We start from the raw sequence: 57,671 nt of genomic DNA on the forward strand, positions 1-57,671 counted from the left end.
ACAAAAAGGGAGGCCCGTCTATTGAGACTGTTGCCATCATCGTCTTTGTGGTTCTCGTACTGTTCTCTGGACTGAGTGACCTGGGAGGTTCCCTGAACAACGCCCTGACCAAAACGTCCGATACGATAACGTCGGAAGTGGATACCAAGCTGGTCAACCCGAGTGATTAATTGAAAAGAGGCAAGGGCGGGGAGTGGTTTCCCGCCCTTTTCTTTTTTCGTGAGTGGAACATCAAATTCGCGCATGAAGGAGGTTAGGATGGCTTGCAGATGCGCAAAGTCCTACGCATGGCCCTGGCGGGAACGGTAGCGGCCGGCGGGTTCTATTACGCAGTCACCACTGACAGCTACCGGGAGGTGGAGATCCGGACAGACGCCGTGGTGGCGGCCCGGCCGATACCGGCTGGAACGACATTGGAGGCATCCATGCTCAAGACGATCCGTATTCCGGAATCCATCACGGTTGGGGATGCAGTCGTTTCAATTCATGACGCCGTTGGCAAGACGGTTCGGGTAGAAATGGGGGCTAACGAACCGGTGCGGTCGTCTCGGTTGTCTTCCGCTCCGGCATTGCCGGCTGAGGCGCGGGTGATGCGGTTAGGGGTTACCATGGTGACGGTGGGAACGAGCGTCCGGCCAGGGGACGTGGTGGATATCTTGGCGGCCCGCAAGGAGGGGGAAAGTAAAGCCCTTCTGATCGGCACGAAAGTCCTGGCCGTTTACGGCAAGGAGGGGAAGAATCTCTTTCAAGCTGACGGGACGCCGAACAAGGAGGCGGGATTGACGCCCACTGTTGTGGAAGTGGCAGTTCCCTCCCTCGAAACGGCCCTGGAGGTCCGCAAAGCGATGCAATCGGGCGCGGAAATCAGTCTGGTGGGCTATGGCGCCCATGGCAACCCGGTCACCGTCATGGAGGCTGGCGCGGCACATACGGAGCAAGAGGGGTGAGGAATATTGCTGCAGTGGGTTGGAAGTGAAAAAGAAAGCGCCGCGCCCCGCCGTGTGGGTCTAGCCGTTCCATGGCTCGATGAGTTTATGGCCGTCTTTCCGAATGTGCCTGTCTCCTGGACGGCGGGAAGCCAAGCGCTGCTGATGAAGGTGTTGTCCGGTGAAAGGGATGTGGAGCCGGTTGACATTCTAATGCTGTCGAGCCGCCTGTCCGGCCCGTGGAGCCCTGGAGAACTCTTTGACAAGGTTCGCCCGGTAAAGGCCGCGAAACGGATCGCGGTTCTCGAACGTGGGGAAGAAGGACTGGAAAAGAAACTGAGTCAAAACGGTTGGGCGGTCATCGTGAACGGGAAGACACCCATGGATGAGGCAAGCCAGTTGTTGGGTGTGGAATGCGCGAAACAGTCTGGCCTCTTTGTTTCGGTATTCTCGCCAGCCGGTACGCATACGTCCGTGCTGGCCATCGAGATCGCCCAACGCCTCCAACAGAGCGGATATCCTACGCTTCTCGTGGACGGAGGCAGTACGGCGGAGATCACCCGCCGGATGAACTGGAATCAGGACACGGGGCTGGCCAGTCTGCTGCCGTTGCACGAAGCAGGGCGGGAACTGGACGAGGCTGATATCCGGCGGGCGGTCTGTCGCTGGTCGGGCGGGGAGTTTATCGCCGGGTATGCCCGGTTGTCTGAACTTGGACGCATGAGCGAGGACTTTGCCAGTGCCTTCTTCCGAAAGGTGCGGTGCATGTACCCTGCGATTGTGGTGGACACCTCGCCGGTCGGCATCCTGCCATTGACCTTTGCCTCCCTGCAGGCAGCCTCGCATATCGTGATGCCCTACAAGGCAACCTGGGCCGATAGATTGAACCGGGATCATTTCTCGGAAATTGCCCAGGTGAATGCAGACTCGGATCAAACGGTTATCCCCGTGGCCGTGAACACCGACCGGGTGGAGCCAAACCACGGCGCCGTCCACATCGACATGCGCAGGCTGGACGAGAGGCCTGAAAGATGGACCCCCTTTGGGGCGGAACTGATCTTCCGGATTGTCGGGCAACAGGAGGGTGGGAAGAGTGACGCTGGTATCTCTCCGGGAAAAGGCGCGCGTCGGTTCCTCGCAGTGCTTCGATCTATCTAGCTGGGGACGGCAGCGGGAGGAAATCGTGGCTGCCGTGGTGGCTCATGTTTCTTCCGAACATAGCCGTCTGTTCAAGGACATCTTTGATGGGGCCTTTGAACCGGAAGCGGCGCTTCCACTGGTGGACCGGGCGATCCGAGACCTTGCGGTGGATAAGAACCTGCCCATGTCTCACGAGGTCATCCGGCAGGACGCCTACAAACGGCTCTTTGGGTATGGCCCCATCCACGAACTGATTACAGACCCCGAGGTCACCGATGTCTTTTTGAATAAGCCGACAGAGGTGATCAAGCGGATACGGGGCCGCCATGATGTAAAGACCAACATTACCTTTCACGAACGGGACTATGAGAACTTCATCCGAACCATCGTGACCCGGCTGGGCGGGACAGTTGACCCGACCCGGAACCAGCTTGATTTGAAGGACGGCGCAAACCGGCTCCGCATCAGCATTGGATGGACTCCGCTGGCCGAGTATCCCTGGGGGAGCATCCGAAAGCATCCCGAGGAGCATTTCACCATGGATCAGTTGCAGGAAACGGGGATGTTCCCGCCGGAACTGAGAAAAACACTGTGGATGCTTTTTGAGAATCCCTTCAACCTGCTCATCTCCGGCCCAACGGGCTCCGGAAAGACGACGCTGTTTACGGCTGGCGTGAATGAATGCGTCCCCCCGGAGCGGATCATGGTCTGTGAGACGGAGCGGGAAGCGCCAATACGTCGGGAGAACTGCCTGCAGGTGCAGGAGAACCGGCTTGTGGACGAGAGCGGAAGGCCGCTCAAAGGACACGTTGAAGTCAGTGATTTGATTTCACGGACGGCCATGCGGTCGGCGGTCAAGCGGATATACCTGGGCGAGATGCGAGGCAAAGAGGCGCTGAGCCTGATTCGGGCCTTTGGTTCCGGCCATGACGGAGGCGCGGTGACCATGCACGCCCGGAACATCCAAACGGCGATCCACCAAGCGGCCTTCATGGCCCTTTATGCCGAGACGCCGCTGACATTTGATCAGATCCTCAAGATGATCGTCGATACGGTCGATGTGGCTATCCATCTGGAGAACTTTCGGATTATCGAGATCGCGGAGGTGGTCGGCCTGGATGGGCAGAATGTCCGGCTCCACCACCTGTACCGGCTGGATGTGGACGAACAGAGAGGAAACCCGGTTCATCACTATTTCGATCCAACTCCGGATTTCGCCTGGAAGCTTCGCCTGCGGAAGTTTGTTCGACAGGGGGGAAGCCGATGAGCCGCATGGCTATTTCTGCTGTTGCCGCCCTGGCCGCCGGGTATCTCATCTGGCTGCTCATGGAGCCAAGGCGCACGGTGTGGATGCCGAAAATCAAGACTCCGGCTCAGTGGCAGACAGCCTACGCCGAACTGGAAGGAATGCTGTTGAAGTCCCGCCTGTTGCAGTACGGCGGGCGGCCCATTCCTGGGTGGGCCTTTTTGCTCCTCTGCACGGTTTTCGGCGGCGCGGTGGGCTGGCAGGTGAACCATCGGATGAACAATCCGGTGGCGGCGCTGCTCATGGCGGGGATTGCAGGTTATCTGGTCTTTCATGCGCTCAAGCTGGAGCTTCGGTGGAACCGGGAGAGAATCGTCAAACGCCTTCCCCGTCTCTTTTTGATCCTCCTGAATCACCAGCAGGCCAGCGGAAACCCGGTTGCCGCTATGGAAGAGGTGTCGGCCTATCTCGACGAACCGTTGCGCAGCCTCACCTTTAACCTGGCGGGGATGATTCAGGCGGGGGTCAGCGTGTCCGAGGCCGTGCAGCGGACCCAGGAGCGGGTGGACAACCGGCTGCTGAAGGAGTTCCTGAAAGACTACGGCCATATCGTCGGATACGGCGGTAACATGGCCGCCTGCATTCGGGTGTATGTGGAGGAAGCCATCAGCCAGAGCAACCGGGCGGAAAGCTATAAAACAGAAAACAGCTCGAACATCATGCTGGCCTGGGTGTTTCTCGCGGTGACAGGGGGCATGTTCCTTTACATGACCTCCACCAACCCCGACCTGATGAAGCTGCTGACCACGACAAACCTCGGAAAGACGGCGGTGGTTCTGATCATCGTCAACACTACGGTGTCCATGTATTTTACCTATCGATTTGCCCGATGGGAGGGGAGAGCTTGAACCAGTACATCGCGGCAGGATTGGGCGCCGTGGCCTTGGGCTACTTTACCTATCTGATGACGGAGCGAAAAAGCCTGCTGTCCAGGACGCCGGGGGCATCCCGCCGGCACCGGTTTTCTTCAGATACCATTCAGGAATGGCTGCTCACTTCGGGCGTCAAGTGGACCGTCAAGCAGTATGTAACGTATCAGGCCGCGGCGGTAGCCTTCGGAGCGGTTCTTGTACTGACGCAACCGGATCTTCGGCAGGGGTTGGCGATGGGGACTTTTGCTCTCTTCATACCGGCGCTGTACATCCGGGGGGAGCGAAGAAAGCGGGTGCAGGAGATCCGACCGCAGATTCCGGTCATGCTGCGGCGAGTGCAGCGGGGTGTGGAACAGGGCCTTGGCTGGCGGGAAATCTTCCTGTCCCTGCCCGATTCGGTGGAGGAAGGCGTCTTCCAGGACGAACTGACCCGGCTGGCATCCACATACATCGCCCAGCCGGTGCTGAAAGACCGCCTGGAGGAATTTGCGCGGCGGATTGACCTGCCGGAAGTGGACAGTTTCGCCCTGGCCTTGGGACAGAGTGAGTACACCGGGCGGGTGCTGGAGATGCTCCAAAAGCTGGAGGAGATGATCAACCGGGATATGGCGCATGAAGAGACGCGCCGGATGAAGAAGAAAGCTGAACTGGCCCCAGTCTTTCCGACCATGATGGTGCTGAACATTGTGGTGCTCGTCGGCCTGCCGCTGTTGCTGGCTTTTTTCAATATGACGCTTTTGGATGGAGGGCCGATGCGATGATGGATCCCCATTATGCACTCCTTTTGTTGTTCCTGGCAGTGGCCGCCAGGCACGATGCTATCACACGAACAATTCCTAACTGGCTCACCTTCGGAATGACCGGGGTGGGCCTTTCTCTTGCACTTCTTGCGGGGAACCCCTTTCGGCTGGAAGAAGTGTTGCTGGTTTTGGTGTTTACATTGTTGCCTTTTCTGATTGGCAGGCCCGCTCTGTTGCCGGGGGGCGACGGAAAGATGCTGCTTGGTATGACGGCATTAGTTGGCCTTTACGATGCGCTGGCAGTGTTCCTGATTGGCTCCATCCTTTCACTGGTCGACGCTCAGTTTAAGAGATGGTGGCAGAGAGATAACATCGATAATTCTTCATCGATGGTTCCACTTGCGCCGGGCGTTTTTGTGGGAGCCGTTGGGTGGTGCAATTTCGTGTTTTTTTCCGCTCTTTTCGGGTAAGTTTTGTCTGGTCGTTGGCCCAGTTGATTGAAAAGGAAAAATGTCTCATTGTACAATGTTGGCAAGATGTTAATGAACTAAGCAAGGAGGTTGTAGTGATGAACAAGAAAATCAAAGCTCATCTGGCACCCGTTCTGGTTGCAACCGTGCTGATGGGTTCCTTGTTTCCCTCTGCCGCATATGCCTGGCGAAACGATGCGGATCGTCAGGAGATTATCGCAAGAGGAGAGAAGGCACCGGGGGGGCGGTGGACCCCCGATTACGTGCCGGTCGGAAGGTCGTTGATTACACGATACGGAAACACATTTTTTTATAGTGATGGACGATCTCCTTTGTATCAAGAAGATCCCGAAGCACTTCTTTATCATGCTGGCTGGCGTGCTATGTACTATCCGGCGATGGAGGTCATTTCCGTTGACGGTAAGCCATGGTTGACCGTTTCAGATGTGAAGGAAAGGGTGGCGCAGGATGTAAGCAGGCATTGGGCATTGACTGACGTGACCGTAGACCCGGAACGGTATTTTACCGATGTAGCCCCAAAGCTGCCGCCGGCAGGCAAGACGACCATCAATATGAATGTGGGGCTTACGGCTGCCAGCGTTTGGACGACGGATAGCGCCCGGCCAGAACGTCTCGTCGGCGAACCCATCAAGCATAACGATACGGTCTACTTTCCCGTATCTGCTCTTAAGAACCTTGGGGCAGACATGAAATGGGATAGCGGCCTATTAACCGTCCGGGCGAACACCACTGTTGTCAATGTACGACCCGAGGAAGGCAAGGCAGTCGTCAACGGGGAAGAGCGAGACACCCTTCCGCTGACGTTGGTCAATGGTAGACTGATGGCGCCAGCGGCTTTTGTGGAATTGCTGGGCTATACATGGGAGTACTTCGATAATATCAATGATTGGATACCTGAAGAAAAAAAACTCCGAGAAGGAGCATCTAAGTTCATAGAACGCCTTTCAATTACCAATTAAACAGGAGACTAACCCCCTTCCAGCCATGTTGCGGAAGGGGGTTTTTTATTGCTATTTGCGAGGGGGTGGTGCCCTTGATTGCAAGATGAAAGCTGGATGAAAGGGGAGATGGAAACAACAAAGGAGTTGAAAAGAGAAGATGTTGCGTCGATTTGGAGCCATCGTGGCCAGCTTGACATTCTGCCTGTGCGTCTTATTTTCCCTAATGCCGCCACAAGCCAGGGCTGACTTTCCCGCATCCTGGCAGGGTGCCAAACCGGATGATCAAGTAACGTATTACAAGCCCAAGGGCGGCCATCTGGTTCAGGTGGAGGGCCACAATTTCAACGATCCCAATGTTCACCCCGAGATGATTGCAATCCCATCAGGGACGTATCGGTTAACGAGAGTCTATGAAGTGTATCTCAATGGGGAGGGCAATGGATACAGCATTGCCAAAAGTCCTAAAATTTACAATATTGACCTTCCCTTTGAGGATGTTGAACCATCTGGGCGGTTACTCGTTCCTCGCGCAGATGTGCGCTGGTGGGCGCAAAAACTCAACGGTGATCCTGAGTGGGTAGAGCAAAAAATCGGTAGCGATCACCTGTACTTTACAGTCACCAACCTAGTCACAGGCGATTCGGTTGAGTGCGTTAACTTTTCGCTACTTTATGTGCTATGCGGGGCTTGGATTCCAGATGGCCTTCCATGGGATGCGATGAATCCTGCTGTGCATGGGTTGGCCACTACATCCTTTCCCGAAGCGGCACTCAACATTGTTTCTGGCAACCGTGACCTGAAAGTTGGCGGGTCTGTCACGATTGAGGCGAAGGGTTCGGCGTATAACAGTTGGGTACGCAAGGGCCTGCTGAAGGTTCGGGTGAACGGGCGGGACATCTTCGTTACCCCCCAACCGTTTACTGATTCCTTCAAAAAGCAGATTCCGCTGACCTTCAACAAAGCAGGAACCTACAAGGTGGAGACGCTGGTCCGGGATACGGTGAACCGGCTGGGCAGAGCTTCCACAATGGATATTCGTGTACAGGCGCCCAATGATGTTTCACTTCCTCCGCCCGAACAGACTGACTCACGCGGAAAGCCGGGTTCTCGTTTCGTTGCGATCCCACCGGAAGCGGAAGTTGGGCAGGAAGTGGAGTTTAAGGATTCCTCCTACCACACGGATCCGGGGGGGAAGCTCGTTCGCCGCACTTGGACGATTGAGGGGAAATCGAATCCCGTAGTGTATTACAACGCCAACGGAACAACGGCAAACGACGAGTATATGACATGGCAAAAGCCTGGCGTCTATGCGGTCACCCTGAAGGTGGAGGATCAGTGGGGGCAATCAGACGAGTCTACCCGCATGGTTACGGTAAAACCGCGTCCAAACTTTCCGCCGAAGGCTGACTTTACGTACATGCCGACTATGCCTAAAGAGGGCGAAACAGTTTTCTTCAATGATCAGAGCGTGCATCCGGGAGAGCCCTACGAGAAGATTGTAAGTTGGCAATGGACGATAGACGGTCATAACTTCTCAGGCAAAACACCGGCATATACCTGGACAAATGCCGGGACCTACCCGGTGTCGCTTACTGTTACAGACCAGGATGGCGATACGTCTACAAGTTCCATCCAACTTCCAGTAGGAACCGGGGAGCCGCTTGCCATCATCACTACGTCAGCCAATCGAATTGTGGTGAAACGCCCCCTGACGATTACGCCATACGAGTCAAAGGCGTTCGGGATCAGATCGGTCGTTCACTCTAAAGATGAGTGGCAGTTGATTCGCCCGAATGGAAGCGTTGCGTGGAGCGGCATTTGCGAAACGCCGCCAACCAATGACCAGCCTGTAAATCCCTACTTCGATGTCACGGGTAAGTGGAAGATTCGACTGCGTGTCACTGACTCGGGTGGTTTGGTGAGCCAATGGGCAGAAAAAGAGATTGATGTTGTAGCAGACAATCCTCCTACTGCCGATTTTAGGGTAAACAATAAAGCCTACCGGGAGCTAGTGGACGGCGGGTATCAAGTGGAAGTCGTTGACGGCAGCTATGTAACCGGAAGCGATATAGCACTCGGGGAAAATATTGTCCGTCGAGACTGGACGCTTTTCTATGACAGCGATGGGAATGGGGTCTGCGAAAAGGCGATCCCGTTGAACGACCCATCCAGTGATGCGTACTTTCTCGTAAACGGGACAAATGATACTCGTCCCACTATCCGTTTTAAGAAGGTTGGCCTATTCCGCATCGAACTGAAAGCCTGGAAGGGGTATACGTACAAGGGCGCAACGTATCCCACGGCATCCGATGATACTGCGGATAAATCCATCGCGGATAAACAGGTGGATGTAGATAACTTGGCGCCTGTGGTTGGGTTTGATATTTCCAAACAACCGCAAGCTATCGATCTTGTCTATGCGCTTGGAGAGACGCAGAATAAGGCTGGAAAACAGGCTGTCATCGGTCAAGGGAATGCGGACCTTCAAAGCAAACTCGCTGCGCTGGGTATGAATACGTTTAACGCAACCAGCAAAGACATCGAGTTTTCCGAGAACCGGAATGGACAATGGCCCTTCCCCGATGGGCAAATAAAAGAGGCCCTATTCACGGAATCGAATTCCCTGGTGGCATTTGTGGGTGTTGGCAACTTCAACAATAAACTGCTGAAAGGTGAAATACAGAATCACTCCTACAAATATAGCGACAGTCTATTAGAGCCAATGCCGGAGAGTATCTGCATCGCATGGTTGGATGACAGCAATGGGTGGCGAACAACAACCATCCCGTTGCAATACGACTATGAGATGACAGACATTGGAACTTATAAAAAGCCGAAATACATTCCCACCGTGAGGAGCTTCGATTCCTATGCCGGGTCTGCCATGCTCAATGATGGGACTGTTGTAGTGCTCATTCACCATTTGGTGCGAGAGCTAAATTACAATGGTAGGCATTGGAATACCTATTACAATGACCATGCTTATAGCAGTACATTGGCAATTCGGACCAATGGCAGCTATAAGTGGTACAAGACGCAATATGATCCGAATCAGTTTAAGACGACCGACAATGATGGGGATACCTACTACTATAAGGGACCGACACAATTGATGCGTGTCCCGGACACTTCGGAAGACAAACTGATGCTGGTCATAGGCAACTGGAGCGATAAATGGGGGGTCCAGGATTATGTTACCGTTCCTGTATCTTCAGCCAACGGTCAAGTTGGCGGTAAGTTAACGTATTTGAGAACAGGAAGTCTTTCGTCAAGTAACGTCATACAGCCGTTTGACGGCGGCGTGAACAACTCCATGTTTGATCTAGGTGGAGGACACGAGTCTGAAGTTGTTTCTCCAGACCTTTCAAGAAAATACATCTACAATGACCTGGGGAATCTCGGCAGACCCGTTCCGATCCGAAAGCTCAGTGATGGACGCTACCTGTTCTACGATTACGACTATTATCCACCTGGACAAAACTTGTTAGTGGCGACTCCGGGCGAATTTGTGATCCGTTACTCGGGAGCATATTTCAAGGAATCCGAGACATATAGGGTTCCAGTGCAGTATGATGAGTCAACGCCGCCGTTGGCGATCTCCAGCTATGGCGATACAGCGCGGTTGCTGGCGAAAGGCCACGTCAACTATCTCGAAGCGGCTTATAGTCCTGCGGATAAATCTCTGAGTGTCTCGGTGAAAGAATGGCCCAATGGGTCTTGGAATCCCATCCACGCGATCACGCAGGGCAGCAGGCGGGTGGCGATGACAGGGGGCGGTTATTACTGGGTATTCGAGCAAGGTCTGACGACGAAATCGCTTTTGGACTACATGAAAGGTCAGTCCTTTGCGCCAAAGTCAGATCGGTACTTTATCCTTGCGACGGATAAACCTGTGGTCGAAACAAGCAGCGTAACCTGGAATGCTGTTCTCGATTACATGAAGTCAAACGGGTTGCGTGGTATTGTTGTGTGTCCAGACGGGGCTCAGGTGGTTCCGGAGCGTTTTTATCAGGAGACGGGCGGAATCCGTATTCCGCTCACCGATGACATGCGGATACCGGTGACGAAGATTCAGGAGTACATCCTCTCCCTCTTCGACCAGAAGAACACCCGCATGAACACTGTCCTGGTCTTCCAGCCGGTGGACATCAAGGTGATCAAGAACGATCCCGAGAACGACCCGATTCCTGTGGACCTGAACCAGTGGGTGTTCGCCCATGATCCGTTAAAGGTGGAGCGGAATTGGGGTATGTGGGAGCAGTCCGGAAAGGCGTTGTCAGGACCGCCTCGGTGGTTTACGAAACCCGGTCTGTACACCATCACATACAAGGTGAAAGACCAGCCTAGCAACGTTCCGGCGCTCAATAGTCGCTATTCGAAGTGGTCTCAGGATGCTTCGGGCTCCATCCTAGTGCTGCGCAAGCCGGTGGCGGACTTTGACGCAGCATCGGTCTATCATGGTCAGCCGCTTAGGGTAACGGATAAGTCCTACTCTGATGACCTTTACAGTCGTCCGAACCACGGGATTGTGGAGCGGGAATGGCGAATCAAGCCCGAAGGCGGAACCAGTTGGACCTATGACCGCTTGCCCTCGTCCATCCCTACACCAGGCAACTGGGTCTTCAGCTTGCGGGCGAAGAACGAGTACGGGTATTGGTCGGACTGGACAGAGAAGGTCGTTCCGCTGCTGAATGCTCCGCCAGTCGCTCTGTTTCATGTCCATCCCTATCCGGCGGTAAAGGGACATCCGGTTGACTTATCCAACAATAGTTGGGACCCCGACACGGACGCCATCGTCGCCTCCAAGTGGGTGGTAAAGGATGCAGGTGAGAATGTCCTGTATAGCGCCGTTCACAACGCTGGGAACCCGAATCTGACCTATGTGTTCCCGAACATCGGCAACTATACGGTGACGCTGGAGGTTCAGGATCAGTACGGAGCATGGTCTCTGCCATACACCCGGACGATTCCAGTGCTTCCCGACAGCCGTCCGCCGGTGGCCGACTTCTCCGTTCATCCGAATCCCTGCTTTGTCTCCCAGCCCTATGCCACGACGGATCAGTCCTATGATCCGGATGGGGACGCCATCGTGGATTGGTTGTGGGAACTGCGCCAGCCGGACGGTGCCCTCTTCGCCACGTATGCCGGAGTGCAGAATCCTTCCTGGCCATTGTTAAATACGGTGGGGAACTATACGATCCGACTGCGGGTCAAGGACAGTTGGGGCCTTTGGTCGGATTGGGCCGAAAAGCCTCTTCAGGTGATTGCTCCATTGGAAATCCTGAACGGATCGATTTCGCCCAATCCCGGTTTGGCAGGCGAAAGAATCAAGGCGTCTGTCTCCACCGACTGGTGGGCGGAACGGGCGTGGCTGTTAGTGCCGGCCAAGATTGTCGTCGAGGAAGACGAAATGCTCCCGCCCGACAAAGGAAGGGAGCCCAGTCCGGAACCGACAGACCGCATAGGCGGCGTTGACTACGTGCGGATACCGATGACGCCATCGCAGCCGGTAAGCAGCCGGAAGAACACATGGAACGGTGAATTTATCGTCAACGTCTGGACACCGGATGGCCAATACCCAGCAAGGTTTTTGATTCAGCGAACCTCCTTTGCGCCGGATCAGAAACTGGGCGATATCTCTCAGTTTGAGGTCAAGTACAGTGTCTACGATCTGGTGAAACCGCGTCGTGTGGTTAATCCTCAATAACGATGAATGCCCGGAGTGCTTCGGCCTCCGGGCATTTGGTTTTTAAAGAGAAAGGAGGAACGCGCTATGCCCAAAATCCTATTGGCCACCGGCGTCAGGCAAATAGATGATGCAATTGGGAATTTCTCAGATTGTCAAACCGTATGGGCTGGGTATCGGGAAGGGGTGCTGGTGGTTGCAGGTGCGGAAAAGCCGGATATTGTCCTTTTATCGGCATTTCTTCCCGGAACGGAAGACTTGCAGCCGATCATTTCCGCGCTTCGCCTGGAGGGCGCCCGTGTAATTCTGCTGGCGGGCTCGTTGGAGCCGAAAGACCACCTGATTACTCACGCCATCTCCTGCGGGGTCTATGACATTCTCTACAACCCCGTGACACCCAAGAAGATCAAACAGGCCATTGACGTTCCGGCCACATACCGGGAGGCCATGTTCGGGCGGGAAGACAGGGACCAGCCAACGAATGAAGGCCAATCAAACAGCATCGTACAGGCAGAGGAAGCGGAAACATCTCCGCAACCCCTTCCAGTGAAAGAGAAGATTATCCGACTGCCCTCGTTTCTGAGAGGCGAAAAGGCTGAGCCGGGAGAGCCTTTCCCGTCTCAACCGCCGGAAATATGCGAAGGGGGCATCTGCCTTCGGGATTTTCAGGCGCAGATTACTCCACCTGTGCCTAAACGGGCGCAAACGGTGATTGCGGTACTGAGTCCCTTCGCGTCTGGAAAAACCTTTGTGGCCGTTAACTTGGCGGCGACGTTTTCTGTAACGCGGGAAGTGGCGCTGGTGGATCTGGACTTTTGGAGCCAGGGGGCCTGTGCATGGCTGAATATCCGGAAAAGAAATCTGCCCAGCCTTCTCCAGGGAGAGGCGGAAGGCCAGCGTCCTCGTTGGTCGCCCAGGTTACAGGTGTTTGGAGCCGGGCCAGCCTGGAAGGTTCCTGCCGAAACTACGCTGGAAACGGTCGTTTCCCGAGTTCAAGCCGATATCGTCATTCTGGACCTGCCGCCGGATTCTCGCTTTTGGAATGCCCACGAGTGGGCTGCTCAGGCGGAAAAGCTGGCAGATCATCATCTGCTTGTCGTTGACCCGGATGTTCGTCATATCGATGCCGTAGTTTCAGCAGAGGCGGTTCTAGCGGATAACAAGGCGTCCTGGGTCATCAACCGGAGCCGCCCGGACCTGCAGGCGCACATTCAGCCCCTGATCAGGGACAATCGCGCGATCTACGTCCCTGAAACGCCGCAGGCGCTGCTCAGTATCGCCCTGGCCAAACCGACAGTGGCCCTGGACCCGCTGCTGTGCAGTTGCTTCGGGAAGATGGCCGATCGCCTGACAGGGCCGGTTGCAAACCAATCCAAGCCGGTAGTTAAGAGCGCGGCCCAATAAGTAACCAGAAGGGAGGAGCATGATGTATCGAATCCTGGTCGGCCACCCCAATCCCGGCGTCCGGCAGAAAGTCGTTGACACCCTCCAGGACCGGTTTTTGATCATCCCCGTTAACTTGAATGAGGTGTACAGCCAGACGGAGAGTGTTGCGCCCCGGCTGGTGCTGCTTGACGCTTACGCCGATGATTCGTTGCTGGAACACCTGCTGGCGACGGGTGTGCAAACGGCGCTGATCGCCGAAGAAGCTAACCTTAACCTCATGCGGAAGGCGGGCCTCTACGATGTGGCCCTGTTGACCCTTCCGTTGACGCCTAGCTGCATCGATGCGGTGCTGGCGGGGGAGAAGACCTGTCCGATTCCCCTGGCTGGCGTGGCGAATCCGCCGGAAGCCCATACACAGTCCGGAAGCAAGCCGGAATCAGAAAAACCTGGAGAGTCCGTACGGTCACTGACCGGGGCCACACTGGCCAAGGAGCTGATCGCGGTTGGGTCGCCCAAAGGCGGTTCTGGAAAGACCGTTATTGCCGTCAACCTAGCCGCGTCGATTCATCAAATGACCGGACAGAGTGTGGCATTGGTGGATCTCGACGTACCCTGGGGAGATGTGCCCGCGCAACTGCAACTATCGCCGGAAAGGAACCTGCTGGCTTTTCGTTCTTCACCGGAAGTCATCCGGGAAAGCGTCATAAAGGAGGTGTTGCAGCGGCACGCAAGTGGGATATATGTCCTGGCCAGCCCTCCGGGTCTGGTCGATGATTCCTTCATAGACCCAGCATTGGCGCGAAAGATTTTGACGAATCTGCCGCGTTTTTTTGATTATGTAGTGGTCGATACCGGCGCTAACCTGCAAGTGCATACCGTTGAAGTCTTTCGTTATGCCACTAAGCTCATCTGCGTAACCAACTTCGATACGGCGACCATTCATGACACCAGCCGCTGGCTCAACCAACTCAAAGCGCGAAACATCATCCATGAACCCAAGGATGTCTGGCAGATATTCAACCGGGTGACTGGAAAGGAAGGCATCGACCTCAATGAGGCTCAGGCTTTTTTGGGCGCCAGCACCGTGGATACGGTTCACTGGTCACCAAAGATTCAGAGGGCCATCAACCAGGGGAAGATTCCGAGTCAAACGGACGCAGCTTTTGGGGAGGAAATCGCCCGGAACGTTCACCGGCTCTGTCCGCAAGCGCGGCATTCCAGTGGTTTCATCAACCGCCTGCGGAATCTGGTTGTCCGGTGAAAAGGAGGGAGAGCATGAAGAATTTGTTCCGGCGGTTCCTCCATGATACCCGTGGCGGCGGGGAAGCCCTTACCTTTGCCGTCGTTGCCATCATCCTCGCCTTTTTCGCCATGGCGATGGTGGAGCCAATTCAACTCAGCCGGATGAACGACAAGGTGAGCATCCTCGCCCGGTACGCCCTCATTCTCGCAGAATCGAAAGGGGAACTGGACGATGCGGCCCTCACCGATATCCGGAGCCGAGCCAGAAGCGTGGGCATGAACCCTGATAAGCTGAACATCCGATTTCAAGCGATGCGGGATGATGGAGTCATCAAGGAGACTGGTAATCGAGCCGAGTACGGGGAACGGGTGGCGGTTCAATTGGACTATACGGTGACCTATCAACACCTCACCCTCAACAATCTGCTGATCGCCTCCCAGTCAAAGACGGTTACATTGACATCTCCGGTCCTATCTAGTGTAGCCACGACCCATGAGCGGGAGGGAGGGTGATGATTCGTCGATACCTCTCCGATTGCCGGGGAGCCGGAACATCGATGGTGGGGCTGATGATCGTCATCCTTCTTCTGCTCGGGTTTGTATCCGCTCTGACGGTGGCAGAGTATCTGGTCAAATATCGGGCCGTCTATAACGCTGCTGACCATGCGTTGATGGCCAGTTTCGGGAGCGTGAAACGGGACAGATTGGCCGGACTTGAGATAGAAATGGATGGTTCGGGTAGCGCCGTCATGGGACTCCAATCGACCCGGCAACGCTTTGAGGATGCCTGGAGCCGGGAGGTTGGGGCGCTACGATATATGGACCGGAGCGTCAATCCGGCCTCGATGATCAAGGAGTACATCACCTACAACTACGATGCGTCCGGTTACCTGGATGCTGTTACTCCGGCGCCCCACAACCAACCTGTCCATCATCCCGCCGCCTTCGCCCGAATCGAGGCAAAGGTGCGGATGACCTTTGCCGGGGAGACCACGATGACCGTCAATGTGCTGACGGATGCACCTCGGATTAACTCCGGGGAGTTAGGCCGGTTTGTTCGTTAAGATTAGAAAGGACGTGAAGATTTGTCTATGGCAAAAGGCCTGGCGTTTGCAAAGCCAGAGGTCGAAGAGGATTCCTGGGAGCAGTTCTTGTCCTGGATGATGGAAAGCATCGGGTGTCCGGGGCGATGGGCGCTCGTGCGGAGAATCCGGGACTGGGACGCTCAACTCTTTCAGCACTCCCTGCGGGTGGCGGCTTACTCGCGAATCGTGGGCAAAGAGGTATACGGTTTTGAGCAGGACAAAGAACAGCAATTGGTCCTGGGGGCCTTTTTTCACGACACGGGCAAGGTCGGGTGGCCCAACCGGCTGAAAGCGGTTGCGGTGCTGTCAGAGCAGGACCTGCGCTTTATCCGGTGTCATCCGAATACCGGCGCTGATCTGGTGCAGGAGTTCTGGCCTGACGTGCCTGCTACAGTTCTGGAGATCATCCGTAATCACCACGAACGGCCCGATGCGTCGGGCTACCCCAATGGGATCGGCGTACAGGAACCAATGGCCTTGATTGTGGGCGCGGCCGATATGTTTGCGGCCATGACGGAGCCCAGGGACTACCGGCGATTTGCGTTTATGGCTGACAAGGCGGCGGAGGAACTGCGAACATACGGCTACCCCGAAGAGATTATTGCCAGCTTGGTCCGGCAGCAGAGCGAGTGAGGGGTGAGTGGTAAAATGAATGGCAAAAAGATCAAGGCAGCCTTCATGATCGCATGGCTGGCATTTGTCCTGGTCGGTTGCTCAGAAAACAACGAACGAGCCCTCGCCCGGAAATCTTCGTCTCTGATTGAGCAGAAAGCTGCGAGCAGTGGACACCAAAAGGCGGGGGCGATTCTGTACTTTTTCGCTCCTAAGTGTCCGTCATGTCAGAAGCAGGCTCCAATTATGGAGAAGTGGCAATCGGAACACCCCGGAGCGATTGATATTCAAAAACTGGACATCACTCAGGAAGAAAACCGGAATTTGGCCAAGACGTATGGCATGAACGGCATTCCCTTCTTTGTTGTTCTTGACGAAGACGGAAAGCCAGTCTATTCCGGCAAGGGTGTCCACTCTTCTGAACAACTGGACGAACTGAATCAACGGATTACTGAGTGACCTGGGAACTTCCCAGGTTTTTCTTTTTTAAAGAAACATTTTTTCTAGGAGGAGAAGCAGGTATGTACAAAATCGGCATTGATTTGGGTTATGGAGAGGTCAAGGGCATCAACGAAAACGGTCGCCGGGTATTGTTCCCCAGCCTTGTCGGTCTCGGCCACGACCGAAACAGTGACCTGTTCGGCACGGATGCAGAGTCCATGGATGCCCTCCACGTTAAGATTGGCGACGAGGACTACTTTGTCGGCAACTTGGCTAGGAAGGAAAGCTTGGCTGGCGCCAGCGTCACCCTGGAAGCGAATAAGATTAACCTACCGGAAACGCGGGTGCTGATGGCCACGGCGGCGGCGTTGCTGCTGCCGCAGGGAATCATGCCGGTTCACTTGGCCACCGGGCTACCGCTGGAGGAATACGAGTCCCAGAAGGCTGAGTTCCATCGTTATCTGAAAAACTTCATCGCTACGGTGCAGTTTCTCGGCGGTCCGATGCAGGGGGAGACGCGCACGATCCGGTTCCTTGATGTGACCATCATCCCGCAGGGGCTGTCGGCTATGCAACTGGCCCTCTACGATAACAACAAGCCGAAGTTCGATGAGGTGACCCGGCCCGGCAACCTCTTTGCTCTGATTGACGTGGGTTTCCGAACGACTGATTTTGCTGTGGTTGAAATCGGGCAGAACAAGCGGCCCATGCTGCGGAAGGAACTCTGCGGGACCGCCAATGTGGGCATGTCCAGCATCTATCGCCCGCTCCAGCAGGCTTTTAACAAGATGACCGGACGAATCCTGGAGGAGCGGCACATTCCCCGCATCCTGGAAGAGGGGAAGATGTTCTTCCGGGGCAAGGAAATCGACCTGCGCGATGGCATTCGCAAGGCGCGCGCCCAGGTGGCCCGAGAGATCCGGAACCGGGTGCTGTCGGCATGGAAGTCGGAAGCCGACCTGATCCGCCGCATCTTTCTGGCTGGCGGCGGCGGGGAAGCCCTCGTCGATCATCTGGCCGACCTGCATCCGGAAATTGATCTGCTGGATGATGCCCAGATGGCCAACGCTCGGGGATACCTGGAAGCGGCTCGGATGAAGGAAGGCAGGGAAGCGGCGGCAAGAACGGGCGAAAAGTGATGAGGGACAGCTATGGCCAAGTATACTGTCAGCATCCCGGACGGATGCGAACTGGATACGAAACTCAGGAACATGCCCAACGGCACCCGGTCTGTCTGGCTGCGGGAAACGCTGCTTAGAGCCGTACAGTCGGACGCCCAGCATCAGGCGGTCATGGCAGAACTGGCGGCGATCCGGAGTGTCGTTGAGGAAGTCCGCCGGGACGGGGTGATCGCGCATCCGTCCTCACCTTCACCGGAAGAGGACAATCCCTTCACTGACCTTTTCGGCGAGTTTCTTGATGATGGGGACGATAGCCCGTAACCCCTTTCAAGCCTTGTACAGCAAGGGGGAAAGCCTCATCCGGTATACCAGCGGAAAAACCGATGGGATACCGCCAAAGGCGGCGAAATAAAGGGAAAACAGAACATTCGGTATACCTCGGCTCTGAAAGCCGTTCAATCGCCTAAATGCAGGTATACCGAAATATAAGAAAGCCCTTGACTGATAAGGGGTTGAGTGGGATGCCATTGATGAATGGAGGTCTTTATGGACAAGCCACCTTTCCCATTGTTTTTGAAAACCATGCAGGAATTGAAGGCGCGCATCAGTTGGATTGAACAGGTCATCGCAGAAAACGAGGGAGAAGCTTCCGAAGAAAAAATCTATCGCGCCTTCTCCGATTTTCTTGATCACACACTGGCTCCTGCGCAGTCGGCCACACACAGCGTGTTTTCCTGGGCCGCGAAACGGTTGATGCACCAACACCCGCTGCGAATTGCCTATCCCGGCGGGAAGCTCGAAGTCATCCGGGATGGAGTGATTCGGATTACTGTTCCAGAGCGGACAGAACGGTTGGAAACATTTTGTGACATGAAAGGGAACTTGAAAGCTAATGCTTACAGGGCGGCCTGGGAACGGTGGGTCGGTTATGTGATAGGCGCTGTCCGGATTGCGAAGGAAGAAAGACGCCTGCCGGACGGACTCCCCTGGAAGAAGACACTGGTTGTGGTTCATTTTTATGTTCCAACGAACGTCCGCTGGGATCCCGACAACCGCACTATCAATATCATCTTAGACACTGTTGTCTCTAGCCGGCTGGCCGTGGACGACAGTTGGGACAAGATGGTGCACATGGTTCAGGGCTTCTACGACCCGGAAAACCCACGGACGGAAATCTATGTGATTCGGGATGGAATAGCCGTCGGAGAGGCCTTTCTTTGCTCCTTGACGGCAGCGGTTGATCCTTAATCTACCCCGTGGAATCAGGTCGACTAAGGCGATAAAAACGGCCTAAACGTATAAGAAAAACAAGGTAGGGTTTCCACCTTGTTTTACCTGTGATTTCGGGTAAAGCAAGTGTCCTTGCACTACCCCCTTTTCTAAAGCCTAAAAGGATGGGGTATTTTCGCTTTGACACAAACGTAGGATTTGGGCCGGAAATGCTTGCTGGACAAGGGTTGTGCCCTTGTCTTACATGTTTTAGGGGAGGGCGTTGATTTAAGGGAAATCGGAAGGCGCTAGGCCTTGAAAAATGCCTATTCGTACAGGATTGAATCATATTCCATCCGGCTAGAGGGGGGAGCGAAAAGGAAGTAAGGGGGGTTCCTGAAACGAAACAGCCCATTTCGGGGCGACGCCGAGAAGCGCGACAGCGATTCGAGGTGTCGCCCCACACACCCCCCCACCCCCACCGCGCCTCCCCATCAGCGCAACAAAGCCCCGGCAGACTTGCGGCGGCACACGCGACAGCGGGGGACGCAGCACGTCTGCCTGACCATGCAACCCCAACCGGCAATGGAAGGAGCGAATCGATGGGCCGACACAAGGGAATCGTGCTGACCGAGCGGGACCGGGACGTGTTGAAAAGCATCCTCCGTTACCGCGTCCTGACACTGAACCAGATCCACCGGCGCTTCTTCGGGGGCCGGGTGCAGTATCACCAGAAACGACTGAGCCAACTGGTGGAAGAAGGCTACCTACGGGTCGAATACCTGGGCGCAGAGCCGGGGACAAGAAACAGTTGCTCCGGTTCCGGCCGGGAAGCAAACTGCTACGTCCTAACCGGGCGCGGCATGCGCGTTGCCACCGAGGGCGACGAGGACGAGGCCTACCGGAGGGCGCACGACAACGCCCCCGAGAACAAGTTCCAGCTTCGGCGTCTGGTAGACATCAACGAAGTCTTCGTCAGGCTCCACGAATACGGCATGGATGATTGGCAGTGGCTGTCCTCCCGAGAGGTCAAGAAACAATGGCATGTGCCCGCCAAATTCCAGTGGGCCGCCGGGGGCCTGCAAAGGGGGGAACAGGAAATGTTGATCTGGTATCTGGCGCCGTTGCCCGAGGGGAAACGCCCCAAACGAAAGCGCATCGAACAGGATGGAGAGGACACCATCGAAATCTTCGAGGGCGACCCGGTGCGAAACACCTTCCGGCAGATTGCCGACACCGCTCAGAAGAGCCTTGTGCTGGACGTGGCCGTGCTCTGCAAGGATTGGGACACCTGGCAGAACACCGTCGAAGGATACCTGAACCTCCCGCTCCAACAGCGTCCCGGCGTGCGCTCCCTGCACATCCTGCACATCACCCACCTGGATTACCTCCTAGCCCACCTGAACGGCTGGCTAAAGAAACCAGCGGAAGGCTTGCTGGAGAAGGCGCTGCGCCCGCCCCGGAGCGCAGAGGTCCACGCCCGGTACGTCACCGAGGATGAACAGCACTTCGTTGTCGACGCCACCACGGGCGACATCATCCACCTGCTCCATGCGGAAAACCGAATCGCCAACCTGAACACACGGGAGCGGGAGGGCATCATCGTCGCCCACCACCCCAACTACCTCGGCATCCTGAGCCCCGCCGTCCTCGACCGGGCCAGGGTGGAGGTCTTATCCGAGCGTCCCCAACCCGAACAGACCAACCGCCTGCGGCCCCTGCGGCAGACCCGGCCCGCCAATGTGGAACCCAGCAAGCGTGTCGCTTTCGGCCTGCCGGAGACCGAACGCAACCGTCTCTACGACCTTGCCAGACAGGCCGACACGAGCCCAACCGAACTGTTGCGAACCATCACGCGAACCTTTCTACGGGAACAGGGGTAACACTCGTCGATAGACGAGTGAGACAACACCGAACAGTGTTCGCAGAATACTAGAACATATGTTCTCAAAAAGAAGCCTTCGTGCTACACTTATCGGAGGGAGGCGATCACATGGACGCGAAGACGCAGGCTTTTTTCCAAAGGAACTACCTGTGGCGGCCGATGCTCCTGCCGGAGCACCGGCTTGGGACGGCTGCTGCCGCAAGGGCTGCAATGACGGAAGAGGAGCCGGTAGCGGCGCCCTCGGAGGAACGACGGGAAGAGATGGAGCGGCTGCTGTGCGAGGCGATGCGGGAAGGCAGGCCGTTGCGGATACGGGTACGCAGGGGAAACAGGGGCGAGTGGATTGAGTGTATTCCCCTGGGAGCGGGTAAGCGCCTGAGAATCCGGCAGGGGGAGTATGAGCGGGAGATTCCCCTGTCCGACATCCTGGACGTGGAGGAATAGGGGGGAAGGCAGATCAAGGCGAAGACCCATGTGGCGGCTGGTATTGCCGGAACGCTGGCGTTGCTGCCGCCTGTTGACGGCGCAGAAGAACTCCTTTTGTCCCTTGGCTTGGCGGCCTTGGGAAGCCTGTTGCCGGACTTGGATGAACCGAATAGTGTGATCAGTCGCCAGTTGCTTCCGCTGCCGGGTTTTTTACGCCCCGTTGCCATCTTTCTGATGGGAGTCGGGGCGTTGTTCTTGGGGCTGACAGGTGGGGCCCCAGCGGGGGTAGGCGTACTGGGTGGGATATGGTTGATAGGGGCGGCCCGATATCCGCACCGGACATTTACCCATTCCCTAGTCGTCGGTCTCCCTCTCGTTGCGCTCATGGCCCTTCTCGCGGAGCCCGCCTGGACCTATCCACTTTGCATCGGGTATCTCACTCATGTGCTCGGCGATGTCCTTCACGAATCGGGCGTGCCATTGTTTTGGCCGGTGAAAGGAAAGAGCAGAACACTCATCACCATCGGCCATCGGTGGTGGGGCGTCGAGTCGCTTCTGCAACTGGCCGCTATCTGTTTCAGCATGTCTTCACTCGTTAATCGCCCAGAATTAACGCAATGGGTGGCCAGAATCAGCGGTCTTATCTGACTGATCCGAACTTCCCAAACCTTGGTTTCACACACTTTTCAGGTTCATCGCATATCATTGGGATTACTCGGGGTTCAACGAGTGAATATGCGATTTTTCCAAAAGCTTGCAAAGGAGTGGTGTTCGTGATTCAACGCATCTTCGCTCGTCGAGAACCTAGTACCGTAGAAAAGGCCATTCTGAACCGAGCCGAAAAGGATGTAAAGCACCTGCTTTTCGGCTGGCTGGAGAAGCGCCATGAAAAACAAATCGTCGGTTCCCTCCGCGTCCTGGGTCAGTATTACGCTCAGGAGATGCAAAGGAACCGGCTTCCAGGGTAACGACGAGATGAGAAAACACGATGAAACCCCGGCATCCTGATCAGGACCGGGGTTTCATGCTTTTTGACACAATGTATCACAAAGGATGGAAACACGGTTTGCTTCTCTACGCTGGCTCATAGCTGGATAGTGGAACAGCGCTTTCTCCTGCTCGACTTTCTGGCCAGGACCAGTGTGCCGTCGTCACAGGCGGCCACCTGATACTGTTCTCCCTGGTGGAGGATGAGGTAGCCCGGCATTAGGACCGATTGCTCGATGTCTGCCAACAGGTCGACGGCGGTTCTTTGACACGTTTGGCTGCCATCAATACTGACTATCAGTGTCGTGACTGTGAATTTGACGATATCTTCCTGACAATCGAACATACAATCGTCTCCTTTGGGCTAATTGTATCATGACTGTCACGTTCAGGAACGTGTGTTCCGATATGTCCAAAATTGAAGTTATCCGATGCTGGATATACAGTTTAATTAAGCTAGTAAGGTCAAGGCTACTTGGTGAAAACTCGATGCTCCATGTAAGAAAGTCGCATACAAGGCCTAACAAGCACAGGCCGACCATGGATGGGAAAATTCTTTTCATTTTAATCCCCCTCTTAATATTTGGTTTGAGTCACTGTTACATAATGATTCTAGAGTGCTTATTGTTGTCCTCAGTTTGTACAGCGATGGTTTTGTAGTTATTTGTGGGAGATTGATAAATTTTTTTATAAGCCAGTGATTCTTTAAGAAGGCGTTACTATTGGGCATATGCCATGGATTTACAAATAGTCATGAAGGATGCCGGTAAGCCACTTGTTGCTTCCCGGCATTTTTTATTGAGGTGGGAACTCAAACGGACGTAAGGAAACCGTAGATATCCCACGCCAAATTAATAAAGGGAGGTAGAAACATGGACGACACCATCCTCATTCCTCGGGCCGCCCAAGAGATGCTGGCTAAGGACAGCACAAGCCCCGGTGACCGGGAACGCCTAGCGCTGTTTTACATCCTTGGTAGCGTGCCAAAACTCAAACGGATGCTGACACGAATCTACGATTTCAAGGAGCGCCAGATCATCCCGGAGGTACTGTCACAGGCGGACTTTTCCCATGGCGAACGGTGCATACTCAAACTGGCCTTTCATCTGTACAACGGATGGGAGTGCCCTTCGGTGCGAGACTTGTTCTCGACCTTCGACGAGGACTTTCGTGCCATTGCCCTCAACGCGATCGCCATTCGCTTTCGGTGTTCTGAACTGGTCTTCGAGCCGGAGGATGGAGCATGAACAACGCAGCCATTGGCATGATCATGTTCAGCCTGGGGGGATACGCGGCGGGCGTGTTTTTCCCGGAACAGAACCGGGTGCTTTTTCCACTGACCCTGCTGGTGCTGGCTGCAGGCGGATATCCGGCAAACCGAAAGAAAAATGACCAAACGGCGCGCCTGTTTGGTGTGGCCACGGTCGTCAACATCACATGGCTGGCATCCACCTACCTACAGGGACTTACCCTGCCGATGGCGGAACGTCTTGCCGCAATCCCATCACTGGCTGGATGGGCGAGGCGCATCCCGGTTATCGCCGCCTTGGCGCCGCTGCTGCTCCTCGTCACCGGAATAGCGCTGGTCTTCGTCCGTCAGTCCCAAGGCGAAAAGATGCAGGCCAGAATGCGGCAGATCACCGATGCCGCCCGCCAGCAGGGCTGGCTTTCCACTCTCCTTTCACTGGGAAAAACAAACACGAAACCAGACCTCTCCTTCATGGACGTGGAAATCTGCAAGGATGTCGATACAAACGAGCCGGTCGCCCTCAGCGGGAAGGACCGGTTTTTGCATACCGGCATCTTTGGCCCTACTGGATGCGGCAAGACCAGCAGCATCATCAAGCCGATGGCCTACCAGGACCTCCAGCGCATTGCAGAGGGGCATAAGCTGGGCCTGACCTTTATCGAGCCCTCCGGTGACCTTGCCGAGTGGGTTGCTGAGAAGTGCGATAAGCTGAACATCCCCTGCGTCCACGTTGACCCGGAACGGCCCGACACAAAGAAATTCAACACTATGCAGGGCAAGGACAACGACGTGGCGGAAGCCACTCGGGCGGTTCTCAAGTCCATGTTCGGGAAGCAGGAGGCCTTTTTCGCCACCGTCCAGGAGACGATGGCTAGAAATACGGTGCTGCTTCTCAAGCGCATCCACGGCGATCACATCGACTTTACGACGGTCATGCGCATTCTCCGCAACACCAACGAATTACAGCAATCGGTCAGCCGATACAAGCGACTCCGCGGCAACGATGACCTGGCGGAATACTTCGATGCGGAAGTCTTCGGCTCCATGCAGGACAAGCTCTATCAATTTGCTGCCGGTCTCCGGCAGCAGATGGCCGACATCGGGACCAACGAACTGCTCCAGCGGGTGATGAACGGTCCCTCTGATATCATCCTGGACGATCACCTGGAAAGGGGAGGGCAGGTACTGGCTGTCAACACGGCCATGGGACCGCTGGGCAAGCTGGGCGACGTGTTCGGACAGTTTGTGATGATGCACATGCAGAACGCCGTCTTCCGGCGCGACGGGGATGAATGGACCCGCACGCCCCATGTGCTCTACGTGGACGAGTTTCCCCGTTACATCAACCCCGACTTCGACCGCTTCCTTACCATCGCCCGCAAGTACCGTTGCGCCGCCGTTTTGGCGTTGCAAAACTCTTCCCAATTGCTCAAGGCGGACAGTCGGGAGTTTCGGGAAACGGTGCTGGCCAATACGCGGAACAAGATTTGGTTTGGCGGCCTGCCGGAGTCGGACGCCAAGTGGGTCGAGCGGGAATGCGGCATGGTGGAGGTCATCGACACCAAGAAGAGCTTCGACCATCACCCGATCCTGCCGTCTGTTTTTCCGGAACGGGTTCAGGAGAGCGCCAAGCTGGAACCGCGATTCCCCTATACCAAGGTCATGGAGTTGGATTCTTTCCACATCATCCACAAACGAATCCAGAATGGTCGCCCCATGGCGCCAGGGGAAGGTGTCTGCTCCTTTATCCGGGAGCGTGAGGACAAGAAGCCCGTTTCGCCCATCCGGGAGGCCCTGAATCGCTTCCGGGCCTTGGAAGAACGGATGGAGGCATATACGGCCCAGGGTGGCAGTCGGGAAGATGCGTTGGATTTGCTCCAGGAAACTGCCCGGCTGAAAGGGGATGTATTCCGGCTGGATTCGATGGTCAGGGAGAAAAACTGCTGGCCATGGGAGAAAGCCGCCGCGCGGGTGATGGAGGACATTATTCGCCGAGCCTTAGACCAGTTGGAAAGATGGGAACAGGTTCTGACCATGCCAGCGGAACCGGGTGAAGAGAAACATGAGGAGGTGAAGGTCAGTGAAAAGGAAGTAGCTACGGTGACAGAGGCGATTGTTCCGGAAGCGCAGCCAATCGTGTTTCTGGACGATGATCCAGCAGTCGGGGGCCCAACCTCGAACACGCAGCCTGTTCTCGATGCTCCGTCAGAAGCGCCTGCCGCTCCGGTTTCGCCGATTGAACCCAAAAAGGAGAACGTATCCCAACAAAAAAGCACCGGGGCGATGCCTCCGGTGGATGTGTCCCAACTCAAGGTGGGGAAGCGGATTCCGGGGTGGACCTGTCCCCTTTGTGGACGCTCCCTGATTCTGCGCAACAGCAAGCATGGCTTGTTTGCCGGGTGCTCCGGCTTTATTGAAACCGGATGCGCCGGAAAGATGAAACTGCCAAAAGAAATGCTGGAGGAAATCCGGCGCCTGCAGGCGGCCCAAACAGAGGGCCGCTAAAATATTTGAAAGGGGTTTTTCTTTATGACGACATCCAACCTGATTACCATGTTCCGCCCGGAAGGGTTCTCCTACGAACACAGTCGGCCGGCGGAAAGCGCCTGGGTGGAAATCTACCGGGCCAAGCAGAACGACATGATCGTCCAAGCTCTGGCGGGTGGCATCGAAAAACACCGGATGCCGGTGCGCAAGGACGGCAAAATCGAAGAGACAGAACAGCCCTGCCTGATCGCGCTGCCCGGCGATGACATTAAGGTGATCATTCCGATGCACTTGAGCGGAATGACGCGGGAGCGGGACTTGCAGCAACTGGTCGGCGCCAAGGTAGCTTTCAGCGTCATTGCAGTCGACAGGGAATCGGGCCTGGTCGTGGGTTCCCGCCTGGGGGCCTTGGAGAAGATGGCCGAACGCACCTGGAAGGAACTCAAGGTGGGTGCGATCCGTGACGCGGTGGTTCGCAAGGTGAACCGGGTGCAGGCGTACCTGGACTTGGGCGGTGTCTATGTCTGGTTGAAGCCCCAGGATGCCGGACACACCTACATCCCCGACATGCGCGATTCCTTCAAGGTGGGCGACGTGGTGCGAGTCCATGTGACCGAACTGGACCGGGAGAAGGAGAGCGTCAAGGTCTCCTTGAAGCCGCTGGTGGAAGATCCGTGGAACCATGTGACCCGGCGCTACCTGGTCAAGGGGAAATACCATGCCCGCGTCACCAAGACCATGGAAACGGGGTTTTTGGTCACCCTGGCCTGTGGTGTGACGGCCTTCGTACCCCATCCCCGCCACCGACGCTTGATGATTGGCGACGAACTGGTTGTGCAGATCCGCAAGATTGATCCCCAGGAGCGCCGCATCTGGGCCGTGGTTCCCAATCCCAACCGGGGAGGTCTGCGTAAATAATGGCGGAAAAGAATCGGATGCCCTTTCTCGTCGGTGGACGAGCGGAAGTACATTGGACAAAGAACGGGGCAGGGCAGGGGATTCCCCTGTCCCTGCTGCCGGCCGAGAAGCAGGGATATGCGGGGCGGATTGAGCGGGTGCTTCAATCCGTCCGGTATGCCACTGTCTGGCAGGTGGCCCACATGGCTTTCGACGGAAGGATGGAGATTGCCCGCCGTCACCTGGATGCGCTGGTGCGCGCCGGATTTCTGCAGCGTCACCAGATTGTCTTTCCTTTCACTGGAGAAAAAGAAAAACTGTCTGGTGACGGTAATCAAAAGGAACCGCTCTTTAACTTGCTCGTAAGTCGGGAACTCTTTGCGCCATCGGATGAAGAAGATCGGCCGGCGCCGCCCAGGGCCAGGGTGTATTTCTATAACCAGAGAGGGATTGTTCCTACGGAGACAGACAGTATGTTACTGAAGATCCTTACGGCGAATCAGTTGGCGGCTAGATTGTCTAGTGAATCTATAGGCTTTGAATGGAGTATTCTCGGCGGGCGGCCCTGGACAGCCGTGTTGAAGACTGTTGGGAAGACGTATCAAGTCTCTGTTCTCCAAAGGGTTCCGGGGGAGATTGACCGCATTGTGAATGACCTGCGCTGGATAATAGACGAAAAGATTTTGTTTATTCTTCCGGATGAGAGTATGGTTAGGGAACTGGCCATAAGACTTTCACCAATTGATCCGTTTGCGTGGTATACAACGGACAAGCAACTAAGCGACCCGAAGCATCCAATTGGAGAAGTCTTTTGGGAAACACTAGGCGACAGGGATATGATTAAGGCGACGATTGAGTTCTGACAGTCGCATGTAACTCTGCTTTCTGTTCAGAGTTGCCGGTTTGAAGGAGATTATTGCCATACACCGAATGGTATTTAAGATATTTGTCATCAATTAACGAATAGGGGCAGGGGGGACGGGGCAGATGGGAAAAACCCCTTTTTTGACTTACTTTCAGCAGAACTTGTGCACGTCACTGGAAAAGTTGCTACAACATGAATGGGGACTGGAAGGTTTTAGTGTTCACGAAGAGAAGAGAGATCTAGAGGGAAAATTCGGCGGGTACGTCGATATAACCATTGCAAACGAAAATCACACTAAATCTATTGTTGCGATTGAAATAGAAAACCGTTCTTCATATACACAGGCAAGGGTGAACATTGAGAAACTAAAAAAATGGGCACATGATTCAAAATATAGAGCCTGCTCATTGCTGCATATTTTTAACGTAAATTGCAACATAAATGAGAATCAAATTTGCAAATTAATTAGATATGCTACGGACATTGAACGCAAAGGGTTAGGCTTCTTCTACGAGTTTGCTCGGAAATCATCGGCTCCATCTGTGTCCACACCAAGCAAGGCATCCCCGTGAGGCTTGTATTCATTCGCAACCGCAATAATCCAAGAGAATGGCTCGCGTTGTTGAGCACGGATACAACCCTGGAAGCGGCAGAAATCGTGCGCATTTACGGCATGCGCTGGAGCATTGAAGTGTTTTTCAAATCCACCAAATCCTTGTTAAAACTGGGCAGTGAATTTCAAGGCCAGTGTTTTGATATGCGAATCAGCCACACCACTCTCGTTTTTACGCGATACATCCTCTTGGAATGGGAACGGCGTCATCAAGAAGACGAGCGTACGCTCGGAGGGTTGTTTTCGCTACTTAGTGAAGAAGTCCGAGATCTCGATCTCAAGACGGCTCTCCGCACGCTGATGCACTTTTTTCTTGAACTCAAAGCACAGGTTTCTTCGGAAAAGGCGACCGATATTCTACGTCAACTCATGCAATGGATCGCTTCTCAGCCCAAGTATATTCGGGACTTATTGGCTGATCTAAGGTGCGAAGTTTGAGGGTAGATTCACATGCAAAATTAACGAAAAAAGGGCATAATCAAGCACACCCACCAATCGCTCTTTGATGGGTTGATTTCGCTCTATTTTCGGCTGCCATTAGCAAATCCTGTCAAGTAAAAGCAGCATACAACCCCTTAAACGTATCAAACCATGGGCTATGCGCTCCAAAGGATAACTTGCGTTGCCGTGCGTGTCGCACCAATCGAGAGGCGATGGTGATTATATTTTCAATGACCGTTCGCACCCGCCGACGATTTGCCTTCTTTCGTAGCGGTACATCCTCTCGGTGAATGGTCTCTTGGCCAATGAGGCGGAGAATGTTGTAAGCAAGAACCCCAAAATGCATCACCAGTTCGTTGGTCTTGAATTTGCTACTGGGTAGTCGTTCCAAGTCCAAATCTGTTTTGAACTCACTATGAAATTGTTCGCTTGTGCCATGCGCCTGGTATAGACGAAGGATGACTTCAGGCGCATCTGGTAATGAAGTCCAGTAAGTTGCTACGTCGATCTGTGGCACCAACAGAAGTTGCCCGTTGGACAGCATCGACCGTTCGATGACCTCATAGACAACGCGAACGGGTTTCTCTATTCCTTTGGCAGATGATTCAATACTTCCTGTATAGATTTTTTTCCCCTCTCGCACAACACGGCATTGCCCTGTTTCTTTAGCAATGTCCAACCACATTTCTGGCGCTTCTCTTCGTAGATTTCGTTTTATGATGAAGTCGGCTCTGGTTTCTGGACTCTGGCAAACCCGAATGTTATCGGCACTGTCATTGCCTGCATCCGCCCGCACCAGTAAGGATTTGGCGCCGTAACGCCGCGCATAATGAATGCTTTGCGCTAAAAACTCCGGCGTTCCTTTTTGGCAATGATCGTTTCCAGGGCGCAGTTCGAAGTGCACACAATATCCTTCCAGACCGGCGTATGCAAACATGGGCGCATAGCCGTCGCATCCTTTATAGGTGCGAGCCACTCCCTCTTTCTTTGTCTTCGAGTTGTCAAAGGGCGAAACGTCAAAGTCCAACGGTATGTAATCGCGCGCATTGTCGCCTTCTCCGATGGTAACCGGTGTTAATTTTGCGCCTGCTTTCGTGATCAAGTTTGCCGACTCTTCTAAGATGATGCGTTTCCATTCGGGGTTTCTTGCCGACATATTCATCCGCTGGCGCAAGGTCGGTGCTGCGGGAACAGTCTTTACGCCCATTGCCAAGGCAAAAAAGTCATCGTCTCGCACCAGTTCGATAGCATCAAAGTCATTCTTGCCCTGACATAGAAGTCCGATATAGGAAAACGCCAAATCGCCATGACTGATTTCGGGTGTCGTGTAATCCTGAACCCTGGTTTTGTCTAAGCGTAGCTTCAAAGAGGTCTTTTTTAACAAAGCGCCCACCAACGCCAGTCCCGTATGGGGGGTCAACTCTTCCTTGGATTGCTCAAGAATAAACTTCATTTCGATCACCCCGTAGGTGAATTTAGTGGATGATGATTATCTCCACGTAGCTCTATTATACGGAGTTTTTCGTCCATTTTCGACCGGTTACTTTGCGAGGGATCACGGATTCAGGTAGATGACATAAAGAGAAATAAGATAGAAAATGCCGATATATCTGCAATTGAAATTGATCTGTCGTCAATAGATTTTAACAGCAATTCATTCGATAGGATAAAAGTAGCAGAAATTATCTTAGAGCATACAAAAAACAAGTATTGGATTTATAACAGTAAGATTGAAGAAAAGAAAAAGGAGCTTGAATTACAATATCAAAAAGAGTTGATGATAAAGGAAAAAAGAAAAAAGTCTGAGGAAGAAAAGAAGAAGCGTAAACAAGAATTTAAAAAACATAACTTACAACGTCTCCTTAATAAAGAATATCAAGAGTCTTGTCGGGAGCAATGGGCACAAACAATACATAATAGTCCTGAATGGATAAGAGTATCTAAAGCGCTTGGGATCGATATAAACAGCATTCCTCAATATTTAAATAAAGAGATTGAAGGGGATTTTGTATTTAATTGCGATAGGAGAATATGGCAGGCGATTGTATTCAGGGTTTTTGTATATTCAACAATTTCACGTGGGAAATCACGCTATGTTTGTATTAAGCACGTTATAGAGTGGATTAAAAAAAATCAAGCTTCAGTTCCTCTTAATTGGGACTTGGTTTTCACAAAAGATCTTGAAGAATATAGAAATCAATCGGGTTTAACAGAGGTATTAACAGAGTTTTTTATAAATCTATCAAAATATGGTTTTGTTAGACCTTCTGAGTTGACGTCATTACGCCCTGGTGCATGTTACTATTGGTGTTTTGAAAGAATCGATGACAATATAAAGTTCCTAGCTGGAACATACCGTAAGCATCCCTTTCAAGAGGTTGAGGATAAGATGCTGAACACTGATACAGGAGAAATCGTTGGTTATTTGAGAGACCTCTATCTCCCTCGAAAAAACAGCATATATCCGTATGTTCGGACTAAAGACAATTAGGAGCTAGTACGGCATTTAATGAGTGTTTAAGTCTTTACAAGTAGGTTAATTGGCTGATAAAATATAGATGTATAATTTCTAATACTGCTTATCACCGATTTATTCGCGATGACTAAGCAGATACGGCAGAGTAAATGCGTTTTCGGCGCCTCCCACCGGGCCGTTGACGTTCTGCCGTTCCGGATGTGGCGGAGTGAACCACAGGTATCTTTTGTCCAGACTCAACAGTGGTGGGATTCGGGTCGGACACAAGGGTTTGCAGGCATTTCCCTGTAGGCCATATCGCGATTTCGCAGGATAAGCCATTGTCAACAGTAGCCCTATGGGCGTGTGGACAATGGCTTTTTTGCGTTTTAAATCCACTCGTCCCTGCACCAGGGGCGTTCACATACACCTTCCCATGCCCGGAGTATATGGGCGACCGCCGAGGACTTGATCGCTTCGGCGGTCACACCATGTCCCGGCGATAAGCATGAAGGAGGTTATTTGAAATGGCGCAAGCACAGAACAACGGTACGCCCGCATGGCTGATCCAGCGGGCCAAAGAACTGAAAGAGGCAGAGACTCTGGAGTTTACCAGGGCGAGAGCCAGCGTTCCTGAATGGCTCTACGGGGCCATCGTTCCCATCGAACGGAACATGAAATTAAACAATCAACCGGCCCCCATCGATGCCAACGCCCGTTCGCTCGGCCTTTGGTCGGGTGACAAGGGAACGTTCATCACCATCGCCAGACCCTACCTCTCCGTGGAGGGACGGGTGGCCTGGGCACGGTATGAGCACCGGGAGAAGGGCGCTAAGCTGCACATTCTGCCGGTGGAGTTTGACACACAGACCAAACTTGCCAGGGTGACGGTGCAATCCGAAATCTACGGCAATGTCACGGCAACGGCGAAACTCGGTATCGGGGGGCAGGGCGTAGATTCCACCAACCCCTTCGAGAATGCCGAAACCTCGGTGATCGGGCGGGCGTTGGGCCTGCTGGGTTACGTGTTAATCGGCTCCGGCATGGCCAGCGCCGAGGAAGTCCAAAGCGCCATGCAGGAACAGGGAGACTCGGTACCGCCTCCCCCTCCGTCGGGTGTCATCGAAGGAGGCAAAGGGAAGGAGTCAAGTCCTTCGGAAAGCGGAAAGAACCAATCTGTTCAATCGCCCCAGAGTCCTTCGGCTTTCACCATTGCGGGAACTGTGATCACGGAACCGAAAGGTCCTGTAAACGGAAACGGCACCCGCTTGGCGATGGTGATGGTTGATTGCGGCAATGGGCAACAGGCGAAAGTCTACGGAATGGCCGACCAGGCTGATGTGGTCGCCGGATGGAAAGTGGGTCAGGCGATTGAAATTCAAGTAATGAAGAACAAGGAGGGGAACCTCATCTTTGTTTGACAAAAGAAAGGATACGTGTAAGGGCCGGCGCCGGATGCCGGCCCCGCGATTTTTTCAACGCCTCGTTCTGCCGTTAGCGCGGAAGGGGGCCTTTTTGTACCCGAAATTCCGGCAAACAACGATGCGGAAAGGCGGGAAGCGAAATGTTGCCTATCGGTCATCCCAGGGATGAGAAGGCGCGCATTCGAAAGGAACTGCGGCTGCACGATCTTTGTGCCCACCTGGAGCTCCCCGTAAAACGAGCGGGAAACACCCACTTCTTCCGTTGCCCCGTTCATGGTAGCGAGGGAGTAATGCAAAGCTGCCACTTTCAGCCCCACGCGGCGGTTGACGGCGCGGATCTATGGAAGTGCGAAAAGTGCGGAGCCAGCGGCGATGTCTTTACCCTGATCATGCTGGTTCGGCAGGTCAGCTTTCCGCAGGCAATACATATCGCCCAAGAGTTTTTGGGCAAGGTTCCGGCGCGTCCGCAGATTGTGGTGACGACGCCGACCAAAAAAGCGGAATCGGTTTCCCTGGCCCCGCCGTCCCTGCGGGATGCGGTGTACCGCGCCCTGCTCTCGCTCCCCCAGTATCAACTGGGTGACACGCAAAAAGCGGGCCTGCTGGCGCGGGGCTTTTCTGAAGCCGATATCCAACGCCTCGGCTATGCCCAATCCCGGCGTACCAACGGAATCTGGATCGCTAAGAGGATTTCCTCTTTCACCGGCATCAAGGACTTTACCGGCGTGCCGGGATTCTACCGGACTCCGCATGGGTGCTGGGCGGTCAAGAGCATGAACGGACTTCTGATCCCTGTCCGGAGTGTCCACGGTAAGATTTACGCCATCCGTGTGCGGGTACCCACCGCAAACGGCGGTCGGGTCTACGTCTGGTTGTCCTCGTTGACAGACAAGGAAGGAAAACCAAGACCGGGCGGATCGTCGCCGGGCGCGCTGCTCCATACGGCTACTGTGCCGGGAAGTCAGCGCCTCTGGGTGACCGAGGGGGAACTGAAAGCGGACCGGGCATCGTTGGCGCTTGAAGAAACGGTCGTCAGCGTTCCCGGTGTAGGTAACTGGGCGCATATCCCGGAACTGGCCGCTTACCTGCGGGTGCGTGAAGTCGTCGTTGCCTATGACCGGGATGCAGGCCGAACAGAGACGCTGGTGGCAAAGCACCGGGACAACCTGATCGCCGCATTGAAGGCGCAGGGGACTCCCGTTTCCATTGCTGTCTGGGACCGGAAGCTCGGCAAGGGGCTGGATGATGTCCTACACAGTCACGGAAACGGCGCCATCCAGCGGCAGCCGATATAAGCCCGCAAAGGGCGGATGAAGATACGTAAGCCGGAAGGCGTTTAGACCCCTTCCGGCAGGAGAGGAGAATGAACGATGGAGATTCGGGTAACGAGCCTGAATACCTTTGAAAGCTGTCCCCGCCGCTGGTTCGCGGAAAACGTCCTTGGATCGAAACTGCCCAACGCGGCCGCCGACGAGGGAACGGCAACCCATGCAGTGGCGGAACGGTGGCTGAAGCAGGGGAAGGGATTCCCCGGTTTTGAACAGGCCGCTCGGGAAGAGGTTGCCAAGCACCCGACACTGACTGAAGCGAACATAACCGATGTGGTCCGCATGGCCAAGCGCTGCGTGAAGAACTACGAACGGCCGCTGGACATGGAAATACATGCGGAAGTGCGCATGACCATGCCCGTGGGAAACCACCGGCTGTCCGGTACGGCCGATGTGCTGATGGTTCCCATCTTTCCGGGAGAACCGCTGCGGATCATCGATTTCAAGACAGGCCGGAACCGGAAACCGACCCGGCAGTTGGCGGTGTACGCCTACATGTCGCTCAACACCGTCGCCACCCAGGCGGCCAGGGAAGCCCTGGTCCGCTATGACTGGGTGCGGCTCGGAGAGGTTGACGAGTTTCACTACGGTCCCGACGAGTTGGCGGAAACAGCCGACTGGGTGAAGGCGCAGGTTTCAGCTATCGATGCCGCCCTGCGCGGGGGAGAGAGTGCCTTTGCCTGCAACCCATCAGGGCTATGCGCCTACTGCGCCCACGCCCAGCAGTGCCCGGCTACGCGGGGGGAATACCAGCCCCTGCAGGCGGCGCCTGCGGAGGACTTGCCGGAGATTCCCCAGAACCCGGAATTGCTCACAAGGGAAATGGCTGAAAAGTATGGCCTGCAACTGCTGGCATGGGAAGCCAAGGTCAAGCAGGTGGAGGATGTGCTGAAGGCCTGGACGGAAAAACACGGCGCCATCCGGGCTGGCGGAAAGATCATGGGGAAAATGGAAACGGAGCCGACTCGGAAATACCACCTCAAGAAAGTCTTCCAGCGGATCACCGACAAGGGCCTCGATCCCTTCAAGTACATCTCCCTGACCTCCACGGAAGCCAAGAAGCTGGAGAAGGAAGGGGTCGACCTGGACGGGACGTTTACCCTGGGGAAACCCCAGTGTCGCTGGACGGTGAAAAAGGATGATGGAGCGGTAGAGGAGGCAGCCAGCGCAGCCCCGGCCACCGTGGAAACGTCCGGTGAAAGAGTGGATGCCACTCTGCCAGCCCCCGCGGCCTCGGCGCAGCAGGAGAGCGGTAAGGGCAACAATCAAACGGCTTTGTCGGTCGTCCAGGCGGTGGCCGCCTTTGGCCAGACCTTGAAGCAGGCAGGCGCGCCGGAAGGAAGTTTGACCACGGCGCGGCAGGCCTATCGTCTGGCAGAAGCCGGGAAGCTGGAGGAAGCCTTCTGGGATCTATTGAACAACTCGGTGCCGGATGGCCTGACGCCGGAAGTGCGGGCAGAGTTGGTCACTCAGTTGGAGACGATTGAGCGGTTGGCTGTCCCGACGGAAATGGCCCGCGCAAGCTAGAGCCTAAAAAGAGACCTTTGGGTTCAACGAAAAAATGAAAAGGGAGGTACCCTCGCGTCATTTGCATGCGGGGGTGCCTCTGGCCCCTCCGTGCGTCTCGGCGGAGGGGCAGGATATGGCGAAGCAATTGAGCTTTTTCCCCGAAACATCGTCAGTTGAATCAGAACCCGGACCATTCTGCTCAAAACATGGTTGCTGCATCCGGGTAGACATTTGGGAAAAGGCACTGCTTTTTCCCTTTTCACTTTCTGCAACTTTTGGTATAATCTAAATATATGACTCTTATTTGATCACTGCTTGTCGCCATTTTGAGATGACTAGCAGATGCGGCAGGGAAAATGCGGCAATGTCACCCCCCACCGGGAGATTGTCGTTCTGCCGTTCCGGTGCAGCGGAGAGAACTGCGTGTGCAATGCCTGACTGATGTGAGGATGGGAAAGGTCAGGAACAAGCGGGTAAGGACACTCTCTTTATCCAAACAGCGATAATCGCGATCAAAGCCCTGTTAACGGATTTCCCTTTTTGGGAACGTTGACAGGGCTTTTTTTGTTGTTCCGGCAACGCTGGAGCGACGGCATCAAGGCACTGAACAAACACCCCATGAGGTGAAGCCGGATCTGACCATATTGGTCAAAAACCAAGTCCGGCAAGGAAGAAAGGGAGAGGGAACATGCTCAACCGCGTCATTCTCATCGGCCGGCTCGGCCAGGATCCGGAACTTCGCCACACGAACAGCGGTGTTCCGGTATGCACCTTCAGTATCGCTGTGGACCGGCCCCAGTCGTCCCAGCAGCGGCAGTCCGGCGCCCAGAAGATCACGGACTGGTTCACCATCGTGGTCTGGCAGAAGCAGGCGGAAAACGCCGCCAGGTATCTGGCCAAGGGCCGCCTGGTCGCTGTCGACGGCCGCCTGCAGTCGCGCTCCTGGACCGATCAGCAATCGGGACAGAAGCGGACGGCAATCGAAGTGGTGGCCGAAACGGTCCGGTTCCTGGAGCGGTCGGAACAATCCGGTCAGCCGGGGGACCAAGCCCCATCCGGAGGCGGTTTCTCCTATGGTCAGGAGATAAGCTTCCCTGACGGGGTAGACCCGGACGACATGCCCTTCTAAAATCTCCCCAATCGCCGGGGGAAAAGACGGCGACCGCCGGAGCATTCACCGCTTCGGCGGTCGAGGCCCGGCGCTATGGAGGGTGCCATGAACATTCTCAATATGGCCGCGAGTGCCGAGAAAAACGATGCCACGCTGGGATACCTGACCTGGTTTACCGTATCCGATGTGGCCATCACCCGCGAATCGTTGCAGGAAAAATTCAAGCAGGCCGGTGTGGACCTCAAGCACATGCCGCGCAAGATTTCCCCGGTGGACGCTTTCCGGCGCGCCACCACGGCTGTTGAAAAGAAGCGCCAGGAGATCCATTCGGAAGAGGGCGTTGTCGTCAACGTCCTGGTCCGCAACGTGAAGTCGACCCGCGAGAAGGTGGTCCGGACCGTGGTGGTGGAAAAGGTCAGTTCCACAACGGAGAACATCACCTACAAGGCGGGCGAAGCGAAACTGGTCTACGACAAGGACGTGGAAGATTTCGTCGTCGAATCGGCCTCCAAGGATCCACTCGTCCAGGCCGTCATCGAAGAGGCGGAACTCATCTTTGAACACGCCAAGAAGCACTACAACGGGCGCCATCTGCGGGATATCGTGCAGTCGATCCTTCAGACCATGAGCCCCATTGCCGTGCGGCCCTCCGGCGGCGTCTATTTCGTGCCGGTGTGCAACGAAATGGAACTGGAGGCGCTGATCCGGCTGCTGCGGCTCTTTGGTGGCGGTTCGGAAGGCTGGATGGTTCCCCTGCGGAACAACGATGAGGGCAAGGATCTCGTCCGGGCCAAGCTACGCGATCACCTGGAAACCATCCTCCGCAATATGAAGGAGGGGCTGGTGAACGACAAGCTGGACGCCTGGCACGCGGGAGAACTCATCGACAATGCCAAACGGCAGTTGAAGTCCTTTGCTGAATATCAGCAGTTGCTTCAGGAAGAGATGGAGGACATGGGCGTTGTCATTCAGGCCATCAAGGGCCAGATTGTGGCCATGGTGGAGAAGGCGGCTGCCCTTGTATCCAAATAAGCTGTCGTTCGATGAACGACGAGAAAAAGCCCCACGGGCAACGCCAACGGCGTGCTGTGGGGCTGTTACTTTAAAAGGAGGAGTTTTTTATGCTCGACCAAACGCAAGCCATCGAATCGTTACGCCTTGACGACTTCTTCGATGAACCGGGCGCGCCCATGGCAGGTCCCGCGCCGGTCCCCGATGCCGCCCAGGCACTGCAGAAGGTGCAAGCGGTCATGGACTACCTGGCCAAACGGTTTTTTGAGCGGGAGAGCGTCATCAAGGCGGCCATGGTTGCCATCGTTGCCCGCAAGAACCTGCTCCTGATCGGCCCGCCGGGTACGGCGAAATCCGAACTGGTTTCTTCACTGGCCGAACTCCTGAACGGGTGCAACTACTTCCAGTGGCTCCTGAGCAAGTTCACCACGCCGGAAGAGCTGTTCGGCCCCGTATCACTACGGTCCCTGGAGCAGGATGCCTACCGGCGGATCACGACGGCCAAACTTCCGGAGGCCCATGTGGCTTTTCTGGATGAGGTTTTCAAGGCCAGTTCGGCCATCCTGAACGCCCTGCTGACGCTGATGAACGAACGGCTCTTCTATAACAACGGCGCCCCCGTGCGCACGCCGCTTGTCAGCGTCATCGGCGCCTCCAACGAGTTTCCCGAAGAGGGCGAGAACCTGTCGGCGCTGTTCGACCGCTTCCACCTGCGCTTCGAACTCAGTTACCTGGGCGACGGCGCCTTTCTCGACATGCTCTCCGGCGCTGCAACCGGATGGGGAATCACGGCCTACCGTCCGCAACTGTCGCTAGCCGATCTGGAGGCGCTTCAGGCAGCCGGTGACCGGGCGACGGTCCCCATGGCCACGCTGAACACGCTCCGGGAAATCCGCCGCGAACTGCACAAAGAGGGAATCAACCCGTCCGATCGCCGGTTCGTCAACGGGCTGGCCCTGTTGAAGGCCCATGCCGTCCTAGACGGACGCGATCAGGTGGTGGAAGAGGATCTGTCCATCTTGGCCCATTCGCTCTGGGAGGAGCCAGAGCAGAAGGCGAAGGTCGGGGCCATCCTGCGCCAGTTCGGGGACAAGTTTACCGGACAGTTGGAGGAACTGGTCCTCGACGCGAAGGAAGTGGCGGAAAAGGCGCTGGCCAATCCGGAAGAGGTTTCGGAAACGTCTAAGGCCATCGCCAAGCTGAAGAAGATCGGACGGCGGCTGGTGGACATGGAGCCTGACGCGGGAACGAAACGCAAACAGACGGCGCTCCGGGAGAACTTCGAACTGGTCCGCCAACTGCACCGGACGGTACATAAGATGGCCTTCCATGTGGAGGCCGATTTTGACTTCAACCTGACGAAGTAAGGACAGGGAGGTGCTTCCGGCGTTCGATGGAGCGTCCGGAGTGCGCGATGGAAAAACGACCGGACTTTATGGTTCCGGAAGCGGGAACGGTCGACGCCCTGCGGGCAGACCGGCGCGAATGGGGAGAGTTGGTGGCCAACTCTCCCCGTCTTACGAAACTGATTGAAGACCATGAGCCCGATTACCGTCCCTTTGCCTCTCTGTTGCAGGACGCCGGCATGGGCCTGTATTATTCCAATCCGCAGTTTCTGCCGCCTGAACAGATCCGGCCGTCTCTGCGGTTCAACCGGGAGATCCTTGCCCAGGCGATGACCCTGCCCGAGTGGCAGAACATCCGGGAGTGGTCCCAGGACGACCTGGCAGCGTCGGCGCTGGGTGGCGTTCATCTTTCCCCCAAGCTGGTCGACCTGATTCCGCCGGAAGCGGTCCGGGCAGCCAGGGATGCCGAGACGGCTGAAAAAGCGGCCGATACGGCGAAGGAAGAGGCGGAACTGCAGCGCCAGATGATGGAGAGTTTCCTGAACGCCGCGAAGCAGGCCCAACAGGCAGGGGACACGGCGAAATCCCAGGAGATGAAGAAAAAGGCCCAGCAGGCGAAACGGCAGGCCCAGAAGGCGAGTCAGCAGGCCGAGAAAAGCCAGCAACAGGCCGAGGAACTGGGCGCGAAACTGGAAGCCCTGGGCAAGGAAACGGCGCAATCGGCCTCCGTGATCCGGGCTATGAAGAACGCCTTTGGAGAAGAAGCGGCGGAACAGGCGGAAACGGCGCAGGCGCTGATCCAGTACGGCCTGGGGCCGGGGGAACAGAAGACCATGCCGCCGGAAAAGCGGATGGAGCTTGCGGAAATCCTCCGGGATTCCGGCAAGCTGCGCAAGGTGTCGGAACTGGCTGGGCGCATGAAGGCCATGGCGGCCAAGAAGCGCCGGAACCGGACCCATCAGCCGCCAACGGAGGTGGTCGATGTGGAGATGGGCGCCGACCTGTCCCGTATCTTGCCCTCAGAACTGGCGCAGCTTCGCTGTCCCTCCACCCGGATGGATTTTCTCCGTCGGTTCTCGGAAGGGCAGTTGATGCAGCGGAAGTTAGAGGGTAAGGAGACGGAAGGGAAGGGGCCCATCATCGCCTGCGTCGATTCCTCCGGTTCGATGGCCGAAAACATGGGCGGCCACAGCCGGGAGGAATGGTCCAAGGCGCTCTGCCTGGCCCTCTTTGATATCGCCCGGAAGCAACGGCGCGCCTTCGCCGCCATCCTGTTTGGGTCAGCCTCGCAGATTGTTTCCTTTGAGTTTCCTAAGCCGAAGCGAGCGAAACCCCAGGATGTGCTGGACATGGTGACCCGCTTTCTGAGCGGCGGCACGAATTTTGAACGGCCCTTGCAGGAAGCGCTCAACCTGCTGCAACGTTCCGCTTTCAAGAAGGGGGATGTCGTCTTCATTACGGACGGGCAGTGCAGCGTATCGAGCGACTTCCTGGAACGGTTTCAGAAGGTGAAGACGGAGAAGGAGTTTCACGTCATCGGCGTGCTGATCGGAAGCGATGCCTCCGATGGAACCCTGAGCCTCTTTTCCGACCGGGTGGCCACGGTAGTCCAGGGATCTGACGTTGAGGCCGTGGATATTGTCCTGGAACTGTGAGGTTTCTCGGACAATGGCGAGGACGAGTCCAGTGAAATAGAATGAGCCGGGGGCGGGAAGGGGTTCCTGCCCCGGTTGCTTGGAGGCGAAAGCGATGAACCGAGCGGTAGATCTAATTGCCGAACTGTGCAATCTGGTGATCTTTTCGATGGATCACGATATTTCGCTCTACGGCCAGCGCTGCGTCCTGGTTCCCATTCGGGCCATAGAGATGCGCCGGGAAAAGACAGCCGATGTGAGTGCCGAATGGGCGATTCATGCCGGCGGGAAAGAGCGGGAGCGGGTGACGTTCACCATGCGGGACGTTCCGTTGAAAGTCGTTTCGGGCAGATCGCTCCTCGAACTCTTCCGGGCGCTGTTTCAGGTCGTCCTGAGCGGGGCGAAGGCGACGAAAATGGACCATCAGGCCTTCTTTGATGCCGCCGGGCCGGAATGGTCTGAGCGGTTTTGCAAGCCGTGCTGACTTGAAGCTCGGTGACATGCCAGCGGCTTTCGCTGGGTAATATCCTTTATATGGTTCCCCTTTGCAGGGGAGAGACGAGATTCTCTCCCGCTGCACGCGGGGGAGATATAAAGGAAGGTGAAAAGTTTCTGGTCGTGCGACCAGAGGCGTATGACGATGAAAATTACCAGTATTCCCCCGAATGTGCTCAAAAAGCTCATTCCAGATATTTTGAAACAGGGGCCGGGAGAGGTTACAATCTCTTGGGTTGAAGATGGACAGGGTAACCGGCTGACTCGTCCACGGGTGGAACCGGCCGGTGTGGCAGAAATGGGCCGAATCCTTACCTTCACTGGACGAAAACAACGAAAGGGGGATGGGGGATAATGAATAAGCCAAACCAGATTCCCCTTTGGTTGTTGCTGATTCTCTTCTCCGCAGAGCGGCGCCTGGTGATCGGGGTGGACATCTGCAACACGATTGCCAAGATCAATGAGCAACTGGCGCTCCATTTTTTCGGAACGGAGACGATTCCGGGAAAGTACCGGGCTATGCGCCGTTGGGACTTGCCGGGATTGGGACCGGAATTTTTCTCATCTCCTGACGGTCTCCGGATCTTTGCTAGGGCGGAAGCCTATCCGGAAGCAGCGGAAGTGTTGACGTTTCTCAAACATGCCGGTCACCGGATTATCTATATTACGGCTCGACCTCGGGAGAGTCACTTAGTGACAGCCAGATGGTTACATAATCACGGGTTCCCTGAAGCGGAAATCCTGTTTACGGAGGAAAAGGGGGCCGTTTGCACAACTTGGGGAGTGGATCTCCTTGTGGAAGACGATCCGGTGTATGTGCGCCAGGCGGAAGAAAGCGGGATTCCAGTGCTAGTCAAAGCGCAGGAATATAATCGCACACTACCGATAGCTCGGTTTCATGATTGGAGTGTTTTCAAGGGAGTATTTGGTTCAAAAATCGTTTTTGCAAGAGAAGAAAGAAGACAACCGACTTTTTCAGATTGAATACAGCAAAAAAGATGCACCCTTGGTCTTTTTGTTACGGAAGATCAAGGGTGCGTTAGTTTAGTAAACCCGTGTGCTGATGTTCATTGTGTGAATTCAAAAAACTGAAAACGCGATCAAATACCTAAAATTTCCTGATCCATTTAATTCATTGGCTTGGAATAATAAAATATTTATGGTTGGAGAAAGGAGGATTTTTAATGGTTTTGTGGAAAACTGCTTCTAGGATTTAGCGAGCGACGTCCGTGTGCGAAAACTCCAGGGCTCGCTCGATCTTGATAGGATAGGGAAAGGAGGGTTTTTACCTTTCTTCAGGCACAGAGGAAACCGATCTAAATGTGTCTCGCTCGCAATAGGGGCTAGAAACCCTTACAGGATAAGCTTTGAAAAGGTCCAGTGTAGAAATCATTGCCTCGGCTTATAGAGGATTGAAACATGATCAGACAGTCGCAGGTCCCGAAGCCCTCCGGGGCGTTACAGTACATGCCTCGCTTTATAGAGGATTGAAACCAGTGTTTGATCAGCATGTTGATGTCGTTGGCGTCTGAGGTTACAGTACAGGCCTCGCTTTATAGAGGACTGAAACGAACTCTTTCGTGTGTGTGTACCCGATTGTGTGTACCGTTGTTACAGTACAGGCCTAGAAGTGATTGAAATTTTGCTTAGGTATCTCTCTGATTACTTGCGTTAACCGGACATTTTTATGAAGAAAATAATTCCGAATACTTGAAATTGGGAACACGGTTATCCTGTTCCCAATTTCGAACACTTTTTTCGTTTACTCCGATTATCCGGGCAAACTCACAGATGGTCAGACCTTTCGTAAGCCGATGCTTTTTTATCCTCTGGCCAAGCGAAACTTCAGGAAGTAAGTCGAAGCAGCCTAGATAAGAAACCGACACCTCAAGTGTCCCAGAAAGATTCCTCAGTATCCGGAGAGTTGGTTGGCCGTGATTGTTCTCAATGTTGCTGATTGTGGCCTCTGTCACGCCTGAGGCCACAGCTAGCTCACGAATCGTCAATCCCTTAGCTGAGCGAGCATGAAACAGGCGCGCGCCTGGCGTATTAGGAACCTTTGGCTGTGTCCCTCGTAGGGGGTTCGCTGTCACAAACGATTTCTTATTAATAGATACTTCTCCCAAGGTGTTCTCTGCACGCTTGTCCCTGCGGGTATCTCGGAGATCCCGAGAAGGAATGCCTCTGCTCCCCCATCGCAGTGGAGCGCTACCGTAACCGGATCTCGGGACCACTTTGGGATCGCATGGACCTTCAGGTAACAGTGTCCCGCCCGGCCTACAACGATCTCGTTGATCTTGCTAAGGGTTCTCCCGCTGGTACTGCTAAGGATTTACCCGCTGATACTGCTAATGAGCCTCCCGTAGGGGAGGAGCGTTCGGAGACAGTATTAAACCGGGTGATCGAGGCACGGAGGCGGCAATGGCGGCGCAACCGCGCGCTTATGCCGGGCCATCCTGCGGCGGTATGCAACGCTCACCTGGATGCGGAGGCGTTGAAGAAAGTTGCCGAGCTCGACGCCGAAAGCGAGACCATATTGGCTCAGGCATACCGGCGTCTCGGGCTGAGCGGGCGAGGTCTGCACCGCATCCTGAAAGTGGCCCGGACCATCGCCGATCTGGACGGCGTGGAAGCGATCGGCATGGTCCATCTGGCTGAAGCACTGCGATTTCGACTCTAGGAAAGGATATCCCTTGACGTGGCAAATAACCTCTAAATCGAATTTATGCCGAATCAAGCCCACCAGAAACCGAACCGTTTCAGAATTTTTTGCAGGATTTATCCAATGTTTCGTCAAATTATGTCGTAACAAAGATGGTGGGGTGGTCAGGCATGGAAGAAAAAAACGTGGGCAACGCCGTTTCATTAGCGGAACTGAAAAAACAGGTATCCGGCGACAGGGAGTTGGCTCCCCTTTATACCGATGCCTTGCTGATCAAAAAACAGGAGCAGCGCCAGGCTCTGCGGGACGTGGCTGTTGCCGCCGCCAAGCTGGCCATGGATGTTCCTGAAAGCAAAGGCGAGACTGTAACGATGAATGTGCTTGATCTGCAGCGCCTCTGTGAGGCCCTCGTGATGCTCAACCAGATTGATGCAGAACTAAACGCTGTCGGTGAAATGGAAGAATAGTTAAAAACTGCCCCTCGGCCCTCATTGCGGACACGAGGGGTTTTTTCATAACGTTTTTTCCTCTATTAACCTCTATTTACTCGAAAAATGCGCTGCTTGGACAAAAAGGAATTTCATCATTCCAGTCGAATATGTAGGCGATTTCACACCCCGCTACGCATCGCCGCCTGAAATCAACAAGTTGTGATGATGACCACAATTTTTGGCGCCTTGCTTGACAGGGATTGGATAACCCGTTAATGTAGATATCGTTCGATGGTACGATTATCCAGACGGGAAAATGGACCAAGGCGCTGGTGTTGAGAGGGGACGAGACCCATGGCCCATCCCCCGGCTCTGACGGAGCGGGAAAGCTGGATCGCCCTGTCGGCGTTGCCCGGCATCGGACCGCGGCGGTTTTACGCCCTCTTGGGGCATTTTGGAACGGCGCGCGCCGCCTGGATGGCTGCTGACGAGCGCTGGGACGGCGTAGGCGGCTTAAGCCGGCAGGGCTGGGAACGGACGTTGCAGTCGAGGCGACGGACCGAGCGGGTGACGGGCCTGTTAAGGCGCCTGGCCCAGGGCGACATTGCCGCCGTCCTCGTCACCGATGAACAATATCCCGCCCTATTGCGAAATATCCCCGACCCTCCGCCCCTATTGTATGTGCGAGGAAGACTTTTGCCGGAAGACGAATCGGCTTTAGCCATCGTGGGCACCCGCAAACCCTCGGCCTACGGCGTGAAGGCCTGCGCCGGTATCACCCGGGAACTGGCGCATCGGAAGCGGACTATCGTCAGCGGTATGGCCCGCGGCATCGACGGGATCGCTCACCAGAGCGCCCTGGAGGCGGGGGGACGGACGATCGCCGTCCTGGCAGGCGGTGTCGATATCATCTATCCTCCGGAACATGGCAAACTAGCCAGCCGTATTGTGGAACAAGGCGCCCTGGTGAGCGAATACCCGCCGGGGACAAGACCGGAACCAGGCACCTTTCCGGCCCGCAACCGGATCATCTCTGGGCTTTCGACGGGCGTCATCGTCATCGAGGCAGGGGAGAAGTCAGGGTCGCTGATTACTGCCGACCAGGCCTTGGAGCAGGGTCGCGATGTCTTTGCCGTGCCAGGGCCGATCACACTGCCTCAGAGCATCGGGACAAACCGCCTGATCCAGCAGGGCGCCAAGTTGATCATTACCGTGGAAGACATCCTCGACGAGGCCCAGCGCCAACTGAGCCTGCCATTGCTGGGACAATCGGAAGCCGGGAACTCTTTAGAGGAGCGCTTTTCAGCGGAATCATCGGAATCGTCTGAGGCGGAGCGCAGGCTCCTGGAGGTCCTGGACTGGGAGCCGAGAAGCGCCGATGAACTGGCCGCCCGGTTGGGCCTATCCGGGGCTGAGGTGTCTGTGGCGTTGACCCTGCTGGAATTGAAGGGACGCGTTCGGATGGAGCGAGGCGGCGGTTTTGTCGCCTGCTAGGTTATAATAGAAAAAATGGGTCAGTTTTGATAGATAAGAGGTGACCTGGTTGTCCAATAAGGTGCTTGTCATCGTCGAATCGCCTGCCAAGGCGAAAACCATCAGCAAGTTTCTCGGTCGCCGCTACCAGGTGAAGGCCTCCATGGGCCATGTGCGGGATTTGCCAAAAAGCCAGTTTGGCGTCGATGTGGATGGGGGCTTCAATCCCAAGTACATCACCATCCGGGGCAAAGGGGAACTGTTGAAAGAACTCCGGACAGCCGCCAAAAAGTCGGACCTGATCCTGCTCGGGCCTGACCCGGACCGGGAAGGGGAGGCTATTGCCTGGCACTTGGCCCAGGTCCTTGGCGTCGATGAACATACGCCCTGCCGCATTGAGTTTAATGAGATCACCAAGTCGGCGATTCAAAACGCCGTTAAAAAACCGCGCCCCATCGATCACAGCCGCGTCGAGGCCCAGCAGGCCCGGCGCATCCTCGATCGACTTGTCGGCTACAACCTCAGCCCCCTCCTCTGGCGCAAGATCCGCAAGGGTCTCTCGGCCGGGCGGGTCCAGTCGGTGGCAGTGCGCTTGATCGGCGACAGGGAAGAGGAGATCAGCGATTTTACGCCGGAGGAGTACTGGTCCCTGACGGCAGACTTGAAAGCTACCCAGGGCAGCCTGCAGGCGCGGCTCATCCGCCAGGACGAGAACAAACTGGAGATCAATAACGGCGAAGAGATGGACCGTATCCTGGGGGAACTGTCCGGGCAGGCCTTCGTCGTCAGCGAGGTCAAGCGGAAGGAAAAGCGCCGCAACCCATCGCCGCCTTTTACGACTAGTTCCTTGCAGCAGGAGGCCTATCGCAAGCTTGGTTTTACGGCCCGCAAGACTATGATGGTCGCCCAGCAACTCTATGAAGGTCTCGATCTGGGCAAAGAGGGCACTGTCGGTCTCGTCACCTATATCCGCACCGACTCGGTGCGCGTCTCCGAGGGCGCCATCGAAGAGGTGCGCCAGCATATCCAGAACCGCTTCGGCGCCGATTACCTGCCTGCCGAACCGCGCGTCTACGAGAACAAGGGCAAGATCCAAAACGCCCACGAAGCCATCCGGCCCACATCGGTGGTCCGGGAGCCTGAGTCGTTGAAAGCGGTCGTCACTAACGACCAGTTTAAGCTGTACAAGTTGATCTATGAGCGCTTTATCGCTAGCCAGATGAGCTCAGCCATCATGGATACGACCACCATTGACATCAAGGCGGGGACTTTCGGTTTTCGCGCCTCCGGATCGGTTCTCAAGTTCGCCGGTTTTATGAAGGTCTATATCGAGGGACGCGACGACGACAGTAAGGAAGAGGAAGGCTTGCTCCCCGAGGTGGCTGCGGAGGAGAAACTGGATCTGCAGAAGCTCGATCCGAAACAGCATTTCACCCAGCCGCCGCCGCGTTACAGCGAAGCCACCCTCGTCCGGGCACTCGAGGAGCGGGGGATCGGGCGTCCTTCCACCTACGCGCCGATCATCGAGACGATTGTGGCCCGTGGCTACGTCGTCCGCGAAGAGAAGCAGTTTTACCTGACTGAGCTGGGCGAGGTCGTCGTCGATCTGCTGAAAGAGCATTTTCCCGACATCATCGATGTCGAGTTTACGGCCGATATGGAAGCGAAGCTGGACGCCATCGAAGAAGGCGCCGCCGACTGGAAGCGTATCCTGCGCGACTTCTACGAGCCTTTCCGGGAAACCCTGGAGGATGCGGAAGAGAAGATCGGCGAGATCGAGATCGCTGATGAGGTGACTGACCAGCTTTGCGAAGTTTGCGGCGCCAATCTGGTGATTAAACAGGGGCGGTTTGGCCGCTTTTTGGCCTGCCCGCGTTTCCCTGAGTGCCGGTTCACGAAGCCTTTACTGGAAGAGATCGGCGTCCCCTGCCCCAAATGCGACGGTCACGTCGTGATCAGGCGGACGAAAAAAGGCCGCAAGTTTTTTGGCTGCAACAACTATCCCGAATGTGATTACGTCTCTTGGGAGCGACCGACCAATGTGCCCTGTCCCCAGTGCGGCAAGCCCCTGGTGCAGAAGGAATCGAAAAAGCTGGGGACGCGTCGCGTCTGCGCCACCGAAGGATGCGGCTATGAAGAGGCCGTTCCTGACGGCGAGAAGGGGACTTCACCCGGCGGCGAGAAGGGGACTTCACCCGGCGGGGCGGCAAGGGAGCCTGGCAAGCTTGGCGAAGCGAAAGTGATGAATCATCGAGCAGAAGAAATCGCAGAAGAACAGGTGACGATAGAGTGACAGTAACGATCATCGGCGCCGGACTTGCCGGTTCGGAAGCGGCCTGGCAGATCGCCCAGCAGGGCGTACCCGTCCAACTTATCGAGATGCGTCCTATCGAGATGACGCCCGCCCACAAGACAAGCGATTTTGCCGAACTGGTCTGTTCCAACTCCTTGCGGGGCGCTGCCCTGGAGAACGCCGTCGGTCTTTTAAAGGAAGAGATGCGCCGACTCGGTTCGCTGATAATGGAAGCCGCCGACGCCCATGCGGTGCCTGCCGGCGGCGCGCTGGCCGTTGACCGGGAAGGCTTCTCCACCTGCATCACGGAAAAACTGGCGAATCATCCTCAGATCACCCTGCGCCGGGAGGAGATCCGGGAAATCCCATCGGACCGGCCGTTGATCATCGCCTCCGGCCCATTGACCTCGCCGGCTCTGTCCCAAGCCATCCAGGGGCTCACCGGTGAGGACTATTTTTACTTTTACGACGCCGCCGCGCCCATCGTCGACGCCGAATCAGTCGATTTGTCGGTGGCCTTCTGGGCCTCCCGCTATGACAAGGGGGACGCCGATTATCTCAACTGCCCCATGGATGAGGGCGAGTATGATCGCTTCTATGAAGCCCTCGTCACCGCCGAGGCCCATCCCCTGAAGGAATTTGAAAAGGAGATCTTCTTCGAGGGTTGCATGCCTGTCGAGGTGATGGCGAAAAGGGGGAAACAGACCCTCCTTTTCGGCCCCCTCAAACCGGTCGGCTTGACGGATCCGCGCACCGGCAGGAGACCCTTTGCCGTGGTGCAATTGCGCAAGGAAAACCGCCAGGGCAGCATGTTCAATCTCGTCGGTTTTCAAACCCATCTCAAGTGGCCCGAACAGAAACGGGTCTTCCAGATGATCCCGGGTCTAGAGCAGGCCGAGTTCGTCCGCTATGGCGTCATGCACCGCAACACCTTCATCAACAGCCCTGCACTGTTGCAACCGACCTACCAACTCCGCAAGGATTCCTCTATCTTTTTTGCCGGCCAGATCACCGGTGTGGAAGGCTATGTGGAATCAGCCGCCGCCGGTCTGGTGGCTGGGTTGAACGCCGCCCGCCTCGCCCAGGGGCGATTGCCTGTCGTCTTCCCGCCGGAAACGGCCATCGGCGCCTTGCCTGCCTACATCACCACTGCTGAGGCCAAGCACTTTCAACCGATGAACGTCACCTATGGCCTCTTTCCGCCGTTGACGGAAAAAGTAAAAGGCAAGCGGCCCCGGCAACAGGCCCATGCTCGCCGGGCACTCGAAGCGATGAACAGGTTCGTGGCGGAGTTAGAGGGATGATTTGCACTAGCGAGTGGGACCGCTGGATCGACAACTACCTCCGCCACCTCGCCGGTGAACGCAACACCTCCGTCCATACGCAAGGAGCTTATGCGGGCGATCTGGCGCAACTGATCGAACTGCTGGAGCAAACAGGGCCGGATGTGCCCCAGCCCGCCGAGGTGAGCGCCGATCGCTTGCGCCTCTGCCTTACCCGCCTCTACGCCATCGGGATGGAGAGAGCATCGCTGGCTCGCAAACTAGCCGCCTGGCGCGGATTTTTTCGCTACCTGATCCGGGAAGGTCAACTGACCAGCCACCCCATGAAACGGCTCAAGTCACCCAAACTCGGTCGACCCCTCCCCAAGACGCTGAGTGAAACCGAAGTATCAGGCCTCCTCGCATCGGCTGAACAAACAGGTGAAGAACCGCTGGCGCTGCGCAACCGGGCCATGGTGGAGCTCTTTTACGCCTCCGGCTTGCGGGTGGCTGAATTGTGCGGGCTCGACCTGGGCGCCCTTGATGCCAGCCTGGGTTATGTGCGCGTCCTCGGCAAGGGCGGAAAAGAACGGATCGTGCCTGTGGGAGAAGCGGCGCTGGAGTCGATCCGGCGTTACTTGGAGCAGGGAAGGCCCGTATTAGCGCGGCGTCAGCGGGAGATATCTCCGGCCCTCTTTTTAAACCACCGGGGACGGCGGTTACATGTGCGTGGCGCCCAGGACATCCTCTCGCGGATCACCGCCGGCGCTGCCTTAAAAAAAGGGATCAGCCCTCACACGCTGCGGCACACCTTCGCCACCCACCTGCTTGACGGTGGGGCGGACCTGCGGTCGGTGCAGGAGATGCTCGGCCACGCCAAACTGTCCACCACCCAGATCTACACCCACCTTTCGGCGGAACGGCTCAAAGAGATATACCACAAAACCCATCCCCGGGCATAGGATCAAGCAGGGGTTGAGAGGAGATGCAGCCTGATGAAGATGATGGGAACGACGATCGTGGCGGTCAAGCAGGGAAACCATGTCGCCGTCGCTGGTGACGGGCAGATCACCTTCGGCGAGCGGACGATCATGAAAGCGACCGCCAAAAAGGTGCGTCGCCTCTACCAGGGAAAGGTGATTGCCGGCATCGCCGGTTCTGTGGCCGACGCATTGACGCTGCTCGACAAGTTGGAGAACAAAATCCAGGAGTTTCGCGGCAACCTGCTGCGCGCCTCTGTCGACCTGGCTAAGGAGTGGCGCACTGACCGGTTTCTGCGCCGCCTGGAGGCGATGATCATCGCTGCTGACGCCAATCACCTGCTGGTCATCTCCGGCAACGGCGAGGTGATCGAACCGGATGACGGCGTCGTGGCCATCGGTTCCGGCGGACCTTATGCCTTGGCGGCGGCGCGCGCCCTGTCGCGCCACTCTGACTTAGCGCCGGGCGAGATCGCCCGGCAGTCGCTCGTTGTTGCGTCGGAGATTTGCGTCTTTACCAACGACCGGATCACCCTGGAAGAGATTGAAGGGACGGGTGAGAAATGACTGCCGTCAATCTGACGCCCAAACATATCGTCGAAGAACTGGACCGCCACATCGTCGGCCAGCAGGTAGCCAAGAAGGCCGTGGCCATCGCCTTGCGCAACCGCTACCGCCGGCAACTGCTTCCGGAAAATCTCCGCGATGAGGTGACCCCCAAGAACATCCTCATGATCGGCCCGACCGGGGTTGGCAAGACAGAGATCGCCCGCCGCCTGGCCCGCCTTGTGCAAGCGCCTTTCATCAAGGTGGAGGCGACGAAATTTACAGAAGTCGGATATGTCGGCAGGGACGTGGAATCGATGGTCCGCGATCTGGTGGAGACGGCCATCCGCATGGTCAAAGCGGAAAGGATGGAAGAGGTCAAGTCGCGGGCCGACCAGGAGGCGGAGGAGCGCCTCGTCGAACTGCTCGTCCCGCAGCCGAAGGCCCCCAAAAACATGTCCAATCCCTTCGAAATGCTTTTTGGAGGGGGGGCTTCGAACCCGCCGTCGCCGCCTAGCAACGATCCGGACCTGCGGGAGAAGCGGGCCATCATCCGCCAGAAGCTGAAACGCATGGAGTTGGAGGATGACTGGCTCGAGATCGAGGTGGACGATAACGCCATGCCCCTCGGCGACATCTTCGCCGGCTCCGGTCTGGACGAAATGGGCGCCAACATCCAGAACATGCTCGGCCAGATCATCCCCCGGGGCCGGAAGAAACGGCGCGTCACCGTCCGGGAAGCCCGCCGGATCCTGGCTGTTCAGGAGGCCCAGAAGCTGATCGATATGGACGCCGTCAACCGCGAGGCCATCGAGCGGGCTGAACAGTCGGGCATCATCTTCCTCGACGAGATCGACAAGATCGCCGCTCGGGAAGGGGGACAGGGACCGGATGTCTCTCGTGGCGGCGTGCAACGCGATATCCTGCCTATCGTCGAAGGGTCCACCGTGATGACCAAATACGGTCCCGTCAAGACAGATCATGTCCTGTTCATCGCCGCCGGCGCTTTTCACGTGAGCAAACCCTCCGACCTGATCCCGGAACTGCAAGGGCGCTTCCCCCTCCGGGTTGAATTGGAACCGCTCAGCCAGCAGGATTTTCAGCGCATCCTGACGGAACCGGAGGGTTCCCTCCTCAAACAGTACGTAGCGCTCCTGTCGACGGAAGCGATCGAACTGGTCTTTCAAAGGGAAGCCATCGAAGCTATCGCCTCCATCGCCTACCGGGTAAACGCCCAGACGGAAAATATTGGCGCCCGCCGGTTGCACACGATTCTGGAGAAGGTTTTAGAGGATGTCTCCTTTGACGCCCCCGATCTTTCCGATAAAAAAGTGGTTATCGACAAGAACTATGTGGAATCCCGTTTAGAAGGAATCTTGCAGCGTGAAGATTTAAGTAGATATATTTTGTGAAAAGCGTTATAATAAACATCTAGATAGAATATTTCCGAATATTCGGCGTCATACACGTCAATAAGGGAGGTCTATTGGGGGAAAATGCGCACGCTGCTAGAAAAAACACGTACGGTAAACAGGCTGATTCAAAAGTCTGCCGGTCATCCCGTCAACTTTGAAGAAATGGCCAAGATCACCAGCGAACTGATCAATGCCAACTGCTACATCATCGGCCGCCGCGGAAAGATACTCGGTTTTAATTTTATGCCCCATTTCGCTTGTGACATCATGGCCGACATCGTCCACCATACAGAACGTTTTCCCGAAAGCTACAACCAGGACCTGTTGCGCATCAATGAAACACAAGCCAACTTTAGTCAGGTATCGAATGCCTGTGTTTTCAACTATGGAGAAACGTGTTCTCATGGTCACAAACTCATGACCGTCACCCCGATCCTGGGCGGCGGACAGCGTCTCGGCACACTCGTCCTGGCCAAGTACAATGAAGAGTTTACTGATGAGGACCTTATCCTTGCCGAGTACGCCGCCACCGTCGTAGGGATGGAGATCCTCCGGGCCAAGGCGGAACGGATGGAAGAAGAGGCCCGCAAGAAAGCGGCCGTTCAGATCGCCATCGGTACCCTCTCCTACAGCGAACTGGAGGCGGTCGAGCACATCTTCTCCGAACTGGAAGGGAACGAAGGCCTCCTGGTAGCTTCCAAGATCGCCGACCGTGTCGGCATCACCCGGTCCGTCATCGTCAACGCCTTGCGCAAGTTTGAAAGCGCCGGTGTCATCGAGTCCAAGTCGCTGGGGATGAAGGGAACCTACATTCGCATCCTCAACGATAATTTGATGGAAGAACTGGAAAAACTGCGCCACTGATCGGTTTTGATAGGGCAAATTATTTCGGTTGCATTATTAATTGTACAATTTCAGATAAACGAGATAAACGAGAAGAAATGAAGGCGCCCATTGGGTAAGCCTTCTTTTTTCGTTTAATTTTTGCAGAGGCAGGAAAAGAGGATTTGGTAAAAGGACAGCGAAGATAGAGAAGCAGCATTGCATGGAACCCCGGTGACGGATCGCCGGTTAAGTGCGCCGCTTGCCATAGAGCGGCATAGATCTGCGCCACGGAAGGCTCGATTTTCTTTTAATGAGGTGAGACCATGGCAGGGCTTCTGGAAACGCCAATCATTCGCAGTTTGGAAAAGGGGCTTGACGCGGCGTTGATTCGCCATCAGGTGATCGCCGACAACCTGGCCAATGTAGACACTCCCGGTTACAAACGCAAAGAAGTTCAGTTTGAAGATGAACTGGCAGCCGTCATCGACCGGGAGGCCTCCGGCATGAGCGGGCGGCGAAGTGATCCCCGCCATATCCCTCTTAGCGGGGGATCGGGGGACCTGACGGCCCGGGTGGTGACACAAGAAGGGGAGAGCTTCCGCAATGACGGCAACAACGTTGATGTGGACCGGGAAATGGCCTTGCTGGCCAAAAACTCGCTCTGGTACAACGGTATGATCAACCAGATCTCCCATAAGTTGTCGGGAATCAAAAACGTTCTGCAGGGGGTGCGGTAAGCGATGCGTTTTCTCTCCTCCATTGACACCAGCGCCTCAGGGCTGACGGCCCAGCGGTTTCGCATGGACATCATCTCCAACAACCTAGCCAACGTAAACACGACGCGCACGGGCAACAGCGACGCTGACGGTGTGTTGCCCTACCGTCGCCAGATTCCGGTTTTTGCGGCTCGTGAAGCCGAACAGGACTCCTTTGCCTCCGCCCTTTCGGCGGCTGAAGACCGGACGAAGGCATCCGGCGGAGGGGTAAGGGTCGTTTCCGTCGTGGAAGACGAGTCCGCCTTCAAAACGGTCTATGATCCCCAGCATCCCGACGCGATTCGCACCGGTCCTCTGGCCGGCTATGTGCGGATGCCCAATGTGAACACTGTTACCGAGATGGTGGACATGATCTCGGCCACCCGCGCCTATGAGGCAAATGTTACGGCTGTAAACGCAGCCAAGTCGATGGCGATGAAAGCCCTCGAAATCGGAAAAGGTTGACGTGGTCTCATAATTTATTCAAAAACAGTACTTTATACCTACACCCTTTTACCAAAATGTCTGTTATTATATCAATGGTTAAGGAGGCGGCCTGATGAACGGACTGCCCATTCGGTTTGACCAATTGCTTCCCTATCGCACCACCCTCGATAAGGCGGAAAAACCTCAAGGTATCGACAATGTCTCGGAAGGGACGCCAAAGAATTTTTCCAATTTTCTTCAAGATGCCCTCAATAATGTGAACAACCTGCATAAGCAGGCCGATGCAGCAGCTGCCGATCTGGCCGCAGGCAAGCCCATCGATCTGCACCAGGTGGTCATTGCCACGGAAAAGGCCGGCATCGCCACGCAGTTGACCATGCAGGTGCGTAACAAGGTGATGGAGGCCTACCAAGAAATCATGAGAATGCAAGTTTAATACAATGCGAATCAGATCATGGTGAAAGGCTGCTGAACAATGAGTGAATGGTTGGAACGGTTGCGCAGCCAATTGAGCGAATTGATGGGTCGTCTTTCCCGCCAGCAGAAACTGATTTTGGGAGGATCCCTTGTTGCCGTAATCGTATCCCTGGTGGCGTTCGTCTATCTGGCCGGACGTCCCGATTATGTCCCGCTTTTTCAAAACCTTGATCCATCTGACGCGGGCGCTATCCAGGCAAAACTGAAAGAGCAGAAGGTGGATTTCCAGGTTTCTGATGACGGAAAAAGCATCATGGTCCCTTCCAAGGACCAAGCCAGCCTTCGACTTGAATTGGCCAATTCCGGCTTGCCCAAGGGAACCGGCTGGGGCTTTGAGACGTTTAATGAGAGCCGGTTCGGGGAGACGGAGAAGGAAAAGGAGATCCGCCTGAAAATCGCCACAGAAACAGAACTGTCAAGAACCTTGCAAAACATCCCCGGCGTGGAAAACGCGCGGGTGATGATCGTGCCAGCGACAGATTCCCTGTTTAAGGGCAACGCCACCGACGCCACTGCGTCGGTTATGCTGATCTTGAAACCCTATACCTCGTTAGATGAAAAACAAATCCGCGGCATCATTCATCTCGTATCGCGAAGCGTCAAGCAATTGAAACCGGAGAACGTCACTGTTATCGACAATTCGGGTAATGTTCTTTCAGAGGGTCTCTTTACCGCTAGCGGGACCGATAGAGTCAATCTGGACGGTTTAGCGAAGGCGTAACTGCAGATCAAGAAGGAATTTGAGACCAATCTGGAGCAAAAGGCCCAGGACATGCTGAACCGCGCTCTCGGGGCGGGGAACGCCGTCGTCAAGGTGACCACCGAATTGGACTTTTCCCAACAGGAAGTCAAGGATGTGAAGCTGGGCAAGCCGGTACCATTGTCGACCCGTGAGACAGAAGAGGCGGGACAAGGTTCTTCCGCTGCCGGCACACCGGGCACCAGCGCCAACATCCCCACCCAGCAGTCGACGAACAACAACACGAGCAGCTACTCGAAGACTGATTCGATTATCAATAACGAGATTCCCAAGACGGAGACACACACCGTCACGCCGCCCGGCTCATCGCTGAAACGGCTCAGTGTATCGGTGATGGTCAATCGCACCCTCACGCCGGAGGAGACCCAGCAGTTGGAAAAGGCGGTCGCCCAGGCCGTCGGCATTCGATATCCCATCCAACCGCCTGCGGCAGGACAGCCTGAACGGGTGGAACAGATCAGTGTCCTCGGCATGGCCTTTGACCGGAGCGCTGTCGATGAAATGAACCGGATCGCCGATCAAGAAAAAGCCTTCCAGCGCTACCTCATGATCGGCGGTGCCGTCCTCGCCCTCGCTTTGCTCATCGGAGCGGGACTGCTGGCCAGGAGAGCCTATCTCCGGCGCAAGCCGGCGCCGGAACCGGAACCTTTGCCCTCGCTGGCTTTTGATACGTCCACGCCAGCGCCGCTTGTCCCTGAACTGACGCCGGAAGAATTGGAAAAACTGGCCCTCCGGGAGAAGATCGAGGAACTGAGTGATAACGATCCGGAAGCGGTTGCCCGTCTATTGAAAACATGGTTAGCGGACGAGTCGAGGTGATGTTGTGACTGCCAAGTCGACCCTCTCCGGAAAACAAAAGGCTGCGATACTGCTGATCTCCCTTGGACCGGAAAAATCGGCCAAGGTGTTTAAACACCTCAAGGAAGAAGAGATCGAGCAGATGACCTTGGAGATCGCCAATATCCGCAAGGTCACTCCGGAACACCGCGATTCCGTCTTTGATGAGTTTCATCAATTGTTTATGGCCTCGGAATATATCAATTCCGGGGGGATCGATTACGCCAAGGAGATCTTGGAGAAAGCCTTGGGACCTCAAAAGGCAATTGAGATCATCAACCGGTTGACCCAATCGCTGCAGGTGCGTCCCTTCGAATTCGTGCGACGCACCGATCCGGGCCAACTCCTCAACTTCATCCAGTCGGAACACTCCCAGACGATCGCTCTGATCTTGGCTTACCTCAACCCGGAGCAGGCCTCCATCATCTTGTCGGCATTGCCGCCAGAGCGCCAGTCTGACATCGCCCGGCGGATCGCCCTCATGGACCGCACATCGCCGGAGGTCATCCGGGAGGTGGAATTGGTGCTGGAACGGAAACTCTCCTCCCTCGTATCTCAGGAGCACACCAGCGCCGGCGGTATCGACACCGTCGTGGAGATGCTCAACCGCGTCGACCGCGGCACGGAAAAGTCGATCATGGAGGCCTTGGAGATTCAGGATCCCGAATTGGCCGAAGAGATCAAGAAACGCATGTTTGTCTTCGAAGACATCGTCATGCTCGACGACCGCTCCATCCAGCAGGTCATGCGGGAAGTGGATACGAAAGATCTGGCATTGGCCCTCAAAGGCTCCAGCGACGAAGTGGTCCAGAAAATCTTCAGAAACGTCTCCAAACGGGCCGGCGAGATGCTGCGTGAGGATATGGAGTTTATGGGCCCTGTCCGCTTGCGCGACGTGGAGGAGGCGCAACAGCGCATCGTCAACATCATCCGCAAGCTGGAAGAAGCCGGCGAGATCATCGTAGCCCGCGGCGGGGGGGACGAACTGATTGTCTAGGGTCATCAAATCGGCTGCCTTTCGTTCCGAGTCGCCGAAAGTGCTCCATGTGTTCCAACCAATCGTCGCTGTCGAGCCGCTGTTGACAGAGGAGGCGCCGACGTCTCCCCTGGAACCGGAAGAGACGGTCGAAGCCCAGGCCGAAAGGGT

At 55.6% G+C, this 57,671-nt stretch carries 56 protein-coding genes and 1 pseudogene (2 of these 57 cut by a window edge); 54 read left to right on the forward strand and 3 right to left on the reverse strand.

The window, feature by feature from the left end:
* The 22 genes from AC0CW1_RS01945 to AC0CW1_RS02050 form a co-directional block, all read left to right on the forward strand.
* Positions 1-170: the 3' portion of a hypothetical protein gene (locus tag AC0CW1_RS01945; protein ID WP_488181433.1), read on the forward strand. The gene continues 82 nt to the left of window position 1, outside the view; only the last 170 of its 252 coding nucleotides appear in the window; the start codon falls outside the window, past its left edge; it ends in the stop codon at positions 168-170.
* 99 nt (positions 171-269) lie between these two features.
* Positions 270-947, forward strand: a complete 678-nt coding sequence (locus tag AC0CW1_RS01950; RefSeq protein WP_488181434.1) for an SAF domain-containing protein — start codon at positions 270-272, stop codon at positions 945-947.
* A gap of 6 nt (positions 948-953) precedes the next feature.
* The gene (locus AC0CW1_RS01955; protein WP_488181435.1) at positions 954-2,084 is read left to right on the forward strand and encodes a P-loop NTPase family protein; all 1,131 of its coding nucleotides are present in this window, start codon (positions 954-956) and stop codon (positions 2,082-2,084) included.
* Positions 2,020-3,333, forward strand: coding sequence for an ATPase, T2SS/T4P/T4SS family (locus AC0CW1_RS01960; protein WP_488181436.1), 1,314 nt, complete (start codon positions 2,020-2,022; stop codon positions 3,331-3,333). Before AC0CW1_RS01955 ends, AC0CW1_RS01960 begins: the two co-directional genes overlap by 65 nt.
* Positions 3,330-4,220, forward strand: coding sequence for a type II secretion system F family protein (locus AC0CW1_RS01965; RefSeq protein WP_488181437.1), 891 nt, complete (start codon positions 3,330-3,332; stop codon positions 4,218-4,220). Before AC0CW1_RS01960 ends, AC0CW1_RS01965 begins: the two co-directional genes overlap by 4 nt.
* Complete coding sequence (locus AC0CW1_RS01970) at positions 4,217-5,005, forward strand: hypothetical protein (protein WP_488181438.1); 789 nt, start codon at positions 4,217-4,219, stop codon at positions 5,003-5,005. The genes AC0CW1_RS01965 and AC0CW1_RS01970 overlap by 4 nt, the downstream gene beginning before the upstream one ends.
* Positions 5,002-5,454, forward strand: a complete 453-nt coding sequence (locus tag AC0CW1_RS01975) for an A24 family peptidase (protein WP_488181439.1) — start codon at positions 5,002-5,004, stop codon at positions 5,452-5,454. Before AC0CW1_RS01970 ends, AC0CW1_RS01975 begins: the two co-directional genes overlap by 4 nt.
* 98 nt (positions 5,455-5,552) lie before the next feature.
* Positions 5,553-6,434, forward strand: a complete 882-nt coding sequence (locus AC0CW1_RS01980) for a stalk domain-containing protein (protein WP_488181440.1) — start codon at positions 5,553-5,555, stop codon at positions 6,432-6,434.
* A 139-nt stretch (positions 6,435-6,573) separates the two neighbouring features.
* Positions 6,574-12,123, forward strand: a complete 5,550-nt coding sequence (locus tag AC0CW1_RS01985; RefSeq protein ID WP_488181441.1) for a PKD domain-containing protein — start codon at positions 6,574-6,576, stop codon at positions 12,121-12,123.
* Positions 12,124-12,189: 66 nt separating this feature from the next.
* The gene (locus AC0CW1_RS01990) at positions 12,190-13,506 is read left to right on the forward strand and encodes a hypothetical protein (RefSeq protein ID WP_488181442.1); all 1,317 of its coding nucleotides are present in this window, start codon (positions 12,190-12,192) and stop codon (positions 13,504-13,506) included.
* A 19-nt stretch (positions 13,507-13,525) separates the two neighbouring features.
* Positions 13,526-14,749 carry a CpaE/TadZ family protein gene (locus tag AC0CW1_RS01995; RefSeq protein ID WP_488181443.1) on the forward strand — a complete coding sequence of 408 codons (1,224 nt, stop codon included), beginning with the start codon at positions 13,526-13,528 and terminating at the stop codon, positions 14,747-14,749.
* Positions 14,750-14,763: 14 nt separating this feature from the next.
* Complete coding sequence (locus tag AC0CW1_RS02000) at positions 14,764-15,243, forward strand: hypothetical protein (protein WP_488181444.1); 480 nt, start codon at positions 14,764-14,766, stop codon at positions 15,241-15,243.
* Entirely contained in the window at positions 15,243-15,794 is a 552-nt protein-coding gene (locus tag AC0CW1_RS02005; protein WP_488181445.1) for a hypothetical protein, read from the forward strand. The genes AC0CW1_RS02000 and AC0CW1_RS02005 overlap by 1 nt, the downstream gene beginning before the upstream one ends.
* A 27-nt stretch (positions 15,795-15,821) precedes the next feature.
* Positions 15,822-16,448, forward strand: coding sequence for an HD-GYP domain-containing protein (locus tag AC0CW1_RS02010; protein WP_488182097.1), 627 nt, complete (start codon positions 15,822-15,824; stop codon positions 16,446-16,448).
* A 15-nt stretch (positions 16,449-16,463) separates the two neighbouring features.
* A complete protein-coding gene (locus AC0CW1_RS02015; RefSeq protein WP_488181446.1) occupies positions 16,464-16,886 on the forward strand; it encodes a thioredoxin family protein in 423 nt (140 codons plus the stop codon).
* A gap of 62 nt (positions 16,887-16,948) precedes the next feature.
* Positions 16,949-18,007, forward strand: coding sequence for a ParM/StbA family protein (locus AC0CW1_RS02020; protein WP_488181447.1), 1,059 nt, complete (start codon positions 16,949-16,951; stop codon positions 18,005-18,007).
* A gap of 12 nt (positions 18,008-18,019) precedes the next feature.
* On the forward strand, positions 18,020-18,310 hold the full coding sequence (locus tag AC0CW1_RS02025; protein ID WP_488181448.1) for a hypothetical protein: 291 nt from the start codon (positions 18,020-18,022) through the stop codon (positions 18,308-18,310).
* A gap of 225 nt (positions 18,311-18,535) precedes the next feature.
* Positions 18,536-19,237 carry a hypothetical protein gene (locus AC0CW1_RS02030; protein ID WP_488181449.1) on the forward strand — a complete coding sequence of 234 codons (702 nt, stop codon included), beginning with the start codon at positions 18,536-18,538 and terminating at the stop codon, positions 19,235-19,237.
* A 563-nt stretch (positions 19,238-19,800) separates the two neighbouring features.
* Positions 19,801-21,081, forward strand: a complete 1,281-nt coding sequence (locus AC0CW1_RS02035; RefSeq protein WP_488181450.1) for a replication-relaxation family protein — start codon at positions 19,801-19,803, stop codon at positions 21,079-21,081.
* Between the two features lie 110 nt (positions 21,082-21,191).
* The gene (locus AC0CW1_RS02040) at positions 21,192-21,527 is read left to right on the forward strand and encodes a YolD-like family protein (protein WP_488181451.1); all 336 of its coding nucleotides are present in this window, start codon (positions 21,192-21,194) and stop codon (positions 21,525-21,527) included.
* 12 nt (positions 21,528-21,539) lie between these two features.
* A complete protein-coding gene (locus AC0CW1_RS02045) occupies positions 21,540-22,157 on the forward strand; it encodes a metal-dependent hydrolase (RefSeq protein WP_488182098.1) in 618 nt (205 codons plus the stop codon).
* A gap of 125 nt (positions 22,158-22,282) precedes the next feature.
* Positions 22,283-22,477 (forward strand): hypothetical protein, encoded by a 195-nt coding sequence (locus AC0CW1_RS02050; protein ID WP_488181452.1) that lies wholly within the window; start codon positions 22,283-22,285, stop codon positions 22,475-22,477.
* A 116-nt stretch (positions 22,478-22,593) separates the two neighbouring features.
* Here the strand turns inward: AC0CW1_RS02050 and AC0CW1_RS02055 are convergent, their stop codons facing one another.
* Positions 22,594-22,842, reverse strand: a complete 249-nt coding sequence (locus AC0CW1_RS02055) for a hypothetical protein (RefSeq protein WP_488181453.1) — start codon at positions 22,840-22,842, stop codon at positions 22,594-22,596.
* Between the two features lie 526 nt (positions 22,843-23,368).
* On the opposite strand from AC0CW1_RS02055, the gene AC0CW1_RS02060 reads away from it, so the two are divergent.
* The 6 genes and pseudogenes from AC0CW1_RS02060 to AC0CW1_RS02085 all read left to right on the forward strand — a co-directional run.
* Positions 23,369-23,743 (forward strand): DUF6075 family protein, encoded by a 375-nt coding sequence (locus AC0CW1_RS02060; protein WP_488181454.1) that lies wholly within the window; start codon positions 23,369-23,371, stop codon positions 23,741-23,743.
* Positions 23,740-26,250: a type IV secretory system conjugative DNA transfer family protein gene (locus tag AC0CW1_RS02065; protein WP_488181455.1), complete on the forward strand. Its 2,511-nt coding sequence runs from the start codon at positions 23,740-23,742 to the stop codon at positions 26,248-26,250. The genes AC0CW1_RS02060 and AC0CW1_RS02065 overlap by 4 nt, the downstream gene beginning before the upstream one ends.
* 24 nt (positions 26,251-26,274) lie before the next feature.
* Positions 26,275-27,150, forward strand: a complete 876-nt coding sequence (locus AC0CW1_RS02070; RefSeq protein ID WP_488181456.1) for a S1 RNA-binding domain-containing protein — start codon at positions 26,275-26,277, stop codon at positions 27,148-27,150.
* Positions 27,150-27,992: a hypothetical protein gene (locus AC0CW1_RS02075; RefSeq protein ID WP_488181457.1), complete on the forward strand. Its 843-nt coding sequence runs from the start codon at positions 27,150-27,152 to the stop codon at positions 27,990-27,992. The genes AC0CW1_RS02070 and AC0CW1_RS02075 overlap by 1 nt, the downstream gene beginning before the upstream one ends.
* A gap of 124 nt (positions 27,993-28,116) precedes the next feature.
* Entirely contained in the window at positions 28,117-28,566 is a 450-nt protein-coding gene (locus AC0CW1_RS02080) for a hypothetical protein (protein WP_488181458.1), read from the forward strand.
* A pseudogene (locus tag AC0CW1_RS02085) lies at positions 28,515-29,045 on the forward strand (IS4 family transposase); the annotation flags it as partial. The gene AC0CW1_RS02080 and the pseudogene AC0CW1_RS02085, both read left to right, overlap by 52 nt.
* Before the next feature lie 112 nt (positions 29,046-29,157).
* Here the strand turns inward: AC0CW1_RS02085 and AC0CW1_RS02090 are convergent.
* Positions 29,158-30,510, reverse strand: a complete 1,353-nt coding sequence (locus tag AC0CW1_RS02090) for an IS1380 family transposase (RefSeq protein WP_488181459.1) — start codon at positions 30,508-30,510, stop codon at positions 29,158-29,160.
* Positions 30,511-30,825: 315 nt separating this feature from the next.
* Between AC0CW1_RS02090 and AC0CW1_RS02095 the strand changes: the two genes are divergently transcribed.
* The 10 genes from AC0CW1_RS02095 to AC0CW1_RS02140 all read left to right on the forward strand — a co-directional run bounded on the left by AC0CW1_RS02095 (position 30,826) and on the right by AC0CW1_RS02140 (position 42,345).
* Positions 30,826-31,539 carry a hypothetical protein gene (locus AC0CW1_RS02095; protein ID WP_488181460.1) on the forward strand — a complete coding sequence of 238 codons (714 nt, stop codon included), beginning with the start codon at positions 30,826-30,828 and terminating at the stop codon, positions 31,537-31,539.
* A 491-nt stretch (positions 31,540-32,030) separates the two neighbouring features.
* Entirely contained in the window at positions 32,031-32,924 is an 894-nt protein-coding gene (locus AC0CW1_RS02100) for a hypothetical protein (protein WP_488181461.1), read from the forward strand.
* Between the two features lie 143 nt (positions 32,925-33,067).
* Positions 33,068-34,222: a DUF3854 domain-containing protein gene (locus AC0CW1_RS02105; RefSeq protein WP_488181462.1), complete on the forward strand. Its 1,155-nt coding sequence runs from the start codon at positions 33,068-33,070 to the stop codon at positions 34,220-34,222.
* Positions 34,223-34,297: 75 nt separating this feature from the next.
* Positions 34,298-35,782: a RecB family exonuclease gene (locus tag AC0CW1_RS02110; protein WP_488181463.1), complete on the forward strand. Its 1,485-nt coding sequence runs from the start codon at positions 34,298-34,300 to the stop codon at positions 35,780-35,782.
* A gap of 670 nt (positions 35,783-36,452) precedes the next feature.
* Positions 36,453-36,893: a single-stranded DNA-binding protein gene (locus AC0CW1_RS02115; RefSeq protein ID WP_488181464.1), complete on the forward strand. Its 441-nt coding sequence runs from the start codon at positions 36,453-36,455 to the stop codon at positions 36,891-36,893.
* An 87-nt stretch (positions 36,894-36,980) separates the two neighbouring features.
* Positions 36,981-37,907: a DUF6744 family protein gene (locus tag AC0CW1_RS02120; protein WP_488181465.1), complete on the forward strand. Its 927-nt coding sequence runs from the start codon at positions 36,981-36,983 to the stop codon at positions 37,905-37,907.
* Between the two features lie 89 nt (positions 37,908-37,996).
* Positions 37,997-39,253, forward strand: a complete 1,257-nt coding sequence (locus AC0CW1_RS02125) for an AAA family ATPase (protein WP_488181466.1) — start codon at positions 37,997-37,999, stop codon at positions 39,251-39,253.
* A 47-nt stretch (positions 39,254-39,300) separates the two neighbouring features.
* Complete coding sequence (locus AC0CW1_RS02130; protein WP_488181467.1) at positions 39,301-40,887, forward strand: vWA domain-containing protein; 1,587 nt, start codon at positions 39,301-39,303, stop codon at positions 40,885-40,887.
* Between the two features lie 94 nt (positions 40,888-40,981).
* Positions 40,982-41,350, forward strand: coding sequence for a hypothetical protein (locus tag AC0CW1_RS02135; protein WP_488181468.1), 369 nt, complete (start codon positions 40,982-40,984; stop codon positions 41,348-41,350).
* A 365-nt stretch (positions 41,351-41,715) separates the two neighbouring features.
* Complete coding sequence (locus AC0CW1_RS02140) at positions 41,716-42,345, forward strand: 5' nucleotidase, NT5C type (RefSeq protein ID WP_488181469.1); 630 nt, start codon at positions 41,716-41,718, stop codon at positions 42,343-42,345.
* Positions 42,346-43,046: 701 nt separating this feature from the next.
* Here AC0CW1_RS02140 and AC0CW1_RS02145 read toward each other — a convergent pair.
* Positions 43,047-43,595 carry a helix-turn-helix domain-containing protein gene (locus AC0CW1_RS02145; RefSeq protein WP_488181470.1) on the reverse strand — a complete coding sequence of 183 codons (549 nt, stop codon included), beginning with the start codon at positions 43,593-43,595 and terminating at the stop codon, positions 43,047-43,049.
* On the opposite strand from AC0CW1_RS02145, the gene AC0CW1_RS02150 reads away from it, so the two are divergent.
* The 16 genes from AC0CW1_RS02150 to AC0CW1_RS02225 form a co-directional block, all read left to right on the forward strand.
* The gene (locus AC0CW1_RS02150) at positions 43,556-44,041 is read left to right on the forward strand and encodes a magnesium chelatase subunit ChlI family protein (protein WP_488182099.1); all 486 of its coding nucleotides are present in this window, start codon (positions 43,556-43,558) and stop codon (positions 44,039-44,041) included. The two genes, AC0CW1_RS02145 and AC0CW1_RS02150, sit on opposite strands and share 40 nt — an antisense overlap.
* Positions 44,042-44,193: 152 nt before the next feature.
* Positions 44,194-44,490, forward strand: a complete 297-nt coding sequence (locus AC0CW1_RS02155; RefSeq protein WP_488181471.1) for a hypothetical protein — start codon at positions 44,194-44,196, stop codon at positions 44,488-44,490.
* Between the two features lie 318 nt (positions 44,491-44,808).
* A complete protein-coding gene (dprA, locus tag AC0CW1_RS02160; protein ID WP_488181472.1) occupies positions 44,809-45,948 on the forward strand; it encodes a DNA-processing protein DprA in 1,140 nt (379 codons plus the stop codon).
* A gap of 49 nt (positions 45,949-45,997) precedes the next feature.
* Positions 45,998-48,220 carry a type I DNA topoisomerase gene (gene topA / locus AC0CW1_RS02165; protein WP_488181473.1) on the forward strand — a complete coding sequence of 741 codons (2,223 nt, stop codon included), beginning with the start codon at positions 45,998-46,000 and terminating at the stop codon, positions 48,218-48,220.
* Positions 48,217-49,524: a methylenetetrahydrofolate--tRNA-(uracil(54)-C(5))-methyltransferase (FADH(2)-oxidizing) TrmFO gene (gene trmFO / locus AC0CW1_RS02170; protein ID WP_488181474.1), complete on the forward strand. Its 1,308-nt coding sequence runs from the start codon at positions 48,217-48,219 to the stop codon at positions 49,522-49,524. The genes topA and trmFO overlap by 4 nt, the downstream gene beginning before the upstream one ends.
* Positions 49,521-50,444: a tyrosine recombinase XerC gene (gene xerC / locus AC0CW1_RS02175; protein ID WP_488181475.1), complete on the forward strand. Its 924-nt coding sequence runs from the start codon at positions 49,521-49,523 to the stop codon at positions 50,442-50,444. The genes trmFO and xerC overlap by 4 nt, the downstream gene beginning before the upstream one ends.
* Positions 50,445-50,483: 39 nt before the next feature.
* Entirely contained in the window at positions 50,484-51,029 is a 546-nt protein-coding gene (hslV, locus tag AC0CW1_RS02180) for an ATP-dependent protease subunit HslV (protein ID WP_488182100.1), read from the forward strand.
* Positions 51,026-52,420: an ATP-dependent protease ATPase subunit HslU gene (gene hslU / locus AC0CW1_RS02185; protein ID WP_488181476.1), complete on the forward strand. Its 1,395-nt coding sequence runs from the start codon at positions 51,026-51,028 to the stop codon at positions 52,418-52,420. The genes hslV and hslU overlap by 4 nt, the downstream gene beginning before the upstream one ends.
* Positions 52,421-52,504: 84 nt before the next feature.
* Positions 52,505-53,287, forward strand: coding sequence for a GTP-sensing pleiotropic transcriptional regulator CodY (codY, locus tag AC0CW1_RS02190; RefSeq protein ID WP_161259053.1), 783 nt, complete (start codon positions 52,505-52,507; stop codon positions 53,285-53,287).
* Between the two features lie 284 nt (positions 53,288-53,571).
* Positions 53,572-53,985: a flagellar basal body rod protein FlgB gene (gene flgB / locus AC0CW1_RS02195; RefSeq protein WP_488181477.1), complete on the forward strand. Its 414-nt coding sequence runs from the start codon at positions 53,572-53,574 to the stop codon at positions 53,983-53,985.
* Positions 53,986-53,988: 3 nt separating this feature from the next.
* Positions 53,989-54,468 (forward strand): flagellar basal body rod protein FlgC, encoded by a 480-nt coding sequence (flgC, locus tag AC0CW1_RS02200; RefSeq protein ID WP_488181478.1) that lies wholly within the window; start codon positions 53,989-53,991, stop codon positions 54,466-54,468.
* 94 nt (positions 54,469-54,562) lie between these two features.
* Entirely contained in the window at positions 54,563-54,886 is a 324-nt protein-coding gene (gene fliE / locus AC0CW1_RS02205) for a flagellar hook-basal body complex protein FliE (protein WP_488181479.1), read from the forward strand.
* Positions 54,887-54,925: 39 nt separating this feature from the next.
* The gene (gene fliF / locus AC0CW1_RS02210; RefSeq protein WP_488181480.1) at positions 54,926-55,648 is read left to right on the forward strand and encodes a flagellar basal-body MS-ring/collar protein FliF; all 723 of its coding nucleotides are present in this window, start codon (positions 54,926-54,928) and stop codon (positions 55,646-55,648) included.
* 51 nt (positions 55,649-55,699) lie between these two features.
* On the forward strand, positions 55,700-56,506 hold the full coding sequence (locus AC0CW1_RS02215) for a flagellar M-ring protein FliF C-terminal domain-containing protein (RefSeq protein WP_488181481.1): 807 nt from the start codon (positions 55,700-55,702) through the stop codon (positions 56,504-56,506).
* A 4-nt stretch (positions 56,507-56,510) separates the two neighbouring features.
* Complete coding sequence (fliG, locus tag AC0CW1_RS02220) at positions 56,511-57,521, forward strand: flagellar motor switch protein FliG (RefSeq protein ID WP_488181482.1); 1,011 nt, start codon at positions 56,511-56,513, stop codon at positions 57,519-57,521.
* Positions 57,514-57,671, forward strand: partial view of a FliH/SctL family protein gene (locus AC0CW1_RS02225; RefSeq protein WP_488181483.1) — the beginning only. It continues 631 nt past the right edge of the window; only the first 158 of its 789 coding nucleotides appear in the window; it begins with the start codon at positions 57,514-57,516; the stop codon falls past the right edge of the window. Before fliG ends, AC0CW1_RS02225 begins: the two co-directional genes overlap by 8 nt.

It is taken from the genome of Heliomicrobium sulfidophilum, from assembly GCF_057715735.1.

Excerpts from the sequence above, each read along its gene's own strand:
- AC0CW1_RS01950 (WP_488181434.1), top strand. The coding sequence starts at position 270 with ATGCGCAAAGTCCTACGCATGGCCCTGGCGGGAACGGTAGCGGCCGGC.
- AC0CW1_RS01965 (WP_488181437.1), top strand. The coding sequence starts at position 3,330 with ATGAGCCGCATGGCTATTTCTGCTGTTGCCGCCCTGGCCGCCGGGTAT.
- AC0CW1_RS01975 (WP_488181439.1), top strand. The coding sequence starts at position 5,002 with ATGATGGATCCCCATTATGCACTCCTTTTGTTGTTCCTGGCAGTGGCC.
- AC0CW1_RS01980 (WP_488181440.1), top strand. The coding sequence starts at position 5,553 with ATGAACAAGAAAATCAAAGCTCATCTGGCACCCGTTCTGGTTGCAACC.
- AC0CW1_RS01985 (WP_488181441.1), top strand. The coding sequence starts at position 6,574 with ATGTTGCGTCGATTTGGAGCCATCGTGGCCAGCTTGACATTCTGCCTG.
- AC0CW1_RS01990 (WP_488181442.1), top strand. The coding sequence starts at position 12,190 with ATGCCCAAAATCCTATTGGCCACCGGCGTCAGGCAAATAGATGATGCA.
- AC0CW1_RS01995 (WP_488181443.1), top strand. The coding sequence starts at position 13,526 with ATGATGTATCGAATCCTGGTCGGCCACCCCAATCCCGGCGTCCGGCAG.
- AC0CW1_RS02000 (WP_488181444.1), top strand. The coding sequence starts at position 14,764 with ATGAAGAATTTGTTCCGGCGGTTCCTCCATGATACCCGTGGCGGCGGG.
- AC0CW1_RS02005 (WP_488181445.1), top strand. The coding sequence starts at position 15,243 with ATGATTCGTCGATACCTCTCCGATTGCCGGGGAGCCGGAACATCGATG.
- AC0CW1_RS02010 (WP_488182097.1), top strand. The coding sequence starts at position 15,822 with ATGGCAAAAGGCCTGGCGTTTGCAAAGCCAGAGGTCGAAGAGGATTCC.
- AC0CW1_RS02015 (WP_488181446.1), top strand. The coding sequence starts at position 16,464 with ATGAATGGCAAAAAGATCAAGGCAGCCTTCATGATCGCATGGCTGGCA.
- AC0CW1_RS02020 (WP_488181447.1), top strand. The coding sequence starts at position 16,949 with ATGTACAAAATCGGCATTGATTTGGGTTATGGAGAGGTCAAGGGCATC.
- AC0CW1_RS02025 (WP_488181448.1), top strand. The coding sequence starts at position 18,020 with ATGGCCAAGTATACTGTCAGCATCCCGGACGGATGCGAACTGGATACG.
- AC0CW1_RS02030 (WP_488181449.1), top strand. The coding sequence starts at position 18,536 with ATGGACAAGCCACCTTTCCCATTGTTTTTGAAAACCATGCAGGAATTG.
- AC0CW1_RS02035 (WP_488181450.1), top strand. The coding sequence starts at position 19,801 with ATGGGCCGACACAAGGGAATCGTGCTGACCGAGCGGGACCGGGACGTG.
- AC0CW1_RS02040 (WP_488181451.1), top strand. The coding sequence starts at position 21,192 with ATGGACGCGAAGACGCAGGCTTTTTTCCAAAGGAACTACCTGTGGCGG.
- AC0CW1_RS02055 (WP_488181453.1), bottom strand. The coding sequence starts at position 22,842 with ATGTTCGATTGTCAGGAAGATATCGTCAAATTCACAGTCACGACACTG.
- AC0CW1_RS02060 (WP_488181454.1), top strand. The coding sequence starts at position 23,369 with ATGGACGACACCATCCTCATTCCTCGGGCCGCCCAAGAGATGCTGGCT.
- AC0CW1_RS02065 (WP_488181455.1), top strand. The coding sequence starts at position 23,740 with ATGAACAACGCAGCCATTGGCATGATCATGTTCAGCCTGGGGGGATAC.
- AC0CW1_RS02070 (WP_488181456.1), top strand. The coding sequence starts at position 26,275 with ATGACGACATCCAACCTGATTACCATGTTCCGCCCGGAAGGGTTCTCC.
- AC0CW1_RS02075 (WP_488181457.1), top strand. The coding sequence starts at position 27,150 with ATGGCGGAAAAGAATCGGATGCCCTTTCTCGTCGGTGGACGAGCGGAA.
- AC0CW1_RS02080 (WP_488181458.1), top strand. The coding sequence starts at position 28,117 with ATGGGAAAAACCCCTTTTTTGACTTACTTTCAGCAGAACTTGTGCACG.
- AC0CW1_RS02095 (WP_488181460.1), top strand. The coding sequence starts at position 30,826 with ATGATAAAGGAAAAAAGAAAAAAGTCTGAGGAAGAAAAGAAGAAGCGT.
- AC0CW1_RS02100 (WP_488181461.1), top strand. The coding sequence starts at position 32,031 with ATGGCGCAAGCACAGAACAACGGTACGCCCGCATGGCTGATCCAGCGG.
- AC0CW1_RS02105 (WP_488181462.1), top strand. The coding sequence starts at position 33,068 with ATGTTGCCTATCGGTCATCCCAGGGATGAGAAGGCGCGCATTCGAAAG.
- AC0CW1_RS02110 (WP_488181463.1), top strand. The coding sequence starts at position 34,298 with ATGGAGATTCGGGTAACGAGCCTGAATACCTTTGAAAGCTGTCCCCGC.
- AC0CW1_RS02115 (WP_488181464.1), top strand. The coding sequence starts at position 36,453 with ATGCTCAACCGCGTCATTCTCATCGGCCGGCTCGGCCAGGATCCGGAA.
- AC0CW1_RS02120 (WP_488181465.1), top strand. The coding sequence starts at position 36,981 with ATGAACATTCTCAATATGGCCGCGAGTGCCGAGAAAAACGATGCCACG.
- AC0CW1_RS02125 (WP_488181466.1), top strand. The coding sequence starts at position 37,997 with ATGCTCGACCAAACGCAAGCCATCGAATCGTTACGCCTTGACGACTTC.
- AC0CW1_RS02130 (WP_488181467.1), top strand. The coding sequence starts at position 39,301 with ATGGAAAAACGACCGGACTTTATGGTTCCGGAAGCGGGAACGGTCGAC.
- AC0CW1_RS02135 (WP_488181468.1), top strand. The coding sequence starts at position 40,982 with ATGAACCGAGCGGTAGATCTAATTGCCGAACTGTGCAATCTGGTGATC.
- AC0CW1_RS02140 (WP_488181469.1), top strand. The coding sequence starts at position 41,716 with ATGAATAAGCCAAACCAGATTCCCCTTTGGTTGTTGCTGATTCTCTTC.
- AC0CW1_RS02155 (WP_488181471.1), top strand. The coding sequence starts at position 44,194 with ATGGAAGAAAAAAACGTGGGCAACGCCGTTTCATTAGCGGAACTGAAA.
- dprA (WP_488181472.1), top strand. The coding sequence starts at position 44,809 with ATGGCCCATCCCCCGGCTCTGACGGAGCGGGAAAGCTGGATCGCCCTG.
- xerC (WP_488181475.1), top strand. The coding sequence starts at position 49,521 with ATGATTTGCACTAGCGAGTGGGACCGCTGGATCGACAACTACCTCCGC.
- hslV (WP_488182100.1), top strand. The coding sequence starts at position 50,484 with ATGATGGGAACGACGATCGTGGCGGTCAAGCAGGGAAACCATGTCGCC.
- hslU (WP_488181476.1), top strand. The coding sequence starts at position 51,026 with ATGACTGCCGTCAATCTGACGCCCAAACATATCGTCGAAGAACTGGAC.
- codY (WP_161259053.1), top strand. The coding sequence starts at position 52,505 with ATGCGCACGCTGCTAGAAAAAACACGTACGGTAAACAGGCTGATTCAA.
- flgB (WP_488181477.1), top strand. The coding sequence starts at position 53,572 with ATGGCAGGGCTTCTGGAAACGCCAATCATTCGCAGTTTGGAAAAGGGG.
- flgC (WP_488181478.1), top strand. The coding sequence starts at position 53,989 with ATGCGTTTTCTCTCCTCCATTGACACCAGCGCCTCAGGGCTGACGGCC.
- fliE (WP_488181479.1), top strand. The coding sequence starts at position 54,563 with ATGAACGGACTGCCCATTCGGTTTGACCAATTGCTTCCCTATCGCACC.
- fliF (WP_488181480.1), top strand. The coding sequence starts at position 54,926 with ATGAGTGAATGGTTGGAACGGTTGCGCAGCCAATTGAGCGAATTGATG.
- AC0CW1_RS02215 (WP_488181481.1), top strand. The coding sequence starts at position 55,700 with ATGCTGAACCGCGCTCTCGGGGCGGGGAACGCCGTCGTCAAGGTGACC.